The organism is Agrobacterium sp. RAC06, assembly GCF_001713475.1.
Taxonomy (GTDB): domain Bacteria; phylum Pseudomonadota; class Alphaproteobacteria; order Rhizobiales; family Rhizobiaceae; genus Allorhizobium.
In genome coordinates, this window is sequence record NZ_CP016499.1 from 4,557,183 (window position 1) to 4,612,912 (window position 55,730).

The 55,730-nt window shown below is 61.5% G+C and carries 55 protein-coding genes and 1 pseudogene (1 of these 56 only partly in view); 21 read left to right on the forward strand and 35 right to left on the reverse strand.

Annotation, left to right across the window (positions count from 1 at the left end; genetic code table 11):
* Positions 1-26 precede the first annotated feature (26 nt).
* From BSY240_RS21610 to BSY240_RS21625, 4 genes are all read left to right on the forward strand, one after another.
* A complete protein-coding gene (locus BSY240_RS21610; protein WP_069044090.1) occupies positions 27-2,111 on the forward strand; it encodes a putative bifunctional diguanylate cyclase/phosphodiesterase in 2,085 nt (694 codons plus the stop codon).
* 146 nt (positions 2,112-2,257) lie between these two features.
* Positions 2,258-3,214 (forward strand): helix-turn-helix domain-containing protein, encoded by a 957-nt coding sequence (locus BSY240_RS21615; protein WP_069043703.1) that lies wholly within the window; start codon positions 2,258-2,260, stop codon positions 3,212-3,214.
* 136 nt (positions 3,215-3,350) lie between these two features.
* Positions 3,351-4,865, forward strand: coding sequence for an aldehyde dehydrogenase (adh, locus tag BSY240_RS21620; protein WP_069043704.1), 1,515 nt, complete (start codon positions 3,351-3,353; stop codon positions 4,863-4,865).
* A 166-nt stretch (positions 4,866-5,031) separates the two neighbouring features.
* The gene (locus tag BSY240_RS21625) at positions 5,032-5,403 is read left to right on the forward strand and encodes a DUF779 domain-containing protein (RefSeq protein ID WP_069043705.1); all 372 of its coding nucleotides are present in this window, start codon (positions 5,032-5,034) and stop codon (positions 5,401-5,403) included.
* A gap of 67 nt (positions 5,404-5,470) precedes the next feature.
* Here BSY240_RS21625 and BSY240_RS21630 read toward each other — a convergent pair whose 3' ends face one another.
* From BSY240_RS21630 to lgt, 8 genes are all read right to left on the reverse strand, one after another.
* Positions 5,471-7,753, reverse strand: a complete 2,283-nt coding sequence (locus BSY240_RS21630; protein ID WP_069043706.1) for a methyl-accepting chemotaxis protein — start codon at positions 7,751-7,753, stop codon at positions 5,471-5,473.
* Between the two features lie 80 nt (positions 7,754-7,833).
* The gene (locus tag BSY240_RS21635; protein WP_054151513.1) at positions 7,834-8,688 is read right to left on the reverse strand and encodes a hypothetical protein; all 855 of its coding nucleotides are present in this window, start codon (positions 8,686-8,688) and stop codon (positions 7,834-7,836) included.
* A 143-nt stretch (positions 8,689-8,831) separates the two neighbouring features.
* Positions 8,832-9,764: a ribose-phosphate pyrophosphokinase gene (locus BSY240_RS21640; protein WP_054151514.1), complete on the reverse strand. Its 933-nt coding sequence runs from the start codon at positions 9,762-9,764 to the stop codon at positions 8,832-8,834.
* Between the two features lie 152 nt (positions 9,765-9,916).
* A complete protein-coding gene (locus tag BSY240_RS21645; protein ID WP_069043707.1) occupies positions 9,917-10,702 on the reverse strand; it encodes a hypothetical protein in 786 nt (261 codons plus the stop codon).
* Between the two features lie 142 nt (positions 10,703-10,844).
* Entirely contained in the window at positions 10,845-11,996 is a 1,152-nt protein-coding gene (locus tag BSY240_RS21650) for a M24 family metallopeptidase (protein WP_069043708.1), read from the reverse strand.
* Position 11,997: 1 nt separating this feature from the next.
* Positions 11,998-12,792 (reverse strand): peptidoglycan editing factor PgeF, encoded by a 795-nt coding sequence (gene pgeF / locus BSY240_RS21655; protein ID WP_069043709.1) that lies wholly within the window; start codon positions 12,790-12,792, stop codon positions 11,998-12,000.
* Between the two features lie 132 nt (positions 12,793-12,924).
* On the reverse strand, positions 12,925-14,025 hold the full coding sequence (locus BSY240_RS21660; protein ID WP_054151518.1) for a class I SAM-dependent methyltransferase: 1,101 nt from the start codon (positions 14,023-14,025) through the stop codon (positions 12,925-12,927).
* A 9-nt stretch (positions 14,026-14,034) separates the two neighbouring features.
* Entirely contained in the window at positions 14,035-14,883 is an 849-nt protein-coding gene (gene lgt, locus BSY240_RS21665) for a prolipoprotein diacylglyceryl transferase (RefSeq protein ID WP_069043710.1), read from the reverse strand.
* 190 nt (positions 14,884-15,073) lie between these two features.
* Here lgt and BSY240_RS21670 point away from each other — a divergent pair, with 190 nt between their 5' ends.
* The 4 genes from BSY240_RS21670 (at position 15,074) to BSY240_RS21685 (ending at position 17,438) form a co-directional block, all read left to right on the forward strand.
* Entirely contained in the window at positions 15,074-15,334 is a 261-nt protein-coding gene (locus BSY240_RS21670; RefSeq protein ID WP_069043711.1) for an accessory factor UbiK family protein, read from the forward strand.
* A 441-nt stretch (positions 15,335-15,775) separates the two neighbouring features.
* Positions 15,776-16,276 carry a YbjN domain-containing protein gene (locus BSY240_RS21675; protein WP_006725585.1) on the forward strand — a complete coding sequence of 167 codons (501 nt, stop codon included), beginning with the start codon at positions 15,776-15,778 and terminating at the stop codon, positions 16,274-16,276.
* Positions 16,277-16,278: 2 nt separating this feature from the next.
* Positions 16,279-17,097: a pyrroline-5-carboxylate reductase gene (gene proC / locus BSY240_RS21680; RefSeq protein WP_069043712.1), complete on the forward strand. Its 819-nt coding sequence runs from the start codon at positions 16,279-16,281 to the stop codon at positions 17,095-17,097.
* Complete coding sequence (locus tag BSY240_RS21685) at positions 17,094-17,438, forward strand: tRNA-binding protein (protein ID WP_069043713.1); 345 nt, start codon at positions 17,094-17,096, stop codon at positions 17,436-17,438. The genes proC and BSY240_RS21685 overlap by 4 nt, the downstream gene beginning before the upstream one ends.
* Positions 17,439-17,478: 40 nt before the next feature.
* Here BSY240_RS21685 and BSY240_RS21690 read toward each other — a convergent pair whose 3' ends face one another.
* The 3 genes from BSY240_RS21690 to BSY240_RS21700 are packed head-to-tail and all read right to left on the reverse strand — an operon-like array spanning position 17,479 to position 20,131.
* Positions 17,479-18,861 carry an ATP-binding protein gene (locus BSY240_RS21690; protein ID WP_054151524.1) on the reverse strand — a complete coding sequence of 461 codons (1,383 nt, stop codon included), beginning with the start codon at positions 18,859-18,861 and terminating at the stop codon, positions 17,479-17,481.
* Between the two features lie 42 nt (positions 18,862-18,903).
* Positions 18,904-19,605, reverse strand: coding sequence for a response regulator (locus BSY240_RS21695; RefSeq protein ID WP_236759292.1), 702 nt, complete (start codon positions 19,603-19,605; stop codon positions 18,904-18,906).
* Between the two features lies 1 nt (position 19,606).
* Positions 19,607-20,131: a MarR family winged helix-turn-helix transcriptional regulator gene (locus BSY240_RS21700; RefSeq protein WP_054151526.1), complete on the reverse strand. Its 525-nt coding sequence runs from the start codon at positions 20,129-20,131 to the stop codon at positions 19,607-19,609.
* Positions 20,132-20,437: 306 nt separating this feature from the next.
* Here BSY240_RS21700 and BSY240_RS24235 point away from each other — a divergent pair, with 306 nt between their 5' ends.
* Both BSY240_RS24235 and BSY240_RS21705 read left to right on the forward strand, forming a co-directional pair.
* Positions 20,438-20,602: a hypothetical protein gene (locus tag BSY240_RS24235; RefSeq protein ID WP_153762508.1), complete on the forward strand. Its 165-nt coding sequence runs from the start codon at positions 20,438-20,440 to the stop codon at positions 20,600-20,602.
* Between the two features lie 89 nt (positions 20,603-20,691).
* A complete protein-coding gene (locus tag BSY240_RS21705; RefSeq protein ID WP_054151527.1) occupies positions 20,692-21,336 on the forward strand; it encodes an MBL fold metallo-hydrolase in 645 nt (214 codons plus the stop codon).
* Between the two features lie 58 nt (positions 21,337-21,394).
* On the opposite strand, the gene BSY240_RS21710 is transcribed toward BSY240_RS21705, so the two are convergent.
* The 4 genes from BSY240_RS21710 to BSY240_RS21725 form a co-directional block, all read right to left on the reverse strand.
* Positions 21,395-21,844, reverse strand: a complete 450-nt coding sequence (locus BSY240_RS21710; RefSeq protein WP_069043714.1) for a BA14K family protein — start codon at positions 21,842-21,844, stop codon at positions 21,395-21,397.
* A gap of 155 nt (positions 21,845-21,999) precedes the next feature.
* Positions 22,000-22,215 carry a cold-shock protein gene (locus BSY240_RS21715; protein ID WP_006725577.1) on the reverse strand — a complete coding sequence of 72 codons (216 nt, stop codon included), beginning with the start codon at positions 22,213-22,215 and terminating at the stop codon, positions 22,000-22,002.
* 538 nt (positions 22,216-22,753) lie between these two features.
* Positions 22,754-23,902 carry a PQQ-dependent sugar dehydrogenase gene (locus tag BSY240_RS21720; RefSeq protein ID WP_083229697.1) on the reverse strand — a complete coding sequence of 383 codons (1,149 nt, stop codon included), beginning with the start codon at positions 23,900-23,902 and terminating at the stop codon, positions 22,754-22,756.
* A gap of 153 nt (positions 23,903-24,055) precedes the next feature.
* A complete protein-coding gene (locus tag BSY240_RS21725) occupies positions 24,056-24,451 on the reverse strand; it encodes a hypothetical protein (RefSeq protein WP_069043716.1) in 396 nt (131 codons plus the stop codon).
* A 263-nt stretch (positions 24,452-24,714) separates the two neighbouring features.
* Here BSY240_RS21725 and BSY240_RS21730 point away from each other — a divergent pair, with 263 nt between their 5' ends.
* Positions 24,715-25,917, forward strand: a complete 1,203-nt coding sequence (locus BSY240_RS21730) for a pyridoxal phosphate-dependent aminotransferase (RefSeq protein ID WP_069043717.1) — start codon at positions 24,715-24,717, stop codon at positions 25,915-25,917.
* A 68-nt stretch (positions 25,918-25,985) separates the two neighbouring features.
* Here the strand turns inward: BSY240_RS21730 and BSY240_RS21735 are convergent, their stop codons facing one another.
* The 3 genes and pseudogenes from BSY240_RS21735 to BSY240_RS24005 all read right to left on the reverse strand — a co-directional run.
* Positions 25,986-27,215: a PQQ-dependent sugar dehydrogenase gene (locus tag BSY240_RS21735; RefSeq protein ID WP_069043718.1), complete on the reverse strand. Its 1,230-nt coding sequence runs from the start codon at positions 27,213-27,215 to the stop codon at positions 25,986-25,988.
* 161 nt (positions 27,216-27,376) lie between these two features.
* Positions 27,377-28,582: an OpgC family protein gene (locus BSY240_RS21740; protein ID WP_069043719.1), complete on the reverse strand. Its 1,206-nt coding sequence runs from the start codon at positions 28,580-28,582 to the stop codon at positions 27,377-27,379.
* Positions 28,583-28,772: 190 nt separating this feature from the next.
* Positions 28,773-28,916, reverse strand: a pseudogene (locus tag BSY240_RS24005) (calcium:proton antiporter); the annotation flags it as partial.
* An 87-nt stretch (positions 28,917-29,003) separates the two neighbouring features.
* Between BSY240_RS24005 and BSY240_RS21745 the strand changes: the two are divergent.
* Positions 29,004-29,273: a DUF2188 domain-containing protein gene (locus BSY240_RS21745; RefSeq protein ID WP_054151533.1), complete on the forward strand. Its 270-nt coding sequence runs from the start codon at positions 29,004-29,006 to the stop codon at positions 29,271-29,273.
* Positions 29,274-29,321: 48 nt separating this feature from the next.
* Here BSY240_RS21745 and BSY240_RS21750 read toward each other — a convergent pair whose 3' ends face one another.
* On the reverse strand, positions 29,322-30,260 hold the full coding sequence (locus tag BSY240_RS21750; RefSeq protein ID WP_069043720.1) for a LysR family transcriptional regulator: 939 nt from the start codon (positions 30,258-30,260) through the stop codon (positions 29,322-29,324).
* Positions 30,261-30,353: 93 nt separating this feature from the next.
* Here BSY240_RS21750 and BSY240_RS21755 point away from each other — a divergent pair, with 93 nt between their 5' ends.
* Positions 30,354-31,394, forward strand: coding sequence for an NAD(P)H-binding protein (locus tag BSY240_RS21755; protein ID WP_069043721.1), 1,041 nt, complete (start codon positions 30,354-30,356; stop codon positions 31,392-31,394).
* On the forward strand, positions 31,391-31,765 hold the full coding sequence (locus BSY240_RS21760) for a DUF6220 domain-containing protein (protein ID WP_054151536.1): 375 nt from the start codon (positions 31,391-31,393) through the stop codon (positions 31,763-31,765). The genes BSY240_RS21755 and BSY240_RS21760 overlap by 4 nt, the downstream gene beginning before the upstream one ends.
* A 54-nt stretch (positions 31,766-31,819) precedes the next feature.
* Here BSY240_RS21760 and BSY240_RS21765 read toward each other — a convergent pair whose 3' ends face one another.
* The 4 genes from BSY240_RS21765 to trxB all read right to left on the reverse strand — a co-directional run bounded on the left by BSY240_RS21765 (position 31,820) and on the right by trxB (position 35,529).
* The gene (locus BSY240_RS21765; protein WP_069043722.1) at positions 31,820-32,920 is read right to left on the reverse strand and encodes an alkene reductase; all 1,101 of its coding nucleotides are present in this window, start codon (positions 32,918-32,920) and stop codon (positions 31,820-31,822) included.
* A 58-nt stretch (positions 32,921-32,978) separates the two neighbouring features.
* Positions 32,979-33,272, reverse strand: coding sequence for an ArsR/SmtB family transcription factor (locus BSY240_RS21770; protein ID WP_054151538.1), 294 nt, complete (start codon positions 33,270-33,272; stop codon positions 32,979-32,981).
* Positions 33,273-33,634: 362 nt separating this feature from the next.
* Positions 33,635-34,531 (reverse strand): LysR family transcriptional regulator VtlR, encoded by an 897-nt coding sequence (locus tag BSY240_RS21775; protein WP_069043723.1) that lies wholly within the window; start codon positions 34,529-34,531, stop codon positions 33,635-33,637.
* A gap of 20 nt (positions 34,532-34,551) precedes the next feature.
* The gene (gene trxB / locus BSY240_RS21780; RefSeq protein ID WP_069043724.1) at positions 34,552-35,529 is read right to left on the reverse strand and encodes a thioredoxin-disulfide reductase; all 978 of its coding nucleotides are present in this window, start codon (positions 35,527-35,529) and stop codon (positions 34,552-34,554) included.
* Positions 35,530-35,767: 238 nt separating this feature from the next.
* Between trxB and BSY240_RS21785 the strand changes: the two genes are divergently transcribed.
* Positions 35,768-36,235, forward strand: a complete 468-nt coding sequence (locus BSY240_RS21785; RefSeq protein ID WP_069043725.1) for an Lrp/AsnC family transcriptional regulator — start codon at positions 35,768-35,770, stop codon at positions 36,233-36,235.
* A gap of 9 nt (positions 36,236-36,244) precedes the next feature.
* Here BSY240_RS21785 and BSY240_RS21790 read toward each other — a convergent pair whose 3' ends face one another.
* From BSY240_RS21790 to greA, 3 genes are read right to left on the reverse strand one after another with little or no spacing between them, the layout of a single operon-like run.
* The gene (locus tag BSY240_RS21790; RefSeq protein ID WP_069043726.1) at positions 36,245-37,201 is read right to left on the reverse strand and encodes a glycosyltransferase; all 957 of its coding nucleotides are present in this window, start codon (positions 37,199-37,201) and stop codon (positions 36,245-36,247) included.
* 3 nt (positions 37,202-37,204) lie between these two features.
* Positions 37,205-38,302, reverse strand: a complete 1,098-nt coding sequence (locus BSY240_RS21795) for a glycosyltransferase family 4 protein (protein ID WP_069043727.1) — start codon at positions 38,300-38,302, stop codon at positions 37,205-37,207.
* A 22-nt stretch (positions 38,303-38,324) separates the two neighbouring features.
* Positions 38,325-38,801: a transcription elongation factor GreA gene (gene greA, locus BSY240_RS21800; RefSeq protein ID WP_054151746.1), complete on the reverse strand. Its 477-nt coding sequence runs from the start codon at positions 38,799-38,801 to the stop codon at positions 38,325-38,327.
* 267 nt (positions 38,802-39,068) lie between these two features.
* Between greA and BSY240_RS21805 the strand changes: the two genes are divergently transcribed.
* From BSY240_RS21805 to BSY240_RS21815, 3 genes are all read left to right on the forward strand, one after another.
* Positions 39,069-40,298 carry a putative DNA modification/repair radical SAM protein gene (locus BSY240_RS21805; protein WP_069043728.1) on the forward strand — a complete coding sequence of 410 codons (1,230 nt, stop codon included), beginning with the start codon at positions 39,069-39,071 and terminating at the stop codon, positions 40,296-40,298.
* On the forward strand, positions 40,298-41,758 hold the full coding sequence (locus tag BSY240_RS21810) for a UdgX family uracil-DNA binding protein (protein ID WP_069043729.1): 1,461 nt from the start codon (positions 40,298-40,300) through the stop codon (positions 41,756-41,758). Before BSY240_RS21805 ends, BSY240_RS21810 begins: the two co-directional genes overlap by 1 nt.
* Positions 41,759-42,112: 354 nt before the next feature.
* Entirely contained in the window at positions 42,113-42,679 is a 567-nt protein-coding gene (locus BSY240_RS21815) for a phosphoribosyl-AMP cyclohydrolase (protein WP_054151546.1), read from the forward strand.
* Positions 42,680-42,737: 58 nt separating this feature from the next.
* Here the strand turns inward: BSY240_RS21815 and BSY240_RS21820 are convergent, their stop codons facing one another.
* From BSY240_RS21820 to BSY240_RS21830, 4 genes are read right to left on the reverse strand one after another with little or no spacing between them, the layout of a single operon-like run.
* Entirely contained in the window at positions 42,738-43,442 is a 705-nt protein-coding gene (locus tag BSY240_RS21820) for a response regulator transcription factor (protein ID WP_069043730.1), read from the reverse strand.
* A complete protein-coding gene (locus BSY240_RS21825) occupies positions 43,439-45,073 on the reverse strand; it encodes a sensor histidine kinase (RefSeq protein WP_069043731.1) in 1,635 nt (544 codons plus the stop codon). The genes BSY240_RS21820 and BSY240_RS21825 overlap by 4 nt, the downstream gene beginning before the upstream one ends.
* Complete coding sequence (locus BSY240_RS24280; RefSeq protein WP_210183764.1) at positions 45,070-45,453, reverse strand: hypothetical protein; 384 nt, start codon at positions 45,451-45,453, stop codon at positions 45,070-45,072. The genes BSY240_RS21825 and BSY240_RS24280 overlap by 4 nt, the downstream gene beginning before the upstream one ends.
* A 7-nt stretch (positions 45,454-45,460) precedes the next feature.
* Positions 45,461-45,889 carry an SRPBCC domain-containing protein gene (locus BSY240_RS21830; RefSeq protein ID WP_069043732.1) on the reverse strand — a complete coding sequence of 143 codons (429 nt, stop codon included), beginning with the start codon at positions 45,887-45,889 and terminating at the stop codon, positions 45,461-45,463.
* Between the two features lie 113 nt (positions 45,890-46,002).
* On the opposite strand from BSY240_RS21830, the gene BSY240_RS21835 reads away from it, so the two are divergent.
* Positions 46,003-46,860, forward strand: coding sequence for a DMT family transporter (locus tag BSY240_RS21835; RefSeq protein ID WP_083229699.1), 858 nt, complete (start codon positions 46,003-46,005; stop codon positions 46,858-46,860).
* A gap of 21 nt (positions 46,861-46,881) precedes the next feature.
* Here BSY240_RS21835 and BSY240_RS21840 read toward each other — a convergent pair whose 3' ends face one another.
* The 4 genes from BSY240_RS21840 to carB all read right to left on the reverse strand — a co-directional run bounded on the left by BSY240_RS21840 (position 46,882) and on the right by carB (position 51,133).
* Entirely contained in the window at positions 46,882-47,067 is a 186-nt protein-coding gene (locus tag BSY240_RS21840; RefSeq protein WP_054151550.1) for a hypothetical protein, read from the reverse strand.
* A gap of 124 nt (positions 47,068-47,191) precedes the next feature.
* The gene (locus tag BSY240_RS21845; RefSeq protein ID WP_069043733.1) at positions 47,192-47,386 is read right to left on the reverse strand and encodes a DUF2283 domain-containing protein; all 195 of its coding nucleotides are present in this window, start codon (positions 47,384-47,386) and stop codon (positions 47,192-47,194) included.
* On the reverse strand, positions 47,383-47,640 hold the full coding sequence (locus BSY240_RS23780) for a DUF4258 domain-containing protein (protein WP_083229700.1): 258 nt from the start codon (positions 47,638-47,640) through the stop codon (positions 47,383-47,385). Before BSY240_RS23780 ends, BSY240_RS21845 begins: the two co-directional genes overlap by 4 nt.
* Positions 47,641-47,650: 10 nt before the next feature.
* Entirely contained in the window at positions 47,651-51,133 is a 3,483-nt protein-coding gene (carB, locus tag BSY240_RS21850) for a carbamoyl-phosphate synthase large subunit (protein WP_069043734.1), read from the reverse strand.
* 288 nt (positions 51,134-51,421) lie between these two features.
* On the opposite strand from carB, the gene BSY240_RS21855 reads away from it, so the two are divergent.
* Both BSY240_RS21855 and BSY240_RS21860 read left to right on the forward strand, forming a co-directional pair.
* The gene (locus BSY240_RS21855; RefSeq protein ID WP_236759395.1) at positions 51,422-52,516 is read left to right on the forward strand and encodes a phosphatase PAP2 family protein; all 1,095 of its coding nucleotides are present in this window, start codon (positions 51,422-51,424) and stop codon (positions 52,514-52,516) included.
* Between the two features lie 120 nt (positions 52,517-52,636).
* On the forward strand, positions 52,637-53,365 hold the full coding sequence (locus BSY240_RS21860; protein ID WP_069043736.1) for a DUF1868 domain-containing protein: 729 nt from the start codon (positions 52,637-52,639) through the stop codon (positions 53,363-53,365).
* 69 nt (positions 53,366-53,434) lie between these two features.
* Here the strand turns inward: BSY240_RS21860 and BSY240_RS21865 are convergent, their stop codons facing one another.
* Positions 53,435-55,730, reverse strand: partial view of a methyl-accepting chemotaxis protein gene (locus BSY240_RS21865; protein WP_069043737.1) — the 3' portion only. Its footprint extends 80 nt past the window's final position; only the last 2,296 of its 2,376 coding nucleotides appear in the window; its start codon lies beyond the right edge, outside the window; the stop codon is at positions 53,435-53,437.

Below are 55,730 nucleotides of genomic sequence, written 5' to 3' on the forward strand. Positions count from 1 at the left end.
CCGTCAATTCAAACTGGTTCTTGCCCATGCTCGCCGTTCTAACCTGCATTGCTGTCGATCACGACCCGGTTTCACTGATCGCCGCTGTTCTTATCTGCGTGTTGGGATCGCTTCTCACAATGCGCCTCTTCAGCCGCGTCCGCAGTACGCGGGGTCCGGTGCGTGCGAGCTGGATTGCACTGACGTCCATTATTGGCGGTTCATCCATCTGGACCACACATTTCGTTGCCATGATGGGCTATGAGGCCGATGCCCTTGCCGGCTATGAGCCGACCGCGACGCTGCTTTCGCTGATGCTCGCCATCGTGATTACGGGCATGGGTCTCTTCATTGCCGCCGTGACCACGCGCAGCTTCCTCATCGAAGCCGGTGGAGCGCTCGTCGGTGCGGGCATTGCATCGATGCATTATGTCGGCATGTCTGGCTATCAGGTTCAGGCGGATCTGCATTGGAACATGAACTATGTCTGGGCGTCTCTCGTGGCAGCAGGACTGTTCGGCGCCCTGGCCACCAATCGCGTGGCTCGGCCCGTCACGCGATTCTGCCGTTATGGCGGTGGCGCCGCACTCGTGCTGGCCATTGCGTCGACGCACTTCATCGGCATGACAGCGTTGACCGTCGAGCCGAATTTTGGTGCTTCGTTGCCGGTGAACATGCTGCCCGAAAGCGTGATGACGGTGGTGCTTATCTTCGTCACGCTGTTGATCCTGGTGATCGGCGCGATGACCTATGTCATAGACCGGCAATCGAACCGCTCGGCGGTCGAGCGCTATCGCCAGCTGTCGCTGCATGATGCGCTCACCGGCTTGCCGAACCGCATGGCATTCATGGAGCGTCTCGGACATCTCATGGATCGCCCGGCTGCGCGCAACGATCGCATCTACATCTTCTCCTTCGATCTCGACCGTTTCAAGGAGATCAATGACGTGCACGGTCACGCGGCAGGTGACCACGTGCTGCGCGTGGTTGCCGAGCGCATGTCGGAGAGCCTGAAACCGGGTGAATTCGTGGCCCGCATCGGAGGGGATGAATTCATCGCGGTCAGTCCGCGGTTGTTCACCGCGGGAGCTGCCGAGGCCTTTGCACGGAGCATCATTTCCGAACTGGTGTCGCCGATCCAATGGAAGGGGCTGACACTGTCCGTCGGGACAAGCATCGGGATTACCACCTTCCCGGACGGCGCCGATGACATCGACGACCTCATGGCGCAGGCGGATATTGCCATGTATCGCGCAAAGTCGGCCGGCTCGAACAATGTCTGCTTCTACGACAAGTCCATGGACCAGGCCGCTCGCGAGCGGAGCGCGCTCGCGATGGACATGCGGGCCGGCTTCCTGCGCAACGAGTTTCAGCTCTATTTCCAGAAGCAGAACGACACGCAGACCGGCGAGGTGGTCGGTTTCGAGGTTCTGTTGCGCTGGTCTCATCCCACACGGGGCATGGTTCCGCCGTCCGAATTTATTCCGATCGCGGAGCGGACAGGATTCATCGGCGAGCTCGGTGACTGGGTGCTGCGTCAGGCCTGCCTGGAAGCCGTGCAGTGGCGCAACCCGCTCAAGATCGCCGTGAATGTTGCGCCCAAGCAGCTGGCCAATTCAGCGCTGCCCGAGCGGGTGCGCGAAATTCTCGATGAGTCGGGTCTCGATCCGGCGCGCCTCGAACTGGAGATCACCGAGTCCGGGATCATTGATGATCAGCAGCATGCACTGCATATCATCCGCCAGCTGAAGGCGATTGGTGTCAACATTGCCATGGATGACTACGGCACTGGGTATTCTTCGCTTTCGACGCTGCAGCTTTTCCCCTTCGACAAGATCAAGATCGACCGGGGCTTCATCGACAGCGTCGTGGAGAACCGCCAGTCGGCCGCCATCGTCCGCTCGACGCTCATTCTGGCCCAGAGCCTCGACATTCCCGTGCTGGCAGAAGGCGTCGAGAATGCGGAGCATCTGCGCTTCCTCCAGCAGGAGGGGTGTCAGCAGGTTCAGGGCTTCCTGTATGGCAAACCGCAGCCGCTCTCGGAACTGCAGGATATCGTCAATCCTGCGCTGTCCTCGGTGCCGAGCGGGGAGCCTCTCAAGTCTGGCGGCGCTGCCGATATGGCGGCCTGAGCGCCCGAAATAGACGCATTTTGAAAGTGTCGCAGATTTGCGCCATTCCGGGCGACGAAATGTTGGCTGATCATTTGCCGGTTACATGAGCGATTGCCTCTGGAGCCGGAAGGCGCATACTGCAGCCCGTGCTTTGGGAGGAGCAGATGCGTCAGGATCTCAGACATTCCGAACTCGTGTATTCGACGGCGCAGAAGGCATCGGCCGCTGTGACCTCGCCGGTCGCTGCCTCGTGGAGCCGTTGCCTCAATCTTTACCACCTGCAACCCGAAGAGGCGCGCAAGCCGGTGCTGGTCGAAGAGGCGATGTATCGCGAAGCGCGCGAGCGCATGGAGCGGCTGATCGGCAGCTCCGCCGACGAGGTGGACCGGCTCTATCAGTTGGTCGGAAAATCCGGCTGTTGCATCATTCTCGCCGATCAGAACGGCATCGTGGTCGACCGGCGTGGTGCGCCCGGTGACGATGTCGAATTCCGTGCGCTGGGGCTCTGGCAGCAGACGCTGTGGAGCGAGGCGAGTGTCGGGACAAACGGGATCGGTACGGCGCTGGCCGACGAGCGTGCCGTCGTCATCCACCGCGACCAGCATTTCATGAGCGCCAATATCGGTCTGTCCTGCGCGACCGCGCCGATTCGCGACCATCTCGGCCGGCTAACGGCAGCACTCGATGTTTCCACCTGCCGCAACGATGTCTCGGACATGACGCTCGCAGTGCTTTCGCAGGCCGTGCGGGATGCCGCAGCCCGGGTCGAAAGCAATCTCTTCCGCCAGGCGTTTGCCGGCGCGCGGATCGTCATGGTGCCCCAGGCGAACTCCCTGTCCGCATTGATTGCGGTCGATGGGGACGACCTGATCCTCGGCGCGACCAAGGCGGCGCGTCTTGCCCTGAAGCTCGATGACGGGCCGATCGCGCAGGGACTTCCGGCTGCCGATGCGCTGCGCGAGACGCGCGGCGAAGCGACCAGCGACCTCGAGGATGCCGAGCGGGCGGCTCTGCGCCGCGTGCTGTCACGTGCCAATGGCAACGTCTCACAAGCAGCCCAGATGCTCGGCATAAGCCGCGCGACACTGCATCGGAAGATGAAGCGCTTCCAGCTGCACTGACGGGCCGATAGGTGTCGCATTCCTGAAACACTGTGCGCTGCAGCACTGTTTCGCGCCACTATCTCCTGCGCCGGAACGCAGCAATCATCCTGCCATCAGGATCCGAGGAGGGGTCCTTTCACAGGGAGGATGACAGATGAACATTCAGGTCCAGACGATTGCGGCTTCGCCGTTCAAGCTGAAATACGGCAACTTCATCGGCGGTGAATTCCGCGAGCCGGTCAATGGCCGCTACTTCGAGAACACGACGCCGGTGACCGGCGGCAAGCTCTGCGACATCGCCCGGTCCGATGAGCACGACATCAATCTGGCGCTCGATGCGGCCCATGCCGCCAAGGACAAATGGGGCCGGACGTCGTCGACGGAACGCTCCAACATCCTGATGAAGATCGCGCAGCGGATGGAGGATAACCTCGAACTTCTCGCCCGCGCCGAGACCTGGGACAATGGCAAGCCGCTGCGCGAGACCATGGCGGCCGATATTCCGCTCGCCATCGACCACTTCCGCTATTTCGCCTCCTGCATTCGCGCCCAGGAAGGCACGATCGGCGAGGTCGACCACGACACGATCGCCTACCACTTCCATGAGCCGCTCGGTGTCGTCGGTCAGATCATTCCGTGGAACTTCCCGATCCTGATGGCGGCTTGGAAGATGGCACCGGCGCTGGCTGCCGGAAACTGCGTCGTGCTGAAGCCTGCCGAGCAGACACCGGCTTCTATCCTCGTCTGGATCGAACTGGTTGGTGACCTTCTGCCGCCTGGTGTGCTCAATATCGTCAACGGCTTTGGCCTCGAAGCCGGCAAGCCGCTCGCGACCAGCCCTCGGATCGCCAAGATCGCCTTTACCGGTGAGACCTCAACCGGCCGGCTGATCATGCAATACGCATCGCAGAACCTGATCCCAGTGACGCTCGAACTCGGCGGCAAGTCGCCGAACATCTTCTTCGAAGACGTCATGCGCGAGGACGATGACTATCTCGACAAGGCGCTTGAAGGCTTTGCGATGTTCGCGCTTAACCAGGGCGAGGTCTGCACATGCCCGAGCCGCGCTCTGGTGCATGAGAAGATCTATGACCGCTTCATGGAGAAGGCGCTGAAGCGCGTTGCGGCTATCCGCCAAGGTGACCCGCTCGACATGTCGACGATGATCGGTGCGCAGGCATCGTCCGAGCAGCTGGAAAAGATCCTGTCCTATATGGACATCGGTCGCCAGGAGGGCGCCGAAGTGCTGATCGGCGGCGAGCGCAACAATCTCGCAGGCGAACTGGCCGGCGGCTATTACGTCAAGCCGACCGTGTTCAAGGGCCATAACAAGATGCGCGTCTTCCAGGAGGAGATCTTCGGGCCTGTTGTCTCCGTCACCACCTTCAAGGACGAGGCGGAAGCGCTCGAAATCGCCAATGACACGCTTTATGGCCTCGGTGCCGGCGTGTGGAGCCGCGATGCGAATACCTGCTACAACTTCGGCCGCAATATCCAGGCCGGTCGTGTGTGGACCAATTGCTATCATGCCTATCCGGCCCATGCGGCCTTCGGCGGCTACAAGCAGTCGGGCATCGGTCGCGAGACACACAAGATGATGCTCGACCATTACCAGCAGACCAAGAACATGCTGGTGTCCTACAGCCCGAAGGCACTCGGTTTCTTCTGATCCGCCGATCTTCGTGTCTGGAGGGGCTGCAAACGCTCATGTCCTGCGCTTCCGGTGCTCACGTACGTCAAGTACGTTCCGCTCCGGTTCTCGACCATGATCGTTTTCGCCTCCTCCAGGCACGAACCTCGACAGGTTTAGTGACGAGTTCGTTGGAGGGATTATTGTGAACACCGATGCAGGTGAACCCCGCGTCATCGCGACCGAAGCCGCACTCGCGTTTCTCGCCGAGATCAAACAGGACCATCCAGACATTCTGTTCCACCAGTCCGGTGGATGCTGCGACGGGTCATCGCCTATGTGTTATCCGGCGAGCGACTACCGGGTCGGCGAAACGGATGTGAAGCTCGGCGAGATCGGCGGCGTGCCGTTCTACATCAGCGGCAGCCAGTATGCCGTCTGGGCGCATACCCAGCTGATCATCGACGTGGTGCCGGGGCGAGGGGGCATGTTCTCGCTCGACAATGGCCGTGAGCGGCGCTTTCTCACACGCTCGCGGCTGTTTTCCGGGGGCGATGCCTGCAGTCTTCCGATCTGAAGTCTCTGCAGACTAAAAACCCGCCGCTTGAGATCGGCGGGTCAGGTTGGATTGCGGATGCAGGCGATCAGGCGGCGCGGCGGGCGGAGCCCTCGCGCTGGCCGATGGTGAAGCGTGAGACCTGTTCGGTCAGGCCGTCCGCTTCCTGGGCGAGTGCGAAGGCGGCAGCTGTCGTTTCCTCGACCATGGCTGCGTTCTGCTGGGTCATCTGGTCGAGATCGTTGACCGAGGCGTTGATTTCGGAAAGTCGGGCGGACTGTTCCCTTGATGCGTCGACGATTGCGCCGATCTGATCGTTGATTGCGGCGATGTTGTCCTCGATGGTGTGCAGGCGTTCTCCCGTCTGCAGAACAAGGGCCACGCCATCGGAGACATTGCTTGTCGAGGCGTTGATCAGTCCGTTGATGTCGCGGGCTGCGGTAGAGGACCGCTGAGCGAGTTCACGCACCTCCTGGGCAACGACCGCGAAGCCCTTGCCGGCTTCGCCGGCACGGGCCGCCTCGACACCCGCGTTCAGCGCGAGAAGGTTGGTCTGGAAGGCAATCTGGTCGATGACATCGATGATCTGGCGGATCTTGGAGGAGGACTCCTCGATCCGCTGCATCGCGACAATGGCTTCGTTGACCACTTCAGAGGAGGCCTTTGCCCCCTTCAGGGCACCAGCCGAGACCTGTACGGCTGTTTCGCAGCGACGCAAGGCGTCGTTGACGCTGCCGGTCATCTCGCCCAGCGCGGCGGCTGCTTCCTCAAGCGATGCGGCCTGCCGTTCGGTGCGATGGGCAAGGTTGGCTGATGCGCCCTTGAGGTCGTTCGAACCACCACGAATGGTGTCAGCGCTGGCCATGATTGCGCGAATTGTCTCCTCAAGCTTGTCGAGGGAGCCATTGAAGTCGATGCGCAAATGGTCAAGCTCCGGCACAAACGGTGTGTGGATGCGCAGGTGCAGTTTGTCGTCCGACAGGTTCTTCAAGCCCGCGGCTAGAGCAGTCACGGCTTCCTGAAGTTCCTGGGCGCTACGCTGCTTTTCAGCCTCGCGCTCGCGCCGTTCGGCGTTCATCTCGAGATCTCGGCTTTCGGCCTCTTTCTCGATGCGCTCCTTTTCCAGTGCGCTGCGGCGGAAACTGTCGAGGGCCCGCGCCATCAGGCCGATCTCGTCGCGTCGTCCGGTTCCGTCGATTTCGATCTCGGTGTCGCCGTTGTTCAGACGGTTCATCAGGCCTGCCAACTGGGTGAGGGGGCGCGTGAGGCTGGAGGAAACGGCGATACCGATGCCACCCATCACAACGAGAACGGCCACGGTTGCTACCAGGGCCCATTTGGCCAGCTCATTGGAAGACGCCAGGATGCCGCGTTCGTCCTGGCCAATCGCAAGAAGGTTCTTCTGGCCGAACAAGGTGACGGGCGTGAAGGAATAAAACAGGGTGCGATCACCGGAGGCTGCGAAGTCGGAACCCTTGGCTCCGCCGCGTGCTGCTGTCACGAGTGCTTGTGGCACGGCGGCATTGGCGCCGCCGGAAAAGGTTCCTGCCCGCAGGCTGCCGTCCTCGGCCAGCAGAACGCTGTCATCAATGCTCTGCCCCATGCCGTCGGGCGTGATCGATGCCGTCAAGCGACTTGTGCCCACACGCATCACGATGACCCCCTTGCGGACGACCTCTCCCCAGACCGAAATCGCCAGGGGCTGGGCGACCAGCGCCGAGCGCGCGTCGTCTTCAGCCTGCATGTCAGTGAAACCAATGGCGTGGACCTGGGAGACGTCGCCAGCTTGCGCCGCATCGAAGGCCGCCTTCAACGCGGCATTGGCGGGATCTGAGACGCTGGTCAGGAATGCGTCGCCCTTGGTGACCGAATAGATGATCTGCCCAGCGTTATCGATGACGTAGATATCGCTGACATTGGTGTTCTGACGCGTGCTGGCAATGGCGCCGTGAATGGAGGCGTGGCGGACACCGTAAAGCAGCTTGAGGCCTGATCCGTCGATGGACGCGCGTTCCTCAGAGTTCTTGCCGGGATCCTGGAAGACCTCGCGGATCTTTGCTTCCTCGATCTTGATGACCGTCGCAACAGAGTCGGCGGCTTCACCGATCGCGGTGTTCTGTGCGAGTTCGCCAAGCGCCTGCTGAATGCGGGTTTCATAGGCGGTGAGCACCTTGGCCTGTGTTGCGGCAACGCTTTCGAGGCGCAGCTTGCTGGCATCGATCAGTCCGCTCTTGCCGACCTGGTAGCTCAACAGGCCGACAGCCATACAGGACACTAGCGTCGCTCCAACCACCAGCCCTGCGAATTTTGCCTTCACCGACGACAGCACGTTTGTACGCGCATTCGTTCCGTTCGAACCCGTCACACCCATTCCTCCAGAAAATATCCCGAATGGAGGCTAAGCTGATTTGCTTACCGGCAGATTAAGGTTACCGGGGCTGCAGCCGCTCGTCAGCGCAGGCCGATCGTCTCGCAAGCGGCATCGATGAAGGCCAGCTTGACGGCCTGCGTGGCGAGGTATTCCTGGAGAAAGTCACGGGAAATCCACATCGTCGAGCGACCGCGATTGCCTTCCCAGCCGACACTGCCGATGGCTTCCGCTTCGCGCAGCTTGCGCGTCAGATGGGTGCGGGAGAGCCGGAAGTTCTCTGCAAGTTCCGGCACCGAGCGCACCTGTGTTGGCACGCGTTCGATCGCCGGATCGACCGGGTCTACCCCGACCATAAGCCAATCCATGACGATGCCACCATTGTTCAGCCAGGTGAACAACGACCAGGTCTGAGGCGGTGTGCGGATTTCCGGCGAGACCATGGCGAGGCGGGTGATCTCCGGATGCAGCCGGGCGAGGATCGTTTCGTCCGCCTCGAAGGCATCCAGCCTGTTGCCGCCGTCCAGCCGATCGAGGCTGATGAGATGGATGAAGACCCAGCGGCGGGTCGCTGCGATCGTGATCGGTGCCGGCACGAAGGGGCGGTTGCGGCGGTCTGGCGTCTGGCCGTGCTGGGCGATGCCGTAGACCAGCATTTCCTTGATGAAGGCGTCTGCGGTGTTGACCGAGGATATGCCCAGCGTCTTCACCTGCTCCAGATAGCGGGCCATCAGGATGACGGGCTCCGGATTGCCGCGGGCAACCTCCTGGAAATAGTGGCTCATCGCCAGATGACCCAGCAGCCAACGTTGTTGGGTGCCGAACACGGCGGCAAGCCGTGGGCTTTCCTCATTGACGCGCAGCAGAGCCCTGGACTGGTCCCGGACCGTTTCATGCAGATCTGTATTGGCCAGAAGTCGTTCAACCGAGAGTGACATCAACTCACGCGCAAAAGCCGGGGGCGGGTCCAAAAAGGGGTATTGCGCGCGAAGCTGTATGCAAAGCAAAGAGGCTCTGCAAGTGGCTGTGACACCGCTCACATTTCTTTGTCTCTCTTAATCTTAACTGTTAAGGATCGGTCTCAGTCGAACAGACTGGAGACCGACTCTTCCTGGCTCGTGCGGTTGATGGCTTCGCCTAGCAGCGTTGCCGTCGAGAGCACGCGGATATTGTGCGCCGACTGGACGGCCGTTGTCGGCTGGATCGAGTCGGTGATCACGAGTTCGCGCAGCTTGGAGGAGGCAACACGGGTCACTGCACCGCCAGAGAGCACGCCATGGGTGATATAGGCGGTGACACTGGTCGCACCGTTCTTCAGCAGTGCTTCGGCTGCGTTGCAGAGCGTGCCGCCGGAATCAACGATGTCGTCGATCAGGATGCAGTCCTTGCCGGTGACCTCACCGATGACGTTCATGACTTCGGATTCACCCGGACGATCACGGCGCTTGTCGACGATCGCCAGCAGACAGTCGAGGCGCTTGGCAAGCGAACGGGCACGCACCACGCCGCCAACGTCAGGCGATACGACCATGACATTGTTGGTGTCATACTTGTCCTTGATGTCGCGCGCCAGGAGCGGCACGGCATAAAGGTTGTCCGTCGGAATGTCGAAGAAACCCTGGATCTGGCCTGCATGCAGGTCGAGCGTCAGAACGCGGTCTGCCCCGGCTTCGGTGATCAGGTTGGCGACCAGCTTTGCCGAGATCGGCGTGCGGGGACCGGGTTTGCGGTCCTGACGGGCATAGCCGAAATAGGGAAGGACCGCCGTGATGCGGCGTGCTGAAGATCGACGGAAGGCGTCGATCATGATCAGCAGTTCCATCAAGTGGTCGTTCGTCGGGAAGGACGTCGATTGAACGACGAACACGTCTTCGCCGCGCACGTTTTCCTGGATCTCTACGAAGATTTCCTGGTCTGCGAAACGGCGGACGCTGGCCTTGCCGAGTGGTACGTTGAGATAGGAGCAGATCGTTTCGGCCAATTGCCGGTTCGAATTACCTGCGAAAACCTTCATCTTGGCCCGCCTGTTACCATGCTGAGATGCGGGCTTTTTAGCGCCGTTCCCCCTGAATGCAAGAGGTTTGGACGGCTAGGCCCATATTTTCGGTTGATGCGCCAAATGGGGCGCATGTTTTGCGGTTTTACAGGGCGGAAGTCGCTCGGGTGTCAACCTGCACGACTGTTCCGCCATGATACATATTCGGCCATGCTCTTGGTTGCGATCTGCTGCATGACGGAGGCCGGGACCCCGGCCCAGGGGTCCTGCGCGCCCGAGGGCACCACCTCCTGGCCCTGGATGCGGTGCAGCCGTCCGCCGCTGCCATCCAGGATGTCCCAGACATAGGTGATCGTGACATTCCCGCTGTCGGAGAAGGCGGAGAAGTAGCCCTTGAGGATGTGTTCGCTCGAAGCGTCGCTGGCACTCTTGATGGTGAGGCCACGGGCACGCGCCTCGGCGCCGAGCTGGCGGGAGAGTGGCGTGACCGCCTGAACCGGTGCGCCGATGATTGGCAGAAAGCGGATGCTGCCCGTCGATTGTACGGCCGGGGGCAGGGCTGCCTGCTGGGACTGAACCGCCTGCGGAGCGGGCTGTGCGGGTTGTGTCGCCTGTAGGGTGGCGGCCTGCTGCTGTGGTGCGCTGGGGAAAGCCTGCTCAGGCGCGCCGTCAAGTGGTGCTGAGGCTGCTGGATTGCGGCCACCCTGTGCGAGGGCCGCGGCTTGAGCCTCCAGTGAATTCTGCGGGCCGCGGACCGGCTCTGTATAGACGCCGGTCTGACCGAGCGGTGCGGTTTCAACCGGCTGGGTTCCGCCAGCCGGGGCCGCAAGCTCCTGTGAATAGGTCGCCGGCAGGCTGCCATTGCCGACATCGGCCGGGGGCGTCAGCACATCCGTGCTGTTGCAGCCCGAGATCAGTGCCAGCAGGCCGATGATACCGGCCAGTTTCGTGGTCATCCTGCGAGAACGTCTCACCACGGCGGGTCCTTCCGCTTTGATCCTGTCACAATTAATGTGACTAGCATGATCAGCCTGTCAATTCCCTGAACAGACTGGCAAAACCGCGCCACCCTCCGCAAACGGTGTCAGATCGCGCCCGTCAGACGCTGATCAGGTCGAGCGGATGACGCGAGAGGGCGCGCGGGCCGGTCTCCGTCGTCAGGTAGGTCTGGCCGATGGTCATCGCCGCTTCCTTGTCACTGTCCATGATGATCATGTGCACGAAGACGGACATGTCGGCTGCGATCTCCAGCGGGTTACCCGCATGGAACATCTGGTGCTCCATCCAGGATGGCGCGAAACGCGCACCGACCGAATAGCCGCAGGCATTGAAGCGATGGCGGGTCAGGCCACGGTCGTCCATGACCTTGGCATGGGCGTCGAAGACCTCGCCAAAGGTGTGGCCGGGGCGCAGCACCTGCTCGATTGCCCGCATGCCCTCGATCGCCGCCGTGAAGAGTTCGCGGTGACGGGAGGTGACGTCGCCGATCAGGACGGTGCGCAGCATGGGGGCGTGATAATGGGAGGCGACGCCGGCCCATTCGAGCGTCACCTGGTCGTTGGCCGACAGCTTTCGGCGACCCGACTTGTAGCGGCAGAGAAGAGCGTCCGCGGCCGATCCGATGACGAAGGGATTGGCGGGATAGTCGCCGCCGCCAGCCAGCACTGCCGACTGCATCGCAGCGAGGATCTCCGCTTCGTCGGCATCGGGTCCGATCAGGGGCAGGGCAGCGTCGAAGGCGCGGTCGGCCAGTTCGGCAGCCTCGGTCACCTTGGCTATCTCGGCCGGTGACTTCACCAGGCGCAGATTGCTGACAAGGTAAGAGGCATCCACAGCTTCGCAAAAATTGGTGAGCTGGTTGTCGACGAGACGCGCGACGCGGCCGGTCATGCCGTGGGTATCGTATTCGACGCCGACGCGCATGCCGAGAAGATCGAGATCGCTCAGCAGGTTGCGCAAATCGACGGCCGGGTCGGCATTCATCCGGTCGACCCAGACGACGATATTCTCGATCGTCGAGGTCTGCTTGGCCTGACGCAGGTCGGGGGTCCGGGTCAGCAGGGTCAGGCTGCCGTCGGCCTTGACGACGAGGGTCTGAAAAAAGCAATAGCCGAAGGTGTCGTAGCCGGTCAGCCAATGCATGCTCTCCTGCGCAAAGAGCAGCAGGGCGTCGAGCTTTTCCTCGGCCATGCGGGCCATCAGGCGGGTACGACGGGCGGAAAATTCGCTTTCGGTAAAGTGCAGGGCCATCTTAGTCCTCCATGATCGCGATCGCGGATATCTGTCGCCCATAGTCGGGTTCGCCCGCATGGGTTGTTCGACGATAGGAGAAGAACGTTTCAGGGGCCGCATAGGTGCAATGGCCAGTGCTGTCGGCGATGACGCCCGCTTGCGTCAGGCGCATGATCGTGAGGCCGGGCAGGTCGAACATCGCATGGTCAGGTTTCGACGAGGGGGTGAAGAAGGCCTCGAATTGCGGATTGGTGGCGAGGAAGCGGTCGACGAATTCCGGACCGACCTCGTAATTTCTCTGGGAGATCGAGGGGCCGAGGGTTGCCCTTATGGCTTCGCGGCGAGCGCCAAGCGCGATCATGGCGTCAATGGTGTTTTCAAGAACGCCACCCAGTGCGCCCTTCCAGCCGGCATGGGCCGCACCGATGACCCGATTTTCTGGGTCGGCGAAGAGGATCGGGCCGCAATCGGCGGTCAGGACGCCAAGCACTACGCCCGGGCTCGCCGTGACCTGTGCATCGGCCTGGGGCCGACTGCCGTCATAATCGGCGCCGACCACCACGACGTCGGGCGAATGAATCTGATGGGCGGTGGCGAGCCGTTCGTGCGGCAGGCCAAACCAGGCGCTGACCCTGCGGCGGTTCTCGCGCACCTTGTCAGGCTCATCGTTCGAACCGATACCGACATTGAGGCCGCGATAGATGCCTTCCGAGACGCCGCCGTCGCGGGTGAAAAAGCCGTGGCGGATGCCGGCTGCAGTCGTGGCGTCGAGGCTCTCTGCTAGGATGGGGCGTGGCTGGTCGGCTGTGCTCATGATTTGTCTCCTGAGCCTTGGCAAATCACGCGTATGCAATGCGGATACTGCGAAACGATTGGATTCAATCGGCTTTCTTCAAGTTCGAGCCGTCTGGAACGGGCGCGATCGTGCAGATCGCATCCCCTCCTGTCAATGCTTGGACTTGAATGGCAACAAGTGGACGACGGGCATGGAGACCGCCATGACCTTGAACAGCTCGCCCATGTAGCCATTGCCGGCGCCGGCGAGGCGATGCACGGCCTCGACGATTTCGGCTTGCATCTTCTCGTCCTTGTCGCGGCCGAGCGAAGCGGCGCGCTGTTCGATGCCGAGCCCGACGAGGAAGTCGCCCTGATGCATGCAGCCGTTGAGATGCACGCCTGCGGCAAGGGCGGTGCGGGCGAGGTTTTCGAAGTCGACGTGGCTGGTAAGGTCGGCGAGCCCCGGATTGGCGAGCGGCGGATCATACTCGTGGGCACGCACCGCCTGAAGGGTGTCGCCGAAATTGGTGACCATGTGGCCATAATCGATGATCAGAGCGGTACCGTGGCTTTGCTTCAGACGTTCGCAGATCGTCAGCATGACCGACTGGCGGGCGGGGGCCACTTCGAAGATTTCGCCGTCGGCAGGCGCATCGATGCCCTGTGGCAGCATCGCCGGGTCGAGCGTTGCGACGCCGAGCGTGAAGCACAGCTCGCCGTTGTCGTCGATGCCAACCATGCGCTCGCGAAAGCCGTCTGACGTCCTGACGAACTGGCGGATCGGGATCGCATCAAAGAGTTCGTTGGCCGCGAGCAGGGTAAATCCCTCAGGCACGCCGTCGAAGCTTTCGTGCCACGAGACTTTGTCACCGTGGCCGGAGAGCGTTTCCATCTGGGTGAGCTTCAGGAGGGCGCTGGTCTCGACGAGGTGGATTGTCGCCGTTTCGTAAAGCTCCGGTGCCGCACGGGATATCACCCTGAGCATGTCGGCCATCATGGTGCCGCGGCCAGGGCCGATCTCGACAAGGCGCACGTCACGCGGTTCACCATGGCGCTGCCAGGTGTTGATCATGAAGATGCCGAGCATCTCGCCGAAGAGCTGGCTGATCTCGGGCGCCGTGACGAAATCGCCTGCACGGCCGAACGGATGGCGGGTGCGATAGTAGCCGTGTTCGGGGTCGGCGAGGCAGAGGGCGAAATAGTCCGTGATGCTGATCGGGCCATTGGCTGAGATCAGTGACTTGATCTTTTCGGCGAGCGGTGTGGCCATCTTGGCTCCTCAGCCTTGGGTCGCGGGGGTCTGACGCCCCGACCGCACGAAAATCCAGATCCCGATAAGGACCATCGGTAGCGACAGCACCATGCCCATGGTCATCCAGCCACCATAGAGATAGCCGAGCTGCACGTCGGGCTCGCGGAAGAATTCGACGAAGATGCGGGCCGAGGCATAGCCGGCCACGAAGATGCCGGTGATGCGACCGGGGGCGCGGAGGGCGCCGAATGCGCGGGCGAGGATCTGCAGCACGATGAGGAGGACGAGACCCTCGAGTGCTGCTTCATAAAGCTGGCTCGGATGGCGGGGGAAGGGGCCGCCAGTGGGGAAGGCCATTGCCCAGGGTACATCGGCCGGCCGGCCCCAGAGTTCGCCATTGATGAAGTTTGCGATGCGGCCGAACAGCAGCCCGAGGGGCACGACGCTGGCGACCAGGTCGAAGAGGCTCCAGAGGCGGATCTGATGTTTCCGGGCGAAATAGACCATGGCGAGCGTTGCGCCGATAAAGCCGCCATGGAAGGACATCCCGCCGTTCCAGACCTCGATCGCGCGCATCGGATTGGCCGCCACCGAGGCGAAGTCGTAGAAGAAGATGTAGCCGAGACGGCCGCCTGCGACGACGCCGATCGCGACCCACAGAATGAAGTCGTCGATCTGTTGCAGGGTGGCGGGCGCCTGGCCGTTCGGCCACAGATGCGGGCGCTTCAGAAGATCGCGGGCTATCAGCCAGCCGAGGAGGATGCCGGCAACATAGGCGAGGCCATACCAATGGACCGACAGCGGGCCGATCGAGAAAGCGACCGGGTCGACCGCGGGAAAGGATACGGCGGCGAAAAGGTCCAGGACTGACAACAATGGAGTACTTTCGTTAATGCTGCTGGAAAATGGCGTTGCGAACTGGCACGGTCAAGATGGAATCGCGGCGGCTGCGACACCGTCAACCACCTTTATCTGTCCTTCGCGTCTTGCGTGCCGGGCTGTCTGGTCCTACCTCATCTTCAGGTACCGATTTTCCAGTCCGCAGTCTGCTTCAGAGGAGTTTTCCATGTCGACCGGCCCCAACCGTATTCTCGATGATTTCGCCAAGTTGATGACGGACGCCGCGGGCGCAGCCCAAGGCGTTCGAAAAGAGGTGGAAACAGCCTTTCATGCTCAGGCGGAGCGCTGGCTGAACAGCATGGATCTGGTCAAGCGCGAAGAGTTCGACGTGGTTCGCGAGATGGCGCTGAAGGCGCGTGAAGAGAACGATGCGCTGCTGAAGCGCATCGAGGCTCTCGAGGCTCAGCTCTCCCCCCAGCCGAAGTAATCGCTGCTCCGTTTCGAAACAGCTTCGCGAGACGCCGCAAGGCTTAGCAAGACCCATTGCCTGTGGCTTTGGGTCTTTTTGTATTTTCAGCACCTTGACGGGTGACGCTCAGGCCGGAACCCACGAAAAAATTGCAGCTTGTGGACAGCTGCGAAAAAGCCAATCGGCAGAGTCGCTTATGGGGTGATGCAAAGGCGATTCTGAAAGCGCCATCCACAGGTCACACAGTCAAATATGACGAGGGGGGCTGGTGCTGGCCCCTGACGATTATACACTGATTTTCAACGATGATTCTGAGCGGGGGCCGCGTAAGTTTCGGGCAGGGTGCGTGTTCTACCCTGGGGTCCTTCGGAATCGTTTTCAGTAGTTTCCGGTTCAGGTGTCCGAGTGACCCGGCGGTTCGCCGGGCGCCCGTATTCATTCCGGTCAAGAAGGTGATGCATGAGCCTCATGGAAATCGAAGTCGAACGCCAATCCAACCCGGTCGATATGATCGAGTTTGTCGCAGCGACCAATGACTGGTCGTTCGAGCGTTCGGGCGAAGACGAAATCGCAATGACCGTCGAGGGGCGCTGGGCCGACTACCATGTCTCCTTCTCCTGGATGGAGGAGTTCGAGGCGCTGCATCTGGCTTCCGCCTTCGATCTGAAGATCCCTGAAAACCGCCTGAACGAAGTCATCAAGCTTCTGTCTTACGTAAACGGGCAGGTGCTGATGGGCCACTTCGACCTGTGGCGGAACGAAGACGTCGTGATCTTCCGTCAGTCTCTGCTGCTCGCCGGTGGCGCAGAGCCGACCAATCGTCAGGTCGAGGTGCTTCTCTCCTCCGCTGTCGATGCATGTGAAGCCTATTACCAGGCCTTCCAGTTCGTCGTCTGGTCGGGCATGGACGCCAAGAGCGCCATGGATGCCGTCCTGTTCGAGACGGTCGGAGAAGCCTGAGCATGACGAATGCCGCATTCGGACAGATCGTCCTCGTCGGTGCTGGCAATATGGGCGGCGCGATGCTGGCCGGCTGGCTGAAGAGCGGTGTTCCGGGCAATGCCGTCACGGTGCTCGACCCCGGTCCATCCGACAAGATGATGGCGGTAATCAACGATGCCGGTGCCCGGCACTTGGTCACGCCGCCGGAAGGTCTGACGGCTGATATTCTTTTTCTCGCCCTGAAGCCGCAGGTCATGGACGCGGTCCTGCCGGGCCTCAAGTCTCTCGTCGGGCCGCAGACGACGGTGGTTTCCGTTGCCGCCGGCAAGACCATCGCCTCGATGGAAGGCCATCTCGGCAAGGCGGCCATGGTGCGCGCCATGCCAAATACGCCGGCAATGGTCGGCCGTGGCATCACTGGCGCCTTTGCCAATGCTGCCGTCTCCGAAGAGCAGCGCGACGTCGTGCATCGTCTTCTTCAGGTGTCCGGCCCGGTCGAATGGGTCTCGAGCGAAGCCGACATCAATGCCGTGACCGCCCTTTCTGGTAGCGGACCGGCCTATGTCTTTTACCTCGTCGAATGCATGGCAGAGGCAGGCCGGAAAGCGGGCCTGCCGGCGGACCTCGCCATGCGCCTCGCACGAGAAACGGTCGCGGGGGCTGGTGAATTGTTGCACCAGTCCCCCGACCCTGCCTCGCAATTGCGCAAGAACGTCACATCGCCTGGTGGGACGACGGCTGCTGCGCTCTCTGTGCTGATGGCTGATGATGCGATGCAGCCGCTGTTCGATCAGGCGATCGAGGCGGCGCGCAAGCGGGCCGAGGAACTCGCCCAGTGAGCGGCTCCGACATCACCTTTGCCGATTTCGAGAAGGTCGACATTCGCGTCGGCACGATTGTCGAGGTCGAAAACTTCCCGGAAGCGCGAAAGCCGGCCTTCAAGCTGAAGATCGATTTTGGTCCCGAGATCGGTATCAAGAAATCCTCGGCGCAGATCACCGTGCACTACACACCGGAAACGCTGATGGGACGCCAGGTGCTCGGGGTGGTCAACTTTCCGCCCCGGCAGATCGGGCCGTTTCGCTCCGAGGTTCTGACGCTCGGATTCGAGGATGAAAACGGCGCCATCGTGCTGGCGGCCGTCGAGCAACCGGTGCCGAACGGCAAGAAGTTGATGTGACAAGGGGCCTTCGGGCCCCTTTTTCTTGGCCTGAACAATCTCAGACCGGGACCCGGATAATGGCGCGCAGGCCACCGAGCGGGCTGTCTTCGAGCGTGACGTTGCCGCCGTGGCTGCGGGCGATGTCGCGGGCGATGGCGAGGCCGAGACCGGTGCCGGAGGCATCGAGATTGCGCGCTTCATCGAGGCGATAGAAGGGCTTGAAGACATCGTCGCGCGCTTCCTTCGGAATGCCCGGGCCGTCGTCATCGAAGACAATCACCAGCCACTTGGCCGTGTGCCGGGCGTCGATGTCGAGCCTGTGTGCGTAGCGTCGCGCATTGGAGGCGAGGTTGGTCACCAGACGCGTGAAGGCGTTGGGACGCACATGGACCAGCGCCTCGCCCTCCAGTGTCCAGGAGAAAGCGCGGTCGTGCAGGCTGAAGTCGGCTGCGACGCGCTCGAAGAGGTCGCGAAGATCGAGTGTACCGACGTCTTCCTCGACCTCTCCTTTGGCGAAATCGAGATAGCCTTCGAGCATGCTCTGCATGTCGTCGATGTCCTGGTTCAGGCTATCGATTTCCGGCCCGTCACCGGCGAGCGCGAGCTGCAGGCGAAAACGGGTCAGGATGGTGCGCAGGTCGTGGCTGACGCCCGCCAGCATGGCGGTACGCTGTTCCATCTGACGTTCGATGCGCTCACGCATCAGGATGAAGGCAAGGCCGGCGCGGCGCACTTCGTCTGCTCCGCGCGGCGAGAAGTCTTCCGGCGGACGCTGTCCCTTGCCGAAGCTCTCGGCGGCGTTGGCCAAGGCCATAATCGGGCGGATCTGGCCGCGCAGGAAGAGAATGGAAATGGCGATCAGCACCAGCGCCGTCGAGACCATCCAGACGATAAAGATGTGGGTATTCGAGGCATAGGCGGAATTGCGCGGCGCAAAGATGCGCAGGGTTTGGTCGTCAAGGACGACGCGGATCTCGACGAGGCGAGATGTCCCCACCGTGTCGATCCAGAAGGGACGGCGGATCTGCGCGGCGATTTCGTCCGAGAGGATCTGGTCGAGAATGGAGAAGAAGGGGCGCGGCCGGGGCGACGGCAATTCCGTGCCAGGCTCCAGGGAGACCATCAGGTTCAGGCGACTGGCCGCGACGTTGACGATCTTGTCAAAATCCTCGCGGTCCGGATAGAGCTCGATGAGCTCAATGACGGCCGCGATATCGCGGGTAACCGCTGCGGACAATCGTTCCGTCACCAGCTGCCAGTGACGCTCCATGAAGACGAAGGCAACGACCGTCTGCAGGATCAGCATCGGCAGGATGATGATCAACAGCGAGCGGGCATAGATGCCGGTCGGCAGCCGATGACGCAGCCAGCGGAGAGAGCCCTTCAGGCCGGTCGCCGGGCTGCGGTCGTGATCTCGCCGGATCTGATCGAACAGCGTCATATGCTACACTTCCTCGGCGCATCGCGCGCCGTTGCCGCGGCCTCAGTCCATGCTGAGGCGATAACCGATGCCGCGCACCGTCTGCAGCCAGACGGGGTTGGCGGGATCATCCTCGATCTTGCGCCGCAGGCGATTGATCTGGACGTCGATCGTGCGCTCGCCAACCTCCGCGTCGTTGCCGACCAGTTCGTGGCGCGGGATCGTATCGCCGGCCCGCGTCGCGAAGAGATACATGATGTCCTGTTCGCGGTCTGTCAGGCGGATGACCTCCGCACCTTTGCGCAGTTCCTTGCGCAGGACCGAGAAGGTGTAGGGACCGAACATGACCTGCTCGATCTTTGGTGCATCGGGGTTCATGTTGCGCTTGAGAATATTGTTGATCCTGAGCACCAGTTCCCGCGGATCGAAGGGTTTGGCGAGGTAGTCGTCAGCACCGGCTTCGAGGCCTGCAATGCGGCTGTCGGCCTCCGAGCGGGCGGTCAGCAGAATGACCGGCGCGCGCTTGTCGTCGGAGAGGCTCTGGGTGAGCGAAAGGCCGGATTCGCCCGGCATCATCACATCGAGGACGAGGAGGTCGAAGCTCAGGCCTTCAAGCTTGCGGCGCGCCTCGGCGGCATCGGCAGCGACGGAAACGCGGAATCCTTTCTCCGTCAAGAACCGATGCAAGAGGTCGCGAATGCGCGTGTCGTCGTCGACCACAAGGAGATGCGGGGCGTCGTCGGTCAGCTCGATCTTCTTCGACACGTCAGTCTGCTCCATCCGTTTCGAGAGGCTGGGTCACGGTCTGTTTCTGCATGCCTTCGAGGAAGCGCCGCACGGTGGCGCGTTCGTCCGATGTCATGCCCTCCATCGCATGCGCAATGCGGCGCGATTGCGGCTCGGAAAGCGCCAGCGACAGTTCGCGCCCGGCAAGCGTCGGATAAAGTCGGCGCTGGCGGCGGTCGGCGGGACCCGCCATCTGCCTGATATAGCCGCTGTCGATCAGTTCCTTCAAAACCCGGGCCAGGCTCTGCTTGGTGATCTGCAGGATGCCGAGCAAGTCGGCAACGGTCATGCCTGGACGGCGGCTGACGAAATGCACGACGCGGTGGTGGGCGCGTCCGTAACCGAGCTTGGCAAGGATGGCATCCGGATCGGACACGAAATCACGATAGGCAAAAAACAGGCTTTCGATGGTTTCGAAGTCGATCGACTTGTCATCGACCACCGGCAGATCCGGCAGGATTTTCTTGGCAGTCTTCGTCGCAGACTGTCGGGCCACGCTCGTCATTCCTTTCCTCCGGCGCAGACGCGAGCGCCATCGCCGGTTATTACCCTCATCGCCCAGGGGCGATGCTTTCCCGAAGGCTAAGCCGCATGAAGCGACTAACCGTTCTTCCTCGTCTCCCTGACGGGGATTGCCGGCAAAACTATGCGCAAGTGTAGCAAATTTCCAACAAATTTACGCTGATCGCACAGGTTAGGCGACGGTCGGGAAACCTATGGCCGCCATGCTCGTTACCACTGCACTGATCAATCACAAGTTCCGGACAAGCAGCTTCGGCCAGGCTTTGCCGAAGGAGAGAGGATTCGCGCCATGATGAACCGTGACCGTACCGCCCAGATTACTGCAAGCCCCAGCCTTCGTCCCGTTGCGATCTTCGTATTCACCGCCAAGCTGATGGTGGCGAGCTTTCTCGTTGCCCAGGCTTCCCTGCTTCCGGCGTCACCCGTCTCTCAGGTCTACGGCCTGTCCCGTTAAGCCTAAACCCTGTGAGTTCGTCGCGGTTTCTCTCTTCGGTCTGGCATGATAGAGCGCATGTCAATCACGATCAGAAGGATAGCGAGCCCATGGGACAGATACAGGCGGGCATCATCCCGGTTACCCCTTTCCAGCAGAATTGTACGATCCTGTTCGATGATGAAACGCGCGAGGGCGTGATCGTCGATCCGGGTGGGGACGTGGATGTCATCCTGCAGGTGATTGCGGAGAATGGACTGACCCTCAAGGCGATCTGGCTGACGCACGGGCATCTCGATCATGCGGGAGGTGCTGCCGAGCTCAAGGAAAAGACGGGGCTCACCATCATCGGACCGCACAAGGACGACCTGCCGCTTCTGCAGCGCATCGAGACGCAGGCGGCGAGCTACGGCATTTCGGGATTGCGCAGCGTGCTTCCCGACCGGTGGCTCGAAGACGGCGATACGGTCAGCTTCGGCGACCATACATTCGAGGTCTACCACTGCCCGGGCCACGCCCCAGGGCATGTCATCTACTTCAACCGCGACCAGAAGTTTGCCCATCTCGGCGACGTCTTGTTCAGCGGCTCGGTCGGACGAACCGATCTGCCGGGTGGCGACCACCAGACCCTGATGAACTCGATCCGCGACAAGGTGCTGCCGCTCGGGGACGACGTCGGTTTCATCTGCGGCCATGGGCCCGGCAGCCGCATCGGCGACGAACGCCGATCCAATCCCTTCATCCAGGGGCTCTGAACGAGAAAAAGCGCCGGGTGACCGGCGCTTTTGTCATTCTGCGGTGCGGTTACGGCCCTTAGCGGGCCGTGCAGAAGTGGGTTCTGCCGTCATAACCGACGAAGGTGCCGGTCCGCGGGTTGAAGCTCCGATAGCGCTGCGAGCAGTAGTCATACCAGGCGCCGGTCCAGGGCTCGACGCCATAGGACTGAACCACCGGGCGCGGCTGCTGGTAAACTGGGCGCGGGCGATAGGTATGGCGCGGCGGCGGCGGATAATCATCGACGTAGTAGCCGGGCTCGTCATAGACCGAGACGGGGCGATCGATATAGACGCGGCGCTGCGGCGGCGGGCTTGCGAGTGCGGAGCCGACGATCATTCCGGTTGCGAGACCGATGACGCCCAGTGCCAGGGCATCGTCGCTGCGGTGGCGATAATGGCGGTCGCCGGCTTCGGCCTGGCTTGCCGCGGCGATCGGCGTCAGGGTGACTGCAGCCGCGAGAAGTGCGTGTTGCGCGAATTTCATCATGACGTCGTTCCTCGACCTTGCGAAATTACCTGAGCCGGTGTGGCTGTTCGGGCCGTCGGCGATGATCGCAATCTAGGAGGCTTTGCCTGAACGCAGGCTGAACGAAAAAACCCGGCATGAATGCCGGGCCGCAATTCGTAGAAAACCGGGTAAAATCAGCCGGAGATCTGCAGGTTTACGGCCTTAGGGCCCTTGCCACGGCGATCGGGTTCGGTGTCGAAGCTGACCTTCTGGTTTTCGGTCAGGCCCGACAGGCCCGATGCCTGAACGGCGGAAATATGGACGAAGATGTCCGCGCCGCCATTGTCGGGCTTGATGAAGCCAAAGCCCTTGTCGGTATTAAAAAACTTTACAGTGCCAGTCTCGGCCATGCGTCAGGTCCTTTTCTCTCTGCCCATATTCGGCGGGGCAGCATTGCAATGTACCCGCAAGCGGGTGAGCGACAGGCATTTGTCGAAATTAGAGGAAAGGGGCCCTGTTACCGCAGTCTAACTCCCGACGATGTTTCCATCCTGTCAAGTTAGCCTGCCCGGGGTTGTTATAGCGTCCCCGGCGCGCACTCATTTATAGGTCTTCCCATGCTCTCAAAATTGCCCGAACGCGCGAAGATTGCTTGGTTTGTCGGAAATTGGCAAGCGAAAGTTTTAACCCTGTCCGGGGCGAGACTCCTTTGTTTTCAGTGTGAATGGAGTGATTCGTTACCGTCGCAAGGCCTCGTCACGCCATTTCGAAGAAAATTTGCATCGCTTGCGATGGAGATTGAGACAAAACCCCTCTCGAACACGGAAATTTGCGGGTGAAAATTTTCCGTGTTCGACGGTCTCGCATCCTGCGGGGGCCAAGCTTGTCAGGCAAATTGGCCCCAAACATGGGGCAAATGCCCGGCGGATAACAGGTTCGCGGCGTTCCTCAACTCTGGCCAGCACGGGTAAGGCGTAGAAGCTGTCCATCCTCTTCGTCGGTCACCAGCAGGATGGAGCCGTCTGGCGCGACCTTCACGTCGCGAATGCGGCCGTAGTCGCCTTGCAGAATGCGTTCTTCTTTGCCGATCGAGCCGTCATCGTTGCGCTCGATGCGGGCGATCAGCTGATATTTCAATGCGGCGACCAGGAAGTCGCCTTCCCATTCCGGGAACATGGCGCCGCGGTAGATCGCTAGCGCTCCCGGCGCGATCGACGGGTCCCAGTAGTGAAGCGGCTGCTCGTAGCCATCGGCAGACTGACCGATGCCGATTTCGGCGCCGGAATAGTGCTTGCCATAGGAGATGACCGGCCAGCCATAGTTGTTGCCTGCTTCGGGTGCATTGATTTCGTCACCGCCGCGCGCGCCATGTTCGACGGAATAAAGCCTGTTGTCGGCGGGATCGATGACTATGCCTTGTGGATTGCGGTGACCGCTGGACCAGACTTCGGGAAGAAGTTGCCCGCTGGGGTTGGCGGAAGAAGGGGTGCCGTCGGCATTGATGCGGATGATCTTGCCGGCGTGATCGCCCTGATCCTGGGCGCGGTCCGGTTCTCCACGATCGCCGATGCCGAAAAACAGGCTGCCATCAGCGGCGACAGCGATCCGGGATCCAAAATGCTGGCCGGCGCCAGTCAGCTTGTTCATGAGAAAGATCCGACGGACATCCTCGAGGCGTCGTTCGTTTGCGCTCAGGCGAGCGGAGAAGACAGCCGTGCCCTGTCCACCCGGACCGGGGGCGGCTGCGGTAAAGAAGAGACGGCGGCTTTTGGCGAAGTCGGGAGAGAGGGCGAGGTCGAGCAGTCCACCCTGGCCAACGGCTGCTATCCTCGGCAAGCCGCCCAGCGGACGACCGACTTCACCATCACGAATGATCCGCATGCGGCCGGGACGCTCGGTGACGATGAACGCCCCATCCGGCAGCACTTCAACCGACCAGGGGTTTTCGAGGCCCTCGGCGATGCTGGTGACCTCGATGGTGACGTCTCCGGCCCGGATCTCCCGGGGCTCTTCTGCCAATGCGGACGTCGCAACCGATATGGCAAGGACGGGCACGCACAGCCGTGCGATTCTGTCGAAGGGGTTCAGCATCATCATCTCCTCACAGCCATCGATTGCTCGTCGAGAAGATGGGGACTGAAATGCAGCTGGCAAGGCGTTTCACAGCCGGCGCCCGCCTCATGACGTAGTTTTGAAGGCGAAGTGTGCAGCTGGCGTCGGCATTCCAGATCCAGATGTTCGACCTGCCGCTTACCGCTGATCGCTGTTTTCGCCTTGGACGATTTCCTGCCATCCGCGCTTCCAAAGGGCGAAGCCACCGGCTGCCATGACCGTGAAGCAGGCGAAGAGGAGAACGATCAGCACATGGCGCTCCTTCTGCGGGAGGGGCAGGTGCTCAACTGCTGAGGCCGGGACATCGACCAGTCGGACAGGGGCGGCCGGGACGATGCTTCCGGTGGTCAGGCGATCTGCCGAGATGGTGGAAGCCGACGGGGCCACGATGACCTTGTCCTGGCTGGGCGGCGAGGCGGCACCGGGACTTCCGAACATGAAGAGAGCCAAAGCCAAGCCGCTGGCAGCGGCGAGCCAGGCCAGTGAACGGCTTCGCCTTGAGGGTGGCGTGCATGCTTCCAATTCATAATCCATGACAGGCACCTACATTCTTGTCCTGACCGCATGAAACCGTGTGATCGCGTCGTCATGGCGACGAAATTGTGGCGTTTCCCAACTCGAATTGTGATTTCGGCGGTGCTTGTGAACTCGTGCCCACAGACGCATTGGAATGGTGACGCAAATCTCTTGCGCCATCCGTGCTTTTGGCTTGAAAGGCCGGGGCTCTTTCGCCATAGAGCTTGGACCTGAGGCCCCGGAGAGCGGGGTCGATGTTCAATCAGCTCAGGACCTGCACAATGGCTTTCCTTGCCGACGCCCTTTCCCGCATCAAGCCTTCCGCGACCATCGCCGTCACGCAGATGGCCCGGGAACTCAAAGCGCAGGGGAAAGACGTCATTTCGCTCTCCGTCGGCGAGCCCGACTTCGATACGCCGCAGAATATCAAGGACGCGGCCGTTGCCGCCATTGCTCGTGGCGAGACGAAGTACACGCCGGTCGCCGGCATTCCGGAGCTGCGCAAGGCGATCGCCGACAAGTTCAAGCGCGAGAACGGTCTCGACTACAAGCCGGAGCAGGTGATCGTCGGCACCGGCGGAAAGCAGATTCTTTTCAACGCCTTCATGGCGACGATCAATCCGGGAGATGAAGTGATCATCCCCGCGCCATTCTGGGTCTCCTATCCGGAAATGATCGCGCTGTGCGGCGGCACGCCGGTCGCTGTCGAGACGACGATCGAGAACAATTTCAAGATGACCGCCGAGCAGCTGGACAAGGCGATCACGCCGAAGACCAAGTGGTTCATGTTCAACTCGCCGTCCAACCCGTCGGGTGCTGCCTACAGCCGCGAAGAGCTGAAGGCGCTGACCGACGTGCTGATGAAGCACCCGCATGTCTGGGTTCTGACCGATGACATGTACGAACATCTCGTGTTCGGCGATTTCGTCTACTACACCCCGGCCCAGGTTGAGCCTGAACTCTACGAGCGGACGCTGACCATGAATGGCGTGTCCAAGGCCTATGCGATGACCGGCTGGCGTATCGGCTATGCAGCCGGCCCGCTGCCGCTGATCAAGGCGATGGACATGATCCAGGGCCAGCAGACGTCTGGCGCCTGCTCGGTTGCCCAGTGGGCGGCCGTCGAAGCGCTGAATGGTCCGCAGGACTTCATCACGGAATCCAAGAAGGCTTTCGAAGAGCGCCGTGACCTCGTCGTTTCGATGCTCAACCAGGCGTCCGGCATCGTTTGCCCGAAGCCGGAAGGCGCCTTCTATGTCTATCCGTCGTGTGCTGCGCTGATCGGCAAGACCGCCCCGTCGGGCAAGGTCATCGAGACGGACGAGGACTTCGTCATGGAACTGCTAGCGACCGAAGGGGTTGCGACCGTTCACGGCTCGTCCTTCGGCCTTGGCCCGAACTTCCGCGTTTCCTACGCGACCTCGAATGCCAAGCTGGAAGAGGCCTGCAGCCGCATCCAGCGCTTCTGCGCTTCGCTGAAGTAAGCAATTTTCTGGTTCAAACCATAAGAAAAGGGCCCGCGTTGCGGGCCCTTTTACTTTGACAATAATGATCAACCCTTGGTCAGCTTGATGATCGTCGAGTTGCCGCCGCCACGCTGTTCGGTGACGGCGTAGACTGCGCCATCGGGACCAACCTTCACGTCGCGGATACGCGCATCGAGATCAACGCGCTCCTCGAACTTCACCCGGTCGTTCTCCATGTGCAGGACGACCACACCCTGGCTGACGAGACCGCCGACGAGGAAAGCGCCCTTCCATTCGGGGATAGCGTCGGCATCGTAATAGGCCATGCCGGAGGGCGCGATGACGGGGTCCCAATAATAAACTGGCTGTTCGGTGTCGGCCATCTGGGTGATGCCGTCGCCCACTGCGGCGCCACTGTACTCGACGCCGTAGGTGACTTCCGGCCAGCCATAGTTTTTGCCCGCCTCCGGAAGGTTCAGCTCGTCGCCGCCCTTGGGGCCATGCTCTACCGTCCACAGTCGGCCCTCACCATCAATCGTGGCTGACTGGAGGTTGCGGTGACCAAGCGACCAGATTTCCGGCTGGGCGCCGTCCTCGCCGATGAAGGGGTTGCCTTCCAGGGCTTCACCCGTCTGGCTGATGCGGAAGATCTTGCCAAGGCCGCTCTGCAGGTTCTGGGCCTGAACGCGAGGCTCGGCATCTGAGCGCTCTCCGACCGTCACATAGAGCTCACCTTCCGGACCGAAGGCGAGACGGGAGCCGAAATGCTTGTTGCCGTCATAGCCCGGGGTCTGGCGGAAGATTACGGTGACGTCTTCGAGGGCGCCGCCGCCCTGTTCGTCGGCAACGAGGCGTGCAGAGGCAACCGATGTGCCGTTGCCGTCGTCATCCCGAGGTTCGGCGAAGGAGAAGAAAATCCTGCCCGAGCTTTCAAAGTCGGGCGCGAGAGCCACATCGAGTAGCCCGCCCTGGCCATCGGCGAGGACTTCCGGAACGTTTGCGATCTCGGGGCCGGCCGTGCCATCAGTGCCGATGATATGCATGGCACCCTGCTTGGCGGTCACAAGCATGCGGCCATCGGGCAGGAATTCCATCGCCCAGAGATGCGGCAGGCCCTCGGCAACGACTTCGGTCTTGATGTTGATAACCTCCGGTGGCTGCGGGGCTCTCGTCTGACCGGAAAAGGCCGGTTCCTGGTTCGGGGCGTTCGGTGCCTGGGTCTCGACTGGCGTTCCGGGCTGTTGGGCAAAGGCCGGAAGGGAGACGAGGCTGACGCTCAGCATGGTTCCGGCAAGAATGTGGGGTATACGCTTCATCAATTCCTCCTGGTCGAATGATTGGACCCGTTCAACGCCTGAAGTGGTCCGAAAGCTCCGCCTCGGTAGAGCGTGCCAGATCAAGTTCTCTTTATCGGATGGTGAGGAGAGGTCTCCGCAACGTCAGAGCGGGCCTGGTGGCCCGCTCTGACGGTTCTTGCTCATGCCGGAGTTTTGATCCAGCTGCCGACATAGGGTGCGTTGGCGAAAACTTTCTCGCGGTCCCGCCACAAGGCCGGCAGTGCGAGGATGGCGAGCGCGCCGATGGTGACGGCCGTCTTGGTCAGCTGCGACAGTTCCGGTGTCCGGGCGTCGATGTAATAGACCGCATAGACGATCAGCACGTGCCAGACATAGATCTGCAGCGAATGGCGGCCGAGCAACTGAAGGAAGTTCAACGTGAACAGGCTCGTGAGCGTAGAAGCGATCTTGCGGATGACCGCATTCTCATGGCGCGGGCCAGCGATCAGGATCCAGGCCATTCCATAGGCGACGGCTGCGAAGTTGATCAGATAGACCGGTCCGAAATCGGCGCGGACTTCCATCAGGCTGAATTTTTCGAGCACAAAGCCGGGCATGAAGCCGTGAGCGGTTGCGATGCGGAGTGGCGCGAAGAAGAGGGTGACCGCGAGCGCCGTCCAGGCAAGCGTCGTGCGCTTGGGGTCGAAGACCTTCTGCCACTCGATCTTCTTCATCGAGGTCAACGTACCGGCGATGATGCCGGCGAAGAAGACGATCTGCCAACCTAGCAGGTTGAAGGACACGCGCAGGCCCTCCTTGTCCGGCGCGCCGACGAGCCAGGCATCCAGCGGATAGGTGACGATGCGGTGCAGGCCAAGCTGAGCGGCCAGCCAGACAAGTAGGGAGCCGATGGCGACGCCGAGCCAATGGCCGCGCAGGCAAAGCCAGATCACGACGGGGGCGAAGACCATGTAGGCGATGTATTGCGGCAGGATGTCCATGAAGGTGGGCTGGACGAGGAATGTGGCGACCGGCGCGAGCGAGCTCGGATCGAGCAGGCTTGCGTCACCCAACCAGTTCTTCCAGGCTGTGACCGCACCCGGCAGGACCAGCTGCAGGGCCAGCACGATCAGAATGATCGCCATGGCATAACGGTAGAGTTCCAGCGCCCGCGACCAGATCTTGTCGCGGCCGACCGTATAGCCGTCCTTCATCATCTTGCGGCTGTAGACCATGCCGGTCAGCAGGCCCGACAGGAAGACGAAGCCTTGGGCATCTTCGACGAAGGCGAGGTTGCGGTGGTTGATTTCGACGAGCCAGAGGCCCCCGGTGAATACCAAATGGTTGATCAGCATGAAGACGAGGAAGTACCCCCGCATGCCATCGATCACGTCCAATCTCTTCACGTTCGACTCCCGAGTTGGCCCCCTGGTCACCCGCGGCGGCGATCATCGTCTGCATCATGTTGACAATGCGGCGGGAGGCCCAGTCGGGGCCGATCCTCGCGGAGGGAACGGCGGTTTTTGACAAAAGTTCCGAGCCTGATTGCTCACGGAGCCGTGGTCGGATGCCGCAGTCAGAGCTGATCATGCGTGTTCAGAGACCGAGGAAGGCGAGCATGATGAAGGTGGCGAAGAGGACCAAAATGGTCATGCCTTCGATTGCATTCGTCTCGCCATCGTTGAGATTGATCACGGCTGCGACCAGGGGCATGGCGACCATGGTGGTCTGGACCGGCGTCGTCGTCCTTCCCCGTCCGATCGCTCGTCCGTTTGCGCCGGAGCCGTTTTGATGGAATACTCTTTCTCAGCCTAGGAGGAGAAGGCCATGGTGAAGATCATCTACGAGATCGTTCCTCATGATGGCGGTTGGGCCTATCGGCTCGGTGGCGCCTATTCGGAAGCGTTCCCGACCCATGACCAGGCCCTTGAAGCCGCACGCATCGTCATGCTGGAGCAGCAGGTCGGCGACGAGCCGGTGACCATCAGTTATCAGGATGAGACAGGACGCTGGCGCGAGGAATACAGCGATGGCGGCGATCGTCCGGAAGTCGAGATCGTCGATACCTTTGTCGACGAACAGAGACCTCCTGCCTGATGGCCCGTATAAGAACGTGATTCTTTTCAACCGTTTAAGGTCGTTCATTCACGTCGTGAGTCCACTTGTCTTGGTGGCGGCCGGAGCGTCGCGAGACAGCCTCTTCCAGTCGTTGAGGCCGGAAACCAAAGCATCGAAGGTGGCGCGATAGCGCGGCACGGCCTTCAGATTTTCGTGCATCACAACGAAGGTTTCGAGCGATATATCGAGTGTTCCTGGCAGGACTTCCACGAGGTCTGGTTCGCGGGCTGCGATGGCGTGCTGGCACATGCCGATGCCGAGCCCGGCACGGATGGCGGCGAGCTGGACCAGGTTGCTGTCGGCGCGGAAGTCGAAGCCGATGCCAGCCAGATCCTGCCGCTCCTTGAGGATGTCCCTGATATAGGCGAGCTGCCTGTCGAAGCCGATCAGGCGGTGTCTTGCAAAATCGCTCAAGGCGGTCGGCAAGCCGTGGCGGTCCAGATAGCGTCGGTGAGCGTGAAAGCCGAGCGATAGCTTGCCGATCCGCTGGCTGAGCAAGGCGGCCTGTCTGGGCTGGACCATGCGAATGGCAATGTCTGCCTCCTGCTGAAGCAGATCCTCAACCGCATCGGAGGCCGAAAGCTCGATTTCCAGCCCCGGATGCTTCTCCTGTAGCTGGGCGAGGATGGGGGGCAGAGTTTCGACTGCTATCACCTCGCTGGCGCTAATGCGCACGGTGCCGCGTACCGCCTCCATGTCGCCTGACGCAATGCGAGCGAGAGCCGACGACATCGCGGCCATGCCAAGCGCATGTCCCTGCATGGCGCGCGCCTTTTCCGTGGGCAGCAGACCCTGTGGGCTGCGTAGGAAAAGCGGCGCGCCAAAGGCCTGTTCCAAAGCCTCGATATGTCGGCCGGCCGTGGGCTGGGTCAAACCCAGTCTGCGAGCGGCGGCCGACAGCGACCCGGTCTCGAGGACGGCGAGAAAGGTTCGGTAGTGATCCCAGCTGATTTGATCGATGATCATTCATATTTGTATATCGACTGAACGTTTTTTGGCAATTCTGCATATCGTTAGTCGCTGTCACACTCAGTCCAGTTTCAATCACAGGAGATGAGCATGACAGAGATAAGGACAATGACATCGCTGGAGCGACCGCTTGCACTGGTGCTCGGGGCAACGGGCGGCATCGGGGGAGCGCTGGCGACAGCTCTTCTGCAGCGCGGCTACCGCGTTCGTGCCATGCACCGCGCACCGGAGCGCCAAACATCTGCTCGTCCGGCTTGCGAGTGGGTGAGGGGTGACGCAATACGGGCCGAGGATGTCTTGCGGGCGGCGGAAGGCGCAAGCATCATCGTGCACGGCGTCAATCCACCGGGCTATCGGAATTGGGGCGAGCTCGTCCTGCCGATGATCGACAACACGATTGCCGCTGCCCGCGCCGTCGGGGCACGAATCCTGATGCCGGGGACGATCTATAATTTCGGCCGCGATACCTTTCCGCTCGTGGCCGAAGACAGTCGGCAGGAACCGGAAACGGTGAAGGGCCGCATCCGGGTGGAGCTCGAGCGGCGGCTGGAACAGGCGGCGGCGGAGGGCGTGCCCGTGCTGATCGTTCGCGCCGGGGACTTCTTCGGGCCTGATGCCGGCAACAATTGGTTCGCGCAGGGCCTCGTGCAGCCCGGCAAACCCGTGCGCTTCGTCGTCAATCCCGGGCGCAAGGGTGTGGGGCATGCCTGGGCCTATCTGCCTGACGTCGCTGAGACCTTCATGCGACTGCTTGATCGGGCTGATGCTCTGCCACGCTTCGCCCGGTTTCACATGGACGGCTTCTATGATCCGGATGGCACGCAAATGGTGGCGGCGATCGGTCGGGCCACGGAGCGAGAGCGCATGCTCACCATCGGTTTTCCCTGGCGTCTGGCAGGACTTGCCCGTCCCTTTGTGCCCCTGATCCGCGAACTGTACGAGATGCGCTATCTCTGGCGTGAAACGATCCGGCTCGACAATTCTCGTCTCGTCGAATTCCTTGGGGAAGAGCCCCATACGCCGATCGATGGCGCGGTCAAGGCGACATTGCGGAGCCTCGGCTGCCTGGTCGATTCCGATAACCTGACCATGCGCAATCCGATGCTGCGTGTCGCCGGAGGCGAACAATGAGTGCGGCGGTCACGAGCATGCCGTTTCCGGTGCTTGTCTTCAGAGGACTGGCGATCATGGTGCTTGGCGGTGTCGCCGGGCAGTTCTTCCTCGCCGGAATGACGGTCTTCGGTGCCGGGGGAGGATGGGACTTGCATGCGGCAACGGGAGGTGCGCTTGGACTGCCGGTGCTCGCGCTCTTTCTGTTGTCGCTGGCGCCAGCGCTGCGCGGGTATCGCCGAAGTGGCGCCCTGTTGTTTGCCGTTTATTTGCTGCAGGTCGCGCTGGCTGGGGTCGGTGACGCGTTGCCGATGCTGGGAGCGCTGCATCCGGTCAATGGGTTGTTGATGGGGCTGATCGCCGTCAGGATGGTTGGCCGTTTGGCGCCCTGACAATCCCAGACGCCGACAGAAGGGCACCCGGCAGAACCGGGTGCCCTCGTCGTGTCAGGCAAGCGCCGGATAGGTCGTGTAGCCTTCCGCGCCGCCGCCGTAGAGCGTGGCCTGATCCAGCGGGTTGAGGCTCGCATCTTCCTTCAGGCGGCGGACGAGATCCGGATTGGCGATGAAGGGGCGGCCGAAGGCGACGAGGTCGGCATAGCCGCTCTCGACGGCGTCGATCGCAGACGCGCGGTCATAGCCATTGTTGGCGATCCAGGCACCCTTGCCGCCAGCATTGCGATAGGCGGCCTTGAGGGCCTTCCAGTCGAAAGGCAGGACGTCGCGCGGACCGCCGGTCGCGCCTTCGATGACATGCACGAAGGCGAGGTCGAACTTGGCCAGCGCCTCGACGAGTGCCGTATAGACGGCCTTCGGATCGGGGTCGGAGACATCGTTCGCCGGGGTGGTCGGGGAAATGCGGATGCCGGTCTTCTCTGCACCGATTTCCCTGGTCACGGCTTCGACGACTTCCAGCGTCAGGCGGATGCGGTTTTCGATCGAGCCGCCGTATTGATCCGTGCGCTGGTTGCTGTTCGAACGCATGAACTGTTCAAGCAGGTAGCCGTTGGCAGCGTGGATCTCCACCCCATCGAAGCCGCCTTCAATGGCAGCCCGTGCCGCCCTGCGGTAGTCTTCGATGATGCCGGCCAGTTCTGCCGTTTCCAGAGCACGCGGCTCGGAGGTCTCGACGAATGCGCCGGAACCGTCTGGATTGAGGATATAGGTCTTGGACTGTGCCGCGATGGCGGAGGGAGCGACCGGGGCGCCGCCCTCGGGCTGCAGGCTCGTATGCGAGATGCGGCCGACATGCCAGAGCTGGGTGACGATCTTGCCGCCTGCTGCATGCGCGGCGTCGGTGACCTTCTTCCAACCGTCGATGGCTTCGGACTTGTAGAGACCGGGAACGTCGGCATAGCCCTGCGCCTGGTGGGTGATCGCCGTGCCTTCGCTGATGATCAAGCCCGCAGTCGCACGCTGGCGGTAGTACTCGACGTTGAGATCGTTCGGAACCGCGCCCGGTGACCGGTTGCGGGTCAGCGGCGCCATGGCGATGCGGTTCGAAACGGGGATGGTGCCGACGGATGTCGGTTCAAAAAGCTTGGACATGAAACCTCTCGGGAGTTTCCAATGATGGGAAGGTCATTGGGGATCCCGATGTGGGGCCTTAGAGTGTTCCATTCAAGGTCTTGACGAACTCCGCGATGGCATCTTCATTGCGGCGATAGAGAACCCGCTGGCCGACACGCTTGGAACTGATGAGGCCCGCGCGCTGAAGGGTCGCGAGATGGGCGGAAACCGCGGATTGTGACAGGCCGGATCGCTCGAACTGACCGGCGCTAATGCCGTCGGTTGCGTCTTCTTTGGGCACCCCGAAGTACTCTTTGGGATCCTTGAGCCAAATCAGCATTTCCATGCGCGCCGGGTGAGCCAGCGCCTTCATCACGTCCTCTAGGAACATGTCGCCTCCAAATCGTCTGCATTTTCAGTCTGCTGCGGAGAGATCTCTGCCGTCGGGGCCGAGAGGCCCGGCGTCAGTTCCGCCAGACGCTGTAACGGCCCGAAGGATCTATTGTTCCAACAAAATAACAAAAAAAGAGGGCCACCGGAATAACCAGGGCCCTTTGAATTGTGAAGGTCAAAAACCTCCAGAGGGGAACAGCTGCTGCGGTGGAACTGGGAGGAAAAAGCCACCATGTGCATCAGCTGTGTGCGATATGGTGGTTTTTTGTGCAGTGAACAATGCATTTTTATGCATGTCAGGCATGCATGATGCGCAAGTCTGTGTGCGCAACCTACTAAAAGGGCAGCCGTCAGGCGGCCTTAGAAGTTCCAGTTTCGGGCCTTGGCGACGATGAAGTCCCTGAATGCCTTCAGCTTTGCGGCGTTCTTGATCTCGTTGGGATAGCAGAAATAGGTGTCGAAGGAAGGCACGTCGGCACTGGTGACCAACTGCAGCAGACCCGGATCGCGGCCGACGATGTAATCCGGCAGCATGGCGATGCCGATACCGAGCAGGCAGGCACGCTTGATCGAGGTCAGACTGTTGATCTGCAGATGCGGCATGCGCGGATTGTCGGAGGAGCGGCCGGCGACTTCCAGCCAGTTGACGTCCAACAGGTAATTCGGTGCCGGTTCGCCGAAGGTGATAATCCGGTGGTTGTCGAGATCCTCGATGGACTGGGGTTCGCCGTAGCGGTTGATGTAGGACGGTGCCGCATAGACGTGCATATGCACCGTGAACAGCTTGCGCTGGATGAGGTCCGATTGCTGTGGCTGGCGGAGCCGGATTGCGCAGTCGGCATGGCGCATGTTGACGTCCAGTTCCTCGTTGTCGAGGAGCAGCTGGATCGACATGTCGGGGTAGAGCTGCAGAAATTCCTGCACCTTGTCGGTCAGCCAGCCCTGGCCGAGGCCGACGGTGGTCGTGACCCGCAGCTTGCCGGACGGCTTTTCGGTCGTCTCGGTCAACTGCATCTTGACAGTCTGCAGCTTCAGGAGAACGTCATGGGCGGTGCGATAGAGCAGTTCACCCTGTTCGGTCAGGATCAGGCCGCGCGCATGACGGTGGAAAAGCTTGACGCCGATGTCCTGCTCCAGGGAGGAGACCTGGCGGCTGATCGCCGACTGGGACAGGTGCAGCTTGTCGGCCGCGTGGGTGAAGGACCCAGCTTCGGCGGCCGCATGAAAAATGCGCAGTTTGTCCCAGTCCAGCGGCATGCCGCCCCCTCTCATGGCGGCTATTCCGCGGCTTGTTGTGTCTCGACGGGCAGGGCCGAGAGGAAACGTTCGGCCTCGAGCGCTGCCATGCAGCCCATGCCGGCGGCGGTGATCGCCTGGCGGTAGACGTCGTCGGTCACGTCACCGGCGGCAAAGATGCCGGCCACGTCGGTTGCGGTCGAATCCGGCGCGGTCCACAGATAACCGTTAGACTTGAGCTTCAGCTTGTCCTTGAACAGTTCGACGGCCGGCGCATGGCCAATGGCGACGAAGACGCCGTCGATCGGCATGTCGGTGACGGCACCGGTCAGCGCATCCTTGAGCCTGACGCCGGAAACGGACGGCGGCATCGGCGGCTTGGCCGGGGCGCCGGTGATTTCCTCGACTGTCGTGTTCCAGAGGACACGGATGTTCTCCTTGGCGAAGAGACGTTCCTGCAGGATCTTTTCCGAACGGAAGCTATCACGGCGATGGACGACGGTGACCGACTTGCAGATATGCGAGAGGTAGAGCGCTTCCTCGACGGCCGAATTGCCGCCACCAACGACGATGACGTCCTTGTTGCGATAGAAGAAGCCGTCGCAAGTGGCGCAGGCGGATACGCCGAAGCCCTGGAAATGCTGCTCGCTCTCGATGCCGAGCCACTTGGCCTTGGCGCCGGTGCAGATGATCAGCGTGTCAGCGGTCCAGACCTGGCCGCTGTCGGTCTTCACGGTGAACGGACGGTGGCTGGTGTCCACTTCGGTGACGAGATCGCTGACGATTTCGGTGCCGACATGGACCGCCTGATTGAGCATCTGCTCCATCAGCCAGGGGCCCTGGATCGGATCGGCAAAGCCCGGGTAATTCTCCACATCCGTGGTGATCATCAGCTGGCCACCCTGTTCCATGCCGGCGATCAGAACCGGCTTCAGCATGGCGCGGGCGGCATAGATCGCAGCGGTGTAGCCGGCAGGGCCGGAGCCGATGATCAGCACCTTGGTGTGGCGGGCAGTCATGTCGCTTCCTTTCAATGCGCGGTCTTCGTCTTCGATCGGGGGTATCAAGCGCAGGCAAACCCGACCGTTGCGCAACTGTCGCCCATTTAGGATCGAAGCGACAAGCAATTCAAGGCATGGCCCGGCATTAGCAACAGAGCTTTGCGCGTCGGCGCAATAATTGTGCGTGAACGCGGAGGATTCTTGCCAATTACGTCTGAAGGAGTAGATATCGCACACATCTTCAAAAGGATCGACCGTGCTCAAGGTAGAACTCGACGCCATCGACCTGCGCATTCTGAAAGAATTGCAGCGGGACGGGCGCATGACCAATGTGGAACTCTCCGAACGTGTCGGCATTTCGGCGCCGCCCTGCCTGCGTCGGGTACGCAAGCTCGAGGAGGCCGGCGTGATCGAAAGCTATCACGCCATTCTGAATGCCAGCCGGCTGGGCTACGATCTCGTTGCCTTCTGCATGGTGGGATTGAAGCACCAGTCGGAAGCCAATCTGAAGGCCTTCGCGGCGGCGACCGAGAGCTGGCCGATCGTCCGTCAGGCCTGGATGGTCAACGGTGACAGCGATTTCCTGCTGCATTGCGTGGCGGAAAATCTGACCCGTTTCCAGGACTTCGTCATCGAAGTGCTGACGGCCAACGAACATGTCGACACAGTCAGGACGATGTTGACGATCCGGCAGGTGAAGAAGGTTGGTCTGGTGGAGATCTGAGCGGCCCGCTCAGAAAGGTTTCAGCGCTTCTGCCAATCTCGTGCGGAAGCCTGTGTCGATCTCGACGAAACGTTGGCGCGCAGCACTGCCCAGCGCCTGTTTTTCTGCCACGTCCATTGTCAGCAGGTTCTCGATGATCTTTTCCATCGCCTCGAGATCAACGAGATAATTGGTGCCCAGATGTCTGGGCTCCGTGCGTCCATAGGGAATGAGAATGCCGCAATCGGCGGTCACGTGCTCGTTCATCGGCGGGCCGTCGGTGGTGACGGTGACCGCCCCGACGGAGAGCGCTTCGACAAGGTGATGGCCCCAGCCTTCGGAGCGAGACGGGCAGAGGTGGATCCCGCAACTGTTTTGCCATTGCCTGAGTTCGGCATCGGTGATGTAGCCGCTGACCACACGGATATTGGGGATTCCGGCGGCCTTCGGATGCGGATCGCGCTGGACCAGAACCAGTTCCGGCCATTCCGGATGACGGGACCACAATTCGATCACGTCTTCCGTGCCCTTCAGCGTGCTGCCGCCGGCCAGATGAAAGAAGCTGTTCCAGTTTTTGGCAACGCTCTCGTCGAGCCGGTCTTCCGAGGTGAAGCCGACATAGGCGGTGGAGGCCCCGAGGCTGCGGAAAATCTCTTCGGCATGTCGGCTCTTGGCCAGAACCAGGTCAATGCCTTTCAGGCGGCCAATGTGGCGGCGCGGAAAGCGCTCCTGGTTCGGGCAGAGCAAGTTTAACCTGCTGGCGCTGAACCAGTGCGGAAAGGCGCGTTCGATATGGATGATGGTTTTGGCCTGCTTGCGGCCGAGGATCCGGTCGAAAAACTTTCTTGCCCGAATGCCTTTTGTTGCCACACCCTCGGAGCGGCCGATGGAGGCCAGTGCTTCGATCAGCAGCGACGTGTCGCGTGTCAGCCCGAAACTGTTGTCCTTGTTGACAATGAGGATGTCGAGCAGATCGCGGTCGGCCATCGGTCAAACTGTTCCGGATGTTGCGGGCTTGGGGCGGGCACTTGCCTGGGGCAGGGTAGTCCCGAGCAGGCTTGCATAAACGTCGGCCAGCTGATCCGCTTCGCGTTCCAGCCCGAACGCCGCCTCGACATGTTCGCGCCCGCGTCGACCGGCCAGTATCGCCTTTTGTGGTTCGAGAAAGGTCGAGATTGCGTCGCGCAGGCGCCCATAGTCACCGGCCGGCACGACGGAGCCGGTCTCGCCTTCGATGATCATCTCGGCATAGGCGCCGGCGTCACTTGCAACCACGGCGGTGCCTGAAGCCATGGCCTCGAGCGGCGTCAGGCCGAAGCCTTCGTTGCGCGAGGGGGCAACGTAGAGCGTCAGACGGCGATACCAGGGCTTGATGTCATCGACTTCGCCGAGGAAACGGATGCGGTCTGTCAGGCCGGCGGCGGCGATGTCGGCCTTCAGCTTGTCTGCAAAGGCCGTGTGTTCCGCGGTGATCCGGCCAGATATCACGGCCGTCCATTCCGGATTGCCCGGAAGGAGCTCGATCATCGCCCGTACGAAAAGATCCGTGCCCTTCTGATGGCGCACCCGCCCGAAACAGCCGACCAGATGCCGGCCCTTCAGATCTTCGGGAAGGCTCGCGTCGAGCTCGTCCGACGGATGGAACAGCTGAAGGTCTACGCCGTGGCGAATGACGCGATGCGGGACCTTGAGAAAAGAACCGGACTTTCCATTCGTCGCTACCACGCCGTCCATCTTCGAGATGAGCCAGCGGGTGTAGCGGCTGTGATGCCTTTGGGCCGCAGACGTGAAAAGCAGCTTCAGCGGCATGCGGAAGATGTCGCGGAGGATCAGGCCCACCAGCATCTCGTTGTTGCGACGGGCATGCCAGACGCGGGCAGGGGTAGCGTTCGGCCGCTTCCAGAGGCCGGGCAGCTCGGCCCAGCGCATTTTTGGCAGGTGATCGGGCAGGCCGGGACCAAGCGTCAGGATGCCTAGACCCTGGCGCCTTTGTTCCGGCACGAGCTGGATCACTGTCGATGTCACGCCGGAGAGGCGCCGCTTGAAATGCGGCGCAATCACCGAGATGTCGTCGAGGGATTGCGCCACAGAGGAGCCCTTCCGGCCTAGATCAACCCCACTTGACCGCGAGGATCTCGTAGGCCTTGGAGCCGCCGGGGGCGACGACTTCGATGCTGTCGCCAGCTTCCTTGCCGATCAGCGCGCGGGCGATCGGCGAGGAGATCGAGATGCGGCCGGCCTTCACGTCGGCTTCCTGGTCGCCGACGATCTGGTAGGTCTTCTCTTCCTCGGTGTCTTCGTCCATCAGCTTGACTGTCGCGCCAAACTTGATCTTCGAGCCAGACATCTTCGAGAGGTCAATGACCTCTGCGCGGGCGATCAGGTCTTCCAGTTCGCCGACGCGGCCCTCATTGTGGCTCTGTGCTTCCTTGGCGGCGTGATATTCCGCATTTTCGGAAAGGTCGCCATGAGCGCGCGCCTCGGCAATTGCCTCGATGATGCGCGGACGCTCTTCCTGCTGACGCCAGCGCAGCTCTTCGCTGAGCTTTTCGAAACCGTTCTGCGTCATCGGTACTTTGTCTACCATTTCCTCTTCCTTCGTCTTCATGGCCGCGAGCGCGGGCACAAAAGAAAACAGGTTCCGAAGCAAAGCTGCGGAACCAGTCACAAATCACGTTACGGCAGACTATAGCAGAATGCTTTGCGCAATTTCCAGAGTTTTCGTCGGGCGCCTCCGAAAGCCGACCTGACGGCGAGAAAAATCAGCGAAATCAACGATCATGGTGCCCGGTGGACGCAATGTCGCAAGGCGGAAACTTGACCATTGTCACGGGAACGTATAGAGAACATTCCCATGAAGAAGTCGCTCAAAGAACGTCTCGCCATTCTCTCCGATGCCGCCAAATATGATGCGTCCTGCGCGTCCAGCGGGACGACCAAACGTGACTCGTCCGCCTCTGGCGGTCTCGGCTCGACAGAGGGGTCGGGCATCTGCCATGCCTACGCGCCTGACGGCCGCTGTATCTCGCTTCTGAAGATCCTGCTCACCAATTTCTGCATCTATGACTGTGCCTATTGCATCAATCGCTCTTCGAGCAATGTCGAACGGGCGCGGTTCACGCCGGACGAGGTCGTCTGGCTGACGATCGAATTCTACCGTCGCAATTACATCGAGGGCCTGTTTCTCTCCTCCGGGATCATCAAATCCTCGGATGATACGATGGCCGAAATGGTGAAGATCGCCAGGGACCTGCGCACCAAGCACGAGTTTCGCGGCTATATCCATCTGAAGACCATCCCTGAGGCATCCGCGCATCTGGTCGAGGAGGCGGGGCTTTATGCCGATCGCCTGTCGATCAATATCGAGCTGCCGACCGATCACGGGCTGGAGCGCTATGCGCCGGAGAAGCGTCCGGTCAACATCCGCCGCTCGATGGCGGATCTGAGGCTGAAGATCGACGAGGCGCGCGAGCCAACTCACACCGGGCGGCGCAAGAAGTTCGTGCCCGGCGGGCAGAGCACCCAGATGATCGTCGGGGCTGACGGCGCCAATGATGCGACGATCCTCGGCTCCAGCGCGCGGCTCTACAGCAGTTACGGGTTGAAGCGTGTCTACTACTCCGCCTTCAGCCCGATCCCCGACAGCTCGAAAAACCTGCCGCTGATCAAGCCGCCCTTGATGCGCGAGCATCGGCTCTATCAGGCGGACTGGCTTTATCGTTTCTACGGTTTCTCGGTCGAGGAGATTTCGTCGATCGGGCAGGGCGGCATGCTCGACCTTGAACTCGATCCGAAGCTGGCCTGGGCGCTGGCGAACCGCGATCGTTTTCCTGTTGACGTCAACAAGGCGGATCGGGAGACGCTACTGCGTGTCCCGGGTTTCGGGACGAAGACTGTGAACGGCTTGCTCTCGGCCCGCCGTCATCGGCGCGTGCGGCTCGAGGACCTGACGCGTCTCGGTGTGTCGCTCAAGAAGGTACGGTCCTTCATCGTCGCCGAGGGATGGTCGCCGAATCGCAGCCTCGATCGGACCGATTTGCGAGCGGTGTTTGCGCCGCCGGCCGAGCAGCTGTCGCTATTCTGATGCGAACCGTCACGCTCGAAGGGCGAGGGGCGTTCGACGAGTGGCGCGATGCTGCACGTTCACTCCTGGCTGATCGGGTGAAACCCGATCAGGTTCGCTGGCAGCTTTCTGGCGAGGGGGGCGATCTCTTCGGCGCGATGCCGCCTGAGACCGGGCCTGTCGATGTGCCTTCCGGGATCGTCGTGCCGAAGGGCTTCATGGAGGCGGCGGAGGCGGCGATCTGCCATACGGATCCGGCTCGATTTTCACTTCTCTATCGCATTCTCTGGCGGCTGCAGGCGGAACGCAGCCTTCTGCAGGTTAGCTCCGATCCTGACGTCTCGGACCTCATCCGCTTGATCAAGAATATCAGGCGCGACAGCCACAAGATGAAGGCCTTCGTGCGGTTCCGCGAAGTCGAGGGTGTGCAGGCGGGACGGCGGCGATTCGTTGCCTGGTTCGAGCCGGAGCATTTCATAGTGTCGCGCACTGCCGGCTTCTTCCAGCGGCGCTTCACCGACATGGACTGGCTGATCGCGACGCCGAAGGGCTCGGCCGCGTGGAACGGGCAGGCGCTCAAGACGTCGCGCGAGCCGGCCGCCCGGCCGGAAGCGGAGGATGAGACCGACGAGCTCTGGCGGACCTATTTCGCCAATATCTTCAATCCGGCTCGGTTGAAGATCAAGGCAATGCAGTCGGAAATGCCGAAGAAATACTGGAAGAACATGCCGGAGGCCTCGCTCATTCCGGATCTGATTGCGGGTGCGGAGCGGCGGGTCGCCGAGATGGCAGAGCGGCAGGCGAGCCAGCCGCCGGCCTTTCACGAGCGGCTACAGGCGCAGTGGCGTGAACGAGAAGACGAGGAGGCGTCGGTCAATCTGCCGCCGCTCGAACGGCTGCGGGAGGAAGCGGCAAGTTGCACGCGTTGCCCGCTGCATTGCCATGCGACACAGACGGTGTTCGGCGAGGGGCCAGAGGATTCGGAGATCATGTTCGTCGGGGAGCAGCCCGGCGATACCGAGGATCTGGCGGGAAAGCCGTTCATCGGTCCGGCTGGCCAGGTCTTCGATGAGGCCGTGGCGGCGGCAGGGATCGACCGAACTCAGGTCTACGTCACCAATGCCGTCAAGCATTTCAAATACGAGCGGCGCGGCAAGCGGCGGATCCATATGCGTCCGGAAGCCGGTGAGGTGGCGCATTGCCGCTGGTGGGTCTCAAAGGAGATCGAGATCATCCGGCCGCGCATCGTCGTGGCGCTCGGCGCGACCGCCTATCTGTCGCTGACAGGTGAGAGCCGGCCGATCGCCGAGGTGCGGGGCATGCCGATCCCGATGCAGGACAACCGAATGCTGCTTGTCACGACGCATCCAGTGGCGATCCTCAGGATGCCCGACGAGGATCTGAAAGCGCGCAGCCTAGATGCCTTTCGGTCGGATCTTCAAGGCGTGCGGCGGCTTTTCGACACGCTGCCAGCCCTTTGACGAGGTGCTTCTGTGGCCGTCGATGCGGCTTTCTTCGACTGCAGTTCGCACATACACATCGGTCGCAATGGCGGCGGCAGGAGGAGCGTCGCCGTCGCCAGTGCGCAACAGAGAGCGAACCCGCCGGCAAAGCTGTCGCGCGCCATGCCGATCCAAGGGGCGGCTTCTTTTCCCGTCTTGCGGCGAACTCTCAGCGCTGATCGACCGGGCTCCCGCGACTGCCGGAGTGGCCGCCGCTCGCAATCTCTCCCTTTAATCTTCCGTTCATGTTCGGCTCATGCAGCTTTCAGCTTCGCGACCCATCTTCATGCCAACGCACTGGGATGGTCCCAGCGTCGCCAATGAGGTTAAGAAATGTTCAGATTTGCCGTTTCGACATTTGCTGCTGTGATGATTGCCTTCTCCGCCCAGGCGGAGATGCCGGTCAAGGCAACGATCATCGACAGCACCATCACCCAGGCCCAGGTCGAGGCCGCCCAGGTTGCCTGGGGCGACGCGCTCGTGAAGATCGCCACGGATTACAAGGACGGCGGCATCGACAAGGCCAAGGCAACGGCCAAGGCGGTGATTGACGGAGCCTATGGCTATAACCTCGGCCCGGTGCTGTTCAAGCCGACGCTGACCGTCGAGCCGCAGACCTTCCGGCCGACGGCCGAAGGGGCGCTCGCCTATTTCGTCGGCCATGATCCGAACTACCCTGCCGATACCGGCTTTGCGCTGAAGGGCTGGACCTCGGTCAAGATCGAGAATTCGGCAATCTTCATCAGCGGCAAGACTGCGCAGACCATTGGCAAGGTCCATATCTCCGATGCCGAAGGCAAGGTCACCACAGTCGACAAGACCTGGGGCTATCAGCTTGACGATGCCGGCAATCTGCGGATCGTCCTGCATCACTCCTCGCTGCCCTATACCGTCAACTAACACTTCCGATCAGCAAACCTCAGCCTGTCTGGTTGTGTTGCGCGCCCCTGAGCACTCCTCAGGGGCGCGTCGCCGTCAGGCGATAGCCTAGGCCCCGGATGGCAGTGATTTTCACATCGGGGTCCAGACTGGCAAGCTTACGCCGAAGCCGGCTGACATAGACATCGACGACATTGGTCAGCGGATCACGATCGGCCGCCCAGACCCGCGCCAGAATGCGTTCTCGGCTGACCGTTGCCCCGGCCTGTGCGGCCAGCAGTTCGATCATTGCCATTTCCAATCCACTGAGCAGGACCTCGCCAGTTGCGCTGCGCAGACCCGGCAGTTGCCGATCCAGCGTAATCTGACCAATCTGCAAAAGCTTGGGCGCAGTGGTGGGCTTTGCACGGCGCATCAGCGCTTCAATTCGGGCCAGCAATTCATCGAAATCAAAGGGTTTTGCCAGATAGTCATCGGCCCCGCGTCGCAAGCCATCAGCGCGCTCCTGGCTTTCTCCCATGGCGCTCAACATCAGCACCGGGACCTGATGGTTGCGCTGGCGTAGCATCTGGCAGAGGCTCAATCCATCGAGTTCCGGCAACATGACATCAAGAATGACAACACCTGCCAGGTTCTCCGTCGCGCAGGTGCGGGCAAAAGTCTCGGCGGCGGCCAGGCCCTCGCGGCCGTTTCGGATCCAGGTGACGGTATAGCCTTCGGCCTGCAGGCCGCGCTGCAGAAAATCGGCAACCCGGACATCGTCCTCAATCAGCAGAATGTTCATTGAGGCTCCTCATCCGTCAATGGCGGCGACAGCGGCAGGGTCAGGCGTGCAAGCGTGCCGGTACCCTGTGGCGATTCCAAGATCATCAGGCTGCCGCCCTGGGCCTCGGTTAACTGCCATGCGATGGCCAGACCAAGTCCGAGACCATCGGGTCTGTGCGTGCGAGCCTTGCTTGAACGCCAGCCGCGATCAAAAACATGGGGCAGGTCTTCGGCGCTGATGCCGATGCCCTGGTCGATGATGTCGATCTCAATACGCTCAGCCGCGGCTTTCGTGACGCTTACCTGGACCTCGCCACCGGGATGCGAATAGCGGATGGCATTGTCGATGAGGCAGACCAGAACCTGGCGGAGCCGGTTGGGATCAGCCTCGACCACATCCTTTGGCAGAGGGTCCGGCCCTTTGAGCTGAACGGCCCGTTCGGCCGCCATGGCGCCGGCAGCCTCCAGGGCCGCATGAAGCACCTCACCAAGTACCAGCTCTGAACTCTCGATCACCGGCCGGGCCTTCGGATCGCGCACCAGCACCAACAGATCCTCGATCAGGTGTCCCATCTGGCGTGAGACCGTGACGATCCGTTCCAAGGCGGAACGATAGGCGCTGCTGTCAGGATTTTTCTGTCTAAGGGCCACTTGGGCTTCACCGCGGATCACGGTGACCGGGGTGCGCAGTTCATGGCCGATATCGGCAAGCAATTGGGCACGTGCCCCTTCCGATGCCGCAAGTTCATCCACGGTGCGGCTGAGTTCGGCGGTGCGGGTGGCTACCTGCTGTTCAAGCTCAATCCGGTCTTCGGTGGCGCGGTTGCGGGACTGTTCAACCTCACCCGCCATGCTGTTCAGCTGGTCGCCGAGGTGGCGGAATTCGAGATCGCGAAAGCGTTGAAAACGATAGGAGAAATTGCCCCTTTGATAGGCGCTCAAACCCTGTTCCAGCTGTTCCAGCGGTTGACGGAAGCGGCTGACCAGAAAGGTGGCGAGGACAAAGGTGGCAAACAGTCCAAATCCGCCGGCGAACAGAAAGAGCTGGCGTGCGGTGGCCAACCCGGCATTGGCCCGCGTCCGTTCCGCCTCCAGCGCCATTTCCTCGGCGACAAGCGCCTTTTTCAGGGCCTGGGCTGGCGAAATCCCCTGTACCTGGCCGAACTGGATATCGACCTCGGCCATACGCGAGACCGTGGGCGAGGGGGATGTCAGCAGGGACGCTGTCTCCAGCTTGAGGCTGGCGACTACATCCTTCAGAAAGGCAAGAAGCTTCGTTCTTTCTTCATGCTCCACGAGGTTCTTGTGGCGAGCGCGATCCATGTCACGCGCCAGGCTGGCCTTCTCCGCCACCCGCGCTATCAGGCCATCCATGCGCTCAAGGATTGCGCTGCGCTGGGCGGGGTCTCCGGGTTCATTCAGCAATCTGCGGAAGCTCCAGTTGCGAAGTGCCGCCTTTTCCAGATCGAAACTGAGGAGTGCTGAATAAATGTCGTGGGCAATCCGCCCGCGCTCTACGCGGTACTGGGATTCGTTCAGCACATACCAGCCGGCGAAAGCAAGGATGACGGTTGGGATGGCCAGACCCAGAAAGGCCAGCCGCAGCTGGGTCACATAACGCAGGGATAGGTCAAGTCGTGTGCGTTTCATCGTGCGCCGCTGTCATGATTTGAGACGAGGTCATTCTTCTCTAACCGGGCCGCGCGCCGCCGGCATCCTTTTTTCTGCTGGTCAGAGCGGTTGGAAGGTGGCTTTGAGTGCCGCACGGCAGTGGGAAATGCCGCCGCAAGAAGCCACCGCTCAGCAAGCACCTTGCGCCGACCGAAGCGGTCGCCCAACGGGTGTCGAGAAAGCCGGCGACCATCAAGCTGGAGATGTCGTCGATCCGTAAAGGCTAGGTGGCCGAAGGATCGAGGTCGGGTCACGATCGCTGGCATGCCGAGAAACAGGACCAAGAGGTCCATTGATAGATCAAGGAAGGCAATCGACAGGATTAAGAGGCCGATCAAATGTTGACGGGTTGCGAACATGGCCTCTTCAGAGACCGAGGTCAGCCTCTAGTCGGTCGAAGTTCTGCTGGTTGGCGGCTGCGATAAAGCGCTCGATTTCGCGGTTTTCCGGCGTGTCGTCAAACTGCATAAGCCAGGTCATGCGTGTTCCCTCGGCCTCCGTGGCGAACGTCACTTCGAGCGTGAAGACATGCATCGGCTCATGGTGGAGCGCCAGGATCCGTGACGGCGGTTCTATCGCCTGAAAGGTCCAGTGATTGGCAAAGCCGGTGCCGTCGGAATTGGTCATGGTGACCAGCCAGTCACCGCCGGGCGAAAAGTCGAAATGGGTGATTTCGTTGGTGAAGCCGTGCGGTCCCCACCAGCGGGCAAGGGTTGCCGGATCGGAAAAGGCGGCGAAGAGGGTTTCGGCCGGAACGTCGAAGATACGTTCGGTGACAATGTGCAGCTTTTCCATCAAAAACCTCCAGACGATCACAGCTTGCCAATGTGGGGGGCTTCGCGTTTAACACGTGGCAGACCCGGCCGGATAGTCTCGCGACACGGCAGGGTTCAGGAGGGGTATTTCAGTTGCATTCGACATTCGTACTGACCGCCATCGCCATGCTGGCCTTCGCCGCCAATTCGCTTCTGGCGCGAGAAGCGCTGGGGACAGTGTCGATCGAGGCCGCAGGCTATACCGCTGTCCGGATCGTCTCCGGCGCGCTTGTGCTTTACGGCCTGATGCGACGCGGGCCGCTTCAGTCCGCATCGGTTGACAGACGCCTGCCGGGGGACTGGTGGGCGGCTGCGGCTCTTTTCGTTTATGCCATCGCATTCTCCGCGGCCTATCTTTCGCTTGGTGCTGCGACCGGGGCGCTGATCCTCTTTTCTTCCGTCCAGGCGAGCATGCTGGCCTTCGGACTTTTCAAGGGCGATCGGCCAAGCCTGAGGGAGGTGATCGGGTTTGCGATCGCTTTCGGCGCCTTCGTCTATCTCATCCTGCCCGGCGTGGGACGACCGGATCTCGTTGGCAGCCTGTTGATGATCGCCTCGGGCATGGCCTGGGCTGTCTATACGCTGCGCGGTCGAGGCTCACGCGATCCGATCGGCGAGACCGCCGGCAATTTTGTACGAGCTTCCGTGTTCTGTCTGCCGCTGGCGGGTTTTGCGCTGCTTTACGAGACGGCGACGCTCGCGGGCATCCTTCTTGCACTCGGCTCTGGCATCGTTGCCTCCGGCCTAGGCTATTCCATCTGGTACAGGGCGTTGCGCGGGCTCACCACCTTCCAGGCGGCGCTCATTCAGCTGTCCGTCCCGGTGATTGCGGCGCTCGGTGCCATCCTTTTCCTCAATGAGAGGCTGACGCTGCATTTTGTCGTGGCGGCAGCTTTCGTCATTGGCGGCATCGCCTTCGCCATCCTCGCCAAGCAGAAGCGGCAGGCCTGAACGCGTCGAGATTCGGCTTGGTTAGTTGAAGAATGCGAGCAATCCCGAAATGACCGTTGCCCCACCGATGGGCGCGATGAACAGCAGGATGATGTTTAACCCGACGATCCAGGCCAGCGCCTTCTGCTGGCGCGGTGTCAGTGGCTGCGGCCCCCGGCTCGGTGGTGGCTCTGGCGGCGGCGTGTAATTCTTGAGATCGAGAAACATGACGGGAAGCCTGCCTCCGGTGCCGGACCACTATCATCAACCGGATAATAGATAGGCGGCAGTCACGCTTTTCCAGCGTTGACTTCGTCCTTAAAGCAAAGATTATCCTGATATCTTCAAGGGCTCAAGCAGCATCTTCGAGTGCAGCGGCCGGCAGATTGGCGCGTGCATTGAGCACTTCGAGACCGACGATCCGACCATCGCGGTCGTAGTCAAGCATGATGCCTTCGGAGACCTCTTCGCTCTCCAGGACGGCCTCCGTGGAAAAACGAATATAGGCAGCGTCGGCAGCTGCATCATATTCCAGTCTGGGCTTCATCTCGGCATCCGTGCGTTGCGATCGAGAAACGCCGTTATGATACGGATTTCTGTTTCGCTTTCCAAGCAGATTACCCGCAAGATGCGGTCTTCGCGTTCAGGAATACGGCCAAATCGTCGTTCCGTCGGTAGGCCTGATGGATCGCTTTCAGACCAATCTGGATTGCGAACCGTTCGCTCTATCCAGTCGAATTCGAGTTGCCGCTCCAATATCACCGTTTTTGCGTGCGCGGTGAAGTGGAGCGGCTTGCTCATTTCGTGCGCCTCAGAAGTAGCTCTGAAGCGGGCGAACCTCGAGCTGGCCGCTCTTCAGCGCCCGGATGGCTTCGGCGGCCGCCAGGGCTCCTGCCATGGTCGTGTAGTAGGGCACCTTCTGCATCAGGGCGGCGCGGCGAAGCGACTTCGAGTCCGAGATCGCCTTGTTGCCGTCGGTCGTGTTGATGACCAGCTGGACCTGACGGTTGCGGATCGCGTCCTCGATATGTGGACGTCCCTCAAGCACCTTGTTGATCTTGATCGCGTCGATGCCGTTTTCGGCGAGGAAGCGCTGCGTGCCGCCCGTTGCCATGACCTTGAAGCCGATCTGGGTGAGGATCTGGATCGCGGGCAGGACGCGGGCCTTGTCCTCGTCGCGGACCGAGACGAAGACCGTGCCATCTCGCGGCAGTTCGACGGATGCTCCGAGCTGGCTCTTGGCGAAGGCGAGCGCAAAGTCCGTGTCGAGGCCGATGACTTCGCCGGTCGAGCGCATTTCCGGTCCAAGCAGCGTGTCGACGCCGGGGAAGCGCGCGAACGGGAAGACGGCTTCCTTGACTGCGATGTGCTTCAGGTTGCGCGGATCGGGCTTTTCGCCATAAGCGGCGATCGCGTCGTCGAGCTTTTCGCCGGTCATGATGCGGGCGGCGATCTTCGCGATCGGGGCGCCGATGGTCTTGGCTACGAAGGGCACCGTGCGCGAGGCGCGCGGGTTCACTTCGAGAACGTAGATCACGTCGTCCTTTATGGCGTACTGGACATTCATCAGGCCGCCGACATTGAGCGCCTTGGCCATGGCGGCCGTCTGGCGTTCCAGCTCGTCGAGCGTTGCCTTGGAGAGCGAACGCGAGGGCAGCGAGCAGGCGCTATCGCCCGAATGGATGCCGGCTTCCTCGATATGCTCCATGATGCCGGAGACGAAGACATTCTCGCCGTCGCAGAGTGCGTCGACGTCGACTTCGATGGCGTTGGTCAGGTAGCTGTCGAAAAGCAGCGGGTTCTTGCCAAGCAGGGTGTTGATCTGGCCGGTCTTGTCGTTCGGGTAGCGCTGCTTGATATCCTCTGGGACCAGACCCGGGACAGTGTCGAGCAGGTAAGACTGCAGCATCGATTCCGAATGGATGATCTGCATGGCGCGGCCGCCGAGCACGTAAGACGGGCGCACGACCAGCGGGAAGCCGATTTCGGAGGCCACGAGGCGGGCCTGCTCGACCGAGTAGGCGATGCCATTGTTCGGCTGGTTGAGGTCGAGCTTCATCAGCAGCTTCTGGAAGCGGTCGCGGTCTTCGGCGAGGTCGATCATGTCGGGCGCGGTGCCGAGGATCGGGATGCCGTTCTTTTCCAGCGCTTCGGCAAGCTTCAGCGGGGTCTGGCCACCGAACTGGACGATGACGCCAACGACTTCACCCTTTTCCTGCTCTGCGCGCAGGATCTCGATCACGTCTTCGGCCGTCAGCGGCTCGAAATAGAGGCGATCGGAGGTGTCGTAGTCGGTCGACACGGTTTCCGGGTTGCAGTTGATCATGATCGCTTCGAACCCTGCATCCTTCAGGGCGAAAGCGGCATGGCAGCAGCAATAGTCGAACTCGATGCCCTGGCCGATACGGTTCGGGCCGCCGCCGAGGATGACGACCTTCTTGCGGTCAGAGACCTGGGCTTCCGAGCGCAGTTCGCCGACGAAAGGCGTCTCGTAGGTCGAATACATGTAAGCCGTCGGCGAGGCGAATTCGGCAGCGCAGGTGTCGATGCGCTTGAAGACCGGGCGGACGTTCAGCCCGTTGCGGAGTTCTGCGACTTCCTTCGGGCGCTTGCCCGACAGCGAGGCGAGGCGAGCGTCGGAGAAGCCCATGGCCTTCAGGGTGCGCAGGTTTTCGGCATGCTGCGGCAGGCCATGCTCGCGAACACGGGCTTCCATGTCGGTGATCGCCTTGAACTGGGCGATGAACCACGGATCGATCTTGCAGCCTTCGTGGACTTCTTCCGGCGACATGCCGAGGCGAAGGGCCTGGGCAACCATGCGCAGACGGTCGGGCGTCGGCGTGCCGATGGCGGCACGGATGGCGTTCTTGTCGTCGCCCTGACCAAGGCCCGGGATCTCGATCTCGTCGAGGCCGGTGAGACCCGTTTCGAGACCGCGCAGCGCCTTCTGCAGCGATTCGGCGAAGGTGCGGCCGATCGCCATGACTTCGCCGACCGACTTCATCGCGGTGGTCAGCGTCGGTTCGGCACCGGGGAATTTTTCGAATGCAAAACGCGGGATCTTGGTGACGACGTAGTCGATCGACGGCTCGAAGGAGGCCGGTGTCGCGCCGCCGGTGATGTCGTTTTCGAGTTCGTCCAGCGTGTAGCCTACGGCGAGCTTGGCAGCGATCTTGGCAATCGGGAAGCCGGTGGCCTTCGAAGCAAGCGCCGACGAGCGCGAAACGCGCGGGTTCATTTCGATGACGACAAGGCGGCCATCGGCCGGGTTGACGGCGAACTGCACGTTCGAGCCGCCCGTCTCAACGCCGATCTCGCGCAGAACCGCGATCGAGGCGTTGCGCATGATCTGGTATTCCTTGTCCGTCAGCGTCAGCGCCGGTGCGACCGTGATGCTATCGCCGGTGTGCACGCCCATCGGATCGATGTTTTCGATCGAGCAGACGATGATGCAGTTGTCCGCCTTGTCGCGGACGACCTCCATTTCATACTCCTTCCAGCCGAGGACCGATTCTTCGATCAGCACTTCGGTGGTGGGAGAGGCGTCGAGGCCGGAATTGATGATCTCGTAGAATTCCGAACGGTTATAGGCGATGCCGCCGCCGGTGCCGCCCATGGTGAAGGACGGGCGGATGATGGCGGGCAGGCCGACATGGTCGAGGGCCTGGGCGGCAATCGCCATGGCATGACCCATGTAGCGCTGCTTGCGGTCGGTCTCGCCAAGGTTCCACTGGTTCTCGAGCTCGTCGAGGGCCTTGTCGAGTTCGGCGCCCGACAGTTTCGCCTTCAGCTCGTTGCGGGCGGCTTCATGCGTCTTGCGGTCGGCGTCCTTGATCTCGGTTGCGTTGGCGAGCATCGACTTCGGGGTTTCCAGCCCGATGCGGGTCATGGCTTCGCGGAAGAGGGCGCGGTCTTCTGCCATGTCGATGGCGGCGGGCTTGGCGCCGATCATCTCGACATTGTAGCGGTCGAGCACGCCCATGCGCTTCAAGGAGAGCGCGGTGTTCAGCGCCGTCTGGCCGCCCATGGTCGGGAGCAGCGCATCGGGGCGCTCCTTGGCGATGATCTTGGCGACGACTTCAGGCGTGATCGGCTCGACGTAAGTGGCGTCGGCAAGACCCGGATCGGTCATGATGGTCGCCGGGTTGGAATTCACCAGGATGACCCGGTATCCTTCTTCCTTCAGCGCCTTGACGGCCTGGGTGCCGGAATAGTCGAACTCACATGCCTGGCCGATGACAATCGGCCCCGCGCCGATGATGAGGATGGACTTGATGTCTTGGCGCTTGGGCATGGGCTCTATCCGTTCTTTGACCTGCGCGAAAAACCGGCCTGGGTGAGGGAGGTCACCGGCCGGGCGCAGAGAGATGGTCTTTTCAGGCTAGAAGCGGCTTATAGGGAAATGTTGGCCGGGAAGGAACCCCGAAATTGACGATTCCGACAGGAAATCGCGTCGCTGTCCGAATGGCGTTGGCGAGACTCGATCAGCGTGCGGCGAAGGGGCATCACGACCGGTCCCGCGTAGGCGCCTGACGCGCCGTCGATTACGGAATTTTCAGCAAAAGAATGCTTATCATTGCTGATGATTTCAGCTCCTGAGAATACCACTGTCAAAAGCCGCCTACTCGCTCTTTGGCGAGAAATGCTGGCGCATATGCGCTGCGATGGTGCCGTGTATGCTTGCGTGGCAATTTACACGCTCATCTGCTTCGGAGTGCTGCAGTTTTACGGCCGTTGGGACCAGTCGTCCCACACTCTCTATTTCGTACAATGGCCGCTACTTTTTCTCTGGTTCATGCCGATGATGGCGATCACGTTCGATCTTGTCTGGGGGATCCATCGGTTTGGCGGCAACCGGGGCCGCGCCTATCGGCGCTTCTTCGGGGCGAAGCGGCTCGCCAGGCTGTTTGCAGGGATGGTTCTGCTCATGGCCCTGATGATCTTTCAAGGAAGCTTCACTTCTCTCAAGAACATGCTGCCGATTCTGGCTGACGGCTTCCGCTACGACACGCTGCATGCCGACATCGACCGCTATATCCATTTTGGCTACGACCCTTGGCGACTGCTCTATCCACTGGCAGGCCACCCCATCGTCCTGGCGATCCTTGAATGGAACTACAGCGTCCTATGGTTCGTGATCTGCTTTGCATCGCTGTTCTTCGTCGCCACCTCGGCCTGGGCAGACGGTATCCGGACTAGATACATGCTGATGTTCATGTTCGTATGGGTTTTTTGCGGCAATGTGCTGGCCGGTTTGTTCCTGTCTGCGGGCCCCGCCTTCTACGGGGAAGTTACCGGCGACGATTCCCGCTTCGCAGACCAATTGGCATTCCTCGCAGACGGCCAGGCTCGGTCGTTCCAGCTCTATCTGTGGCGGATCTATGAAAACGGGAGCGCCGGCTTTGGTTCGGGGATCTCGGCATTTCCGAGCGTGCATGTGGGGTTGATCACGATGAACGCACTATTCCTGTCGGATCGTTTTCCGAAGCTGGCTTGGCTGGCGGCCGCTTACACCATGCTGATTGTCGTAAGTTCGGTCTATCTCGGCTGGCATTATGCCATCGATGGTTACGTGTCGGTCGTGGTGGTCGCGCTCGCCCATGGGTTACTGAAAAGCTGGGAAGCCCGTAGTCAGTTCCGATCCCCGCAAGCCGTGCTGATCGACGGAAAAGATTGAGCTGAGTTTATGCACTCGAGGAGCGCTGGCGGAACAATCGTTGAGGCTCGCAGTCGCAATCGTCATACTCCGTTTGCAGCCGATTGCTAATCGCAATGGCATCCATAACCAGAGGATGCCATGTCGACCCACGTTTTCTCAGATCTTCCCGACCGTCTTGTTCCTTTCGCCCGCAATCTGATGTCGGGCCCGATCCCCCATCTCGGGCAACGCTACGACACCGCCGGCACCTTCCTTCGCGAACGCGGCAACACCGTCGTGTGCCACCTCTTCGAGGGGTCCGAAGCGGCGGCTGCGATCACCGATGCACGTTCGCGGTTCACGCAGATGCCCGGTGCCGACAAGCTCGCCTTCACGGCCGCCTCCAGCCTGCACATGACCCTCTTTCAGGGGATCATCGAGACGCGGCGGGCGCTGCCCTACTGGCCGTCAGACGTGCCGGTGGAAACGCCAGTCGACGACATGACGGGGCTCTTCATCGATCGCCTGGCGCGCTTCGAGCCAGGTGACACCTTCGCCGTGGAGGTGACGCATGCCACCCCGAATGGCCTGACGCTTGATGGTGTGACGGAACGCGACCGGGCAATCCTGAAAGACTGGCGGAACCGCCTGGCGGATCTGCTCGGCTACCGGCATCCGGATCACGAGACCTATGTCTTCCACATCACCTTCGCCTACATGATCGAGCGCTTCGACGATCAGACCATGGCGGCCTGGGTGCCGTTTCTCGACGAAGTCACAACGCAGATCCGTCGGCGCGCGCCGGTGATCGAGCTTAGGGCACCGGCATTCTGTGCCTTCGACGACATGAACCACTTTGAAGAGCTTCTCGTCTTCGAGCCGAAGTGAACCGCAAAGCGGAAACGAAAATGGCGGGCCGGAGCCCGCCATCCCTTGCATCAGGACGAGCCTGCGCGATCAAAATTCTTCCCACTCGGCGCCACTCGGGGCGGGCTTCGCGCCCATGGCCGAGGCGATCTTTCCGGCCAGCGCACGCGCCGGGGATGTTACCGGACGGGCAGCTTCGCTGACAGGCGACGGACGGGCAGGGGACGCGGAACGGCTGGCGGATGACGCCGGAGCGCTGTGGGGCCGTAGCGCATGAGTCGCTGCCGATGCGTGCGGGGTCGAGCCCAGATTGAACTGGGCGAGGCGGGCCGAAAGGGCCTGCACTTCCGACACGAGCGTGTGGGACGCGGCATTGGTTTCCTCGACCATGGCGGCGTTTTTCTGGGTGCCCTGGTCCATGATGTTGACGGCCGAGTTGATCTCGTGAAGGCCGGTCGACTGTTCGCGTGCGGCCTCGACGATCGCATGGACGTTGGTGTTGATCTGCTGCACTTCGGCGACGATGGCCGAGAGGGCTTCGCCGGTCTGGTCGACAAGCGAGACGCCGTGCTTGACCTGTTCGCCGGAGGCCGTGATCAGGGTCTTGATTTCCTTTGCGGCATTGGCGGAGCGTTGCGCAAGCTCGCGGACTTCCTGGGCGACGACGGCAAAACCCTTGCCGGCTTCGCCTGCGCGGGCTGCCTCGACGCCTGCATTGAGCGCCAGCAGGTTGGTCTGGAAGGCGATCTCGTCGATCACGCCGATAATGTTGGAGATCGACTGTGACGACTGTTCGATGGCGCTCATCGCATCGACCGCTGAGCGAACGACCTCACCGGAGCGTTCGGCGCTTTCCTTGGTGCGGCTGACCTGCTGGCCGGCTTCTTCGGCGCGCTGGGTCGATTCCTTGACGGAGCGGGTGATCTGCGAAAGGGCCGCGGACGTCTCCTCGACGGAAGCCGCCTGCTGTTCGGTGCGGCGCGCAAGATCGTCGGCTGCCGAGCGGATTTCGTTCGAGCCGTTCTCGATGGTGGTCGCGTTGTCGCGAAACGAGATCATCGCGGCGCGCAGCTTCTCGATCGAATCGTTGAAGTTGCCCCTGATTTCGTCGAGCGCCGGCGAGAAGGCCTTGTCGAGCCGGACAGTCATGTCGCCATCCGACAGGCGGGCGAGGCCGGCGCGCAGTTCGTCGACGACGAAGCGGATTTCCTCTTCGCGGGCCTTGTGCCCCTTGGAGCGTTCGACGCGTTCGACCTCTTCGAGTTCGTAGCGGGCTTCCGCCTCCTTCTCGAGCGCGACCTTCTTGCGATTGCTCTCCAGGAGGACGGCGAGCGAGCGGGAGAGATCCCCCAACTCGTCCTGACGGTCCTTGTCGGTCAGTTCGACGTCGAGGCGGCCGGCAGCAATGTCGGTGGTCTGGCCGATGACGCGATTGATGCGACCGATGAAGCGGCGGGCGAGCAGCCAGCCGACAACAATGAGGATGATGGTTGCGCCGGCTATGATGAGAGCGGAGGTCCAGAGGGTCTCCGTCAGGACACCGAGCACGGTTGCGCTCGGGACGGCGACCACGACGTTCCAGATGGCGCCGGGGAAGGGTTCAATCGGGACTGCAATGGCCATGCGCTCGATGCCGTCCTTGTCGATCATGGTGCCGACCGAACCCGGTGACTTCAGCAGGCTCTCCCATGCGGTTGCGTCCAGACCGCTGTCCTTCAGCGCCTTGCCCATGGCCGCCTTATCCGGATGGCTGACAAAGGCGTTGGCGGAGGAGAGGAGGGCGATGTAGCCGTCGCCAAGAGGGCGCTTTGCCCCGAGATCGGCAGCCGTCTTGTCGAGGTCGATATCGGCGCCGACATAGCCGAGTGCCTTGCCGTTCTCCATCACCGGGATCGAGATCGTCGTCATCAGGACGTCCTTGCCGTCGACCGGGTAGACGTAGGGTTCGAGCAGAACCGTTTTTCCTGTCGTAACGGGCAGGATGTAGTAGTCGCCGGCGCCTGGCTTGTCATAATCGACGAGCACGTCGCTCTTGATCGTTCCACCCGACCTGTAGATGTAGGGCATGAAGCGGCCGGTCTGATCGTGGGCCGCTTTGCCGACGAAGTCTGCATCCTTCCCGTCGAAGGCGTTCGGTTCCCAGCCGCTCGAAACGCCGATGGCGCCGGGGAAGCCTTCCAAGGTGGTCGTCATGACGGCCATGGCTGTGTCGCGGTCGGCCAGTCCCTTGGCACGCAGGGCGGCAATCGAGGCTTCCATGCCGACGACCATCTGGTGTGCGACGCTGAGCGTCTTGTTCACCTCTGCTGCGGCCTCTGACGCAGCTGTCTGCATCTTGTCGATACCGGCGCCACGGATCGTACCATAGCTGACGCCCACCACTGTC

What these genes read in the sequence shown, in the direction of transcription:
- BSY240_RS21610 (WP_069044090.1), top strand. Translation starts at nt 27, where the DNA reads ATGCTCGCCGTTCTAACCTGCATTGCTGTCGATCACGACCCGGTTTCA.
- BSY240_RS21615 (WP_069043703.1), top strand. Translation starts at nt 2,258, where the DNA reads ATGCGTCAGGATCTCAGACATTCCGAACTCGTGTATTCGACGGCGCAG.
- adh (WP_069043704.1), top strand. Translation starts at nt 3,351, where the DNA reads ATGAACATTCAGGTCCAGACGATTGCGGCTTCGCCGTTCAAGCTGAAA.
- BSY240_RS21630 (WP_069043706.1), bottom strand. Translation starts at nt 7,753, where the DNA reads ATGGGTGTGACGGGTTCGAACGGAACGAATGCGCGTACAAACGTGCTG.
- BSY240_RS21635 (WP_054151513.1), bottom strand. Translation starts at nt 8,688, where the DNA reads ATGTCACTCTCGGTTGAACGACTTCTGGCCAATACAGATCTGCATGAA.
- BSY240_RS21640 (WP_054151514.1), bottom strand. Translation starts at nt 9,764, where the DNA reads ATGAAGGTTTTCGCAGGTAATTCGAACCGGCAATTGGCCGAAACGATC.
- BSY240_RS21645 (WP_069043707.1), bottom strand. Translation starts at nt 10,702, where the DNA reads ATGACCACGAAACTGGCCGGTATCATCGGCCTGCTGGCACTGATCTCG.
- BSY240_RS21650 (WP_069043708.1), bottom strand. Translation starts at nt 11,996, where the DNA reads ATGGCCCTGCACTTTACCGAAAGCGAATTTTCCGCCCGTCGTACCCGC.
- pgeF (WP_069043709.1), bottom strand. Translation starts at nt 12,792, where the DNA reads ATGAGCACAGCCGACCAGCCACGCCCCATCCTAGCAGAGAGCCTCGAC.
- BSY240_RS21660 (WP_054151518.1), bottom strand. Translation starts at nt 14,025, where the DNA reads ATGGCCACACCGCTCGCCGAAAAGATCAAGTCACTGATCTCAGCCAAT.
- BSY240_RS21670 (WP_069043711.1), top strand. Translation starts at nt 15,074, where the DNA reads ATGTCGACCGGCCCCAACCGTATTCTCGATGATTTCGCCAAGTTGATG.
- BSY240_RS21675 (WP_006725585.1), top strand. Translation starts at nt 15,776, where the DNA reads ATGAGCCTCATGGAAATCGAAGTCGAACGCCAATCCAACCCGGTCGAT.
- proC (WP_069043712.1), top strand. Translation starts at nt 16,279, where the DNA reads ATGACGAATGCCGCATTCGGACAGATCGTCCTCGTCGGTGCTGGCAAT.
- BSY240_RS21690 (WP_054151524.1), bottom strand. Translation starts at nt 18,861, where the DNA reads ATGACGCTGTTCGATCAGATCCGGCGAGATCACGACCGCAGCCCGGCG.
- BSY240_RS21700 (WP_054151526.1), bottom strand. Translation starts at nt 20,131, where the DNA reads ATGACGAGCGTGGCCCGACAGTCTGCGACGAAGACTGCCAAGAAAATC.
- BSY240_RS24235 (WP_153762508.1), top strand. Translation starts at nt 20,438, where the DNA reads ATGATGAACCGTGACCGTACCGCCCAGATTACTGCAAGCCCCAGCCTT.
- BSY240_RS21705 (WP_054151527.1), top strand. Translation starts at nt 20,692, where the DNA reads ATGGGACAGATACAGGCGGGCATCATCCCGGTTACCCCTTTCCAGCAG.
- BSY240_RS21710 (WP_069043714.1), bottom strand. Translation starts at nt 21,844, where the DNA reads ATGATGAAATTCGCGCAACACGCACTTCTCGCGGCTGCAGTCACCCTG.
- BSY240_RS21715 (WP_006725577.1), bottom strand. Translation starts at nt 22,215, where the DNA reads ATGGCCGAGACTGGCACTGTAAAGTTTTTTAATACCGACAAGGGCTTT.
- BSY240_RS21720 (WP_083229697.1), bottom strand. Translation starts at nt 23,902, where the DNA reads ATGATGATGCTGAACCCCTTCGACAGAATCGCACGGCTGTGCGTGCCC.
- BSY240_RS21725 (WP_069043716.1), bottom strand. Translation starts at nt 24,451, where the DNA reads ATGGATTATGAATTGGAAGCATGCACGCCACCCTCAAGGCGAAGCCGT.
- BSY240_RS21730 (WP_069043717.1), top strand. Translation starts at nt 24,715, where the DNA reads ATGGCTTTCCTTGCCGACGCCCTTTCCCGCATCAAGCCTTCCGCGACC.
- BSY240_RS21735 (WP_069043718.1), bottom strand. Translation starts at nt 27,215, where the DNA reads ATGAAGCGTATACCCCACATTCTTGCCGGAACCATGCTGAGCGTCAGC.
- BSY240_RS21745 (WP_054151533.1), top strand. Translation starts at nt 29,004, where the DNA reads ATGGTGAAGATCATCTACGAGATCGTTCCTCATGATGGCGGTTGGGCC.
- BSY240_RS21750 (WP_069043720.1), bottom strand. Translation starts at nt 30,260, where the DNA reads ATGATCATCGATCAAATCAGCTGGGATCACTACCGAACCTTTCTCGCC.
- BSY240_RS21755 (WP_069043721.1), top strand. Translation starts at nt 30,354, where the DNA reads ATGACAGAGATAAGGACAATGACATCGCTGGAGCGACCGCTTGCACTG.
- BSY240_RS21760 (WP_054151536.1), top strand. Translation starts at nt 31,391, where the DNA reads ATGAGTGCGGCGGTCACGAGCATGCCGTTTCCGGTGCTTGTCTTCAGA.
- BSY240_RS21765 (WP_069043722.1), bottom strand. Translation starts at nt 32,920, where the DNA reads ATGTCCAAGCTTTTTGAACCGACATCCGTCGGCACCATCCCCGTTTCG.
- BSY240_RS21770 (WP_054151538.1), bottom strand. Translation starts at nt 33,272, where the DNA reads ATGTTCCTAGAGGACGTGATGAAGGCGCTGGCTCACCCGGCGCGCATG.
- BSY240_RS21775 (WP_069043723.1), bottom strand. Translation starts at nt 34,531, where the DNA reads ATGCCGCTGGACTGGGACAAACTGCGCATTTTTCATGCGGCCGCCGAA.
- trxB (WP_069043724.1), bottom strand. Translation starts at nt 35,529, where the DNA reads ATGACTGCCCGCCACACCAAGGTGCTGATCATCGGCTCCGGCCCTGCC.
- BSY240_RS21790 (WP_069043726.1), bottom strand. Translation starts at nt 37,201, where the DNA reads ATGGCCGACCGCGATCTGCTCGACATCCTCATTGTCAACAAGGACAAC.
- greA (WP_054151746.1), bottom strand. Translation starts at nt 38,801, where the DNA reads ATGGTAGACAAAGTACCGATGACGCAGAACGGTTTCGAAAAGCTCAGC.
- BSY240_RS21805 (WP_069043728.1), top strand. Translation starts at nt 39,069, where the DNA reads ATGAAGAAGTCGCTCAAAGAACGTCTCGCCATTCTCTCCGATGCCGCC.
- BSY240_RS21810 (WP_069043729.1), top strand. Translation starts at nt 40,298, where the DNA reads ATGCGAACCGTCACGCTCGAAGGGCGAGGGGCGTTCGACGAGTGGCGC.
- BSY240_RS21815 (WP_054151546.1), top strand. Translation starts at nt 42,113, where the DNA reads ATGTTCAGATTTGCCGTTTCGACATTTGCTGCTGTGATGATTGCCTTC.
- BSY240_RS21820 (WP_069043730.1), bottom strand. Translation starts at nt 43,442, where the DNA reads ATGAACATTCTGCTGATTGAGGACGATGTCCGGGTTGCCGATTTTCTG.
- BSY240_RS21825 (WP_069043731.1), bottom strand. Translation starts at nt 45,073, where the DNA reads ATGAAACGCACACGACTTGACCTATCCCTGCGTTATGTGACCCAGCTG.
- BSY240_RS24280 (WP_210183764.1), bottom strand. Translation starts at nt 45,453, where the DNA reads ATGTTCGCAACCCGTCAACATTTGATCGGCCTCTTAATCCTGTCGATT.
- BSY240_RS21830 (WP_069043732.1), bottom strand. Translation starts at nt 45,889, where the DNA reads ATGGAAAAGCTGCACATTGTCACCGAACGTATCTTCGACGTTCCGGCC.
- BSY240_RS21840 (WP_054151550.1), bottom strand. Translation starts at nt 47,067, where the DNA reads ATGTTTCTCGATCTCAAGAATTACACGCCGCCGCCAGAGCCACCACCG.
- BSY240_RS21845 (WP_069043733.1), bottom strand. Translation starts at nt 47,386, where the DNA reads ATGAAGCCCAGACTGGAATATGATGCAGCTGCCGACGCTGCCTATATT.
- BSY240_RS23780 (WP_083229700.1), bottom strand. Translation starts at nt 47,640, where the DNA reads ATGAGCAAGCCGCTCCACTTCACCGCGCACGCAAAAACGGTGATATTG.
- carB (WP_069043734.1), bottom strand. Translation starts at nt 51,133, where the DNA reads ATGCCCAAGCGCCAAGACATCAAGTCCATCCTCATCATCGGCGCGGGG.
- BSY240_RS21855 (WP_236759395.1), top strand. Translation starts at nt 51,422, where the DNA reads ATGATTTCAGCTCCTGAGAATACCACTGTCAAAAGCCGCCTACTCGCT.
- BSY240_RS21860 (WP_069043736.1), top strand. Translation starts at nt 52,637, where the DNA reads ATGTCGACCCACGTTTTCTCAGATCTTCCCGACCGTCTTGTTCCTTTC.